We start from the raw sequence: 56,180 nt of genomic DNA on the forward strand, positions 1-56,180 counted from the left end.
AGGCGTTCTTCGCCTGCCTGGGCGGCACCTGCTGCGAGACCTGCTACTGCCAGGGCAGCGACTTCAACGGCGACGGTGACTTCGGCACCGACCAGGACATCGAGGCGTTCTTCCGCGTCCTGGGCGGCAACCCCTGCTGATCCGGCGCTGCTGATCGAGCCCCACTGAACCTGTCACCATCCACGGCCCCCCGCCCGGCGCGGGGGGCCTTTCTTTTTGCCCGTACACTCCGCCCATGCGCCCTGCCGCCATGCTGCTGGTCCTGCTGTCGTCTGTGCTCGCCGCGTGCGCCGGTGCGCGGGCAAGGCCCGACGCCCGCCACCTGCCCGACGACTTCTCCTTGAGCGTCGCCGTGCAGCCTGGCGGGGGTCGAGAGCCCGCGTGGTATGTCATCGAGCCCGACGGCACGCTCCGCGCGGCTATCGGGGCCCGCCGCCCCGACAGTCCGCGCCCCGCCGGCGTCCGCACCCTCACGCGCGACCAGGTCCGCGGGGTGTGGGAGCTCGCGTGCGCCGCCGGCCTCGCCGGCGAGCACCACGGCGAGGGCAAGGTCTCGACGACCCTCCCCGGCTCTCCCGCGGGTGCGGCGGTGGTCGAGGTCGCCAGCGCGGGCAAGCGCCGCACCGTCGCGGCCCCAGCGCCCAGCGACGCCTCGGGCGCTGGGCTGTCCAAGCTGCTGGAGCGGCTGCGCGAGCTGGCGTGGATCGAGCCTGCCGGCACGTAAGCGGCGCGTACCCTCGCCGTATGCCAGCGCCCATTGTTGGAATCGACCTCGGCACCACCAACTCGCTGGTGGCGATCGCCGACCGCGCGGGCGCCCGCATCATCCCCGATGGGCACGGGCGCGCGTTGCTGCCCTCGGTTGTGCGGTACGAGCCCTCAGACCAGCCGCCCGGCTACGCGACGGTGGTGGGGCACGATGCGAAGGAGGCCGCGCCGGACTTCCCGCTCCAGACCGTCTCGAGCGTGAAGCGGTTGATGGGCCGGAGCGTGCGCGACGCCGCGCCCGACCTGCGGTTCCTGTCCTACCAGGTCATCGCAGGCGAGCGCGACACCGCCCGTGTGCGCGTTCCGCTCGGGCAGGACGAGATCACCTTCTCGCCCGAGGAGGTTTCCGCGCAGGTGCTCGCGCGCCTCAGGGCCCAGGCCTCCCGCGCCCTGGGCGAAGAGGTCACCCGCGCCGTGGTCACGGTCCCCGCGTACTTCGACGACGCTCAGCGGCAGGCCACCCGCACCGCTGGCCGCCTCGCGGGGCTCGAGGTCGTGCGCATCGTTCCCGAGCCCACGGCGGCGGCGCTCGCGTACGGCCTGGGCCTTCCCCGCGGCGCCAACGACCGTCCGACGACCGTGGTGGTCTACGACCTGGGCGGCGGTACGTTCGACGTGTCGGTGCTGCGGCTGACCCCAGCGACGCAGCCGGGCGAGACGTTCTTCTTTCAGGTGCTCGCCACCGGCGGCGACACGCACCTGGGCGGCGACGACGCGGATCACCTGCTGGTGGACCTCTTCCGACGCGAGATCGCAAACGTGCTGGGCGTTGAGGCGGCGGCCATGGAGCTGCCGCCGGGCGTGCGGCGCCAGCTCGTGGGGCTTGCGGAGTCGGTCAAGATCCGGCTCTCCGAGCACGAGGAGGCCCGCGTGGACGTCGCCCTGGGGGGCGACCGGCGCTACCAGCGCACGCTGACGCGCTCCGAGTTCGAGGCGCTCGTCGCCCCGCTGGTGGACCGCACCATCCGCATCTGCGAGCAGGTGGTGAGGGACGCCGACATGGGGTGGCACGATCCGTCCTCGGGCCGTGCGCCTGTAGACGCCGTGATCATGGTCGGCGGATCCACGCGCATTCCACTGGTCCGCCGTCGCGTCGGCGAGCTCTTTGGCCTGGAGCCTTACACCGCTCTTGACCCCGACCAGGTCGTCGCCCTCGGCGCGTCGGTGCTGGCCAGCGTGCTCGACAGGCGGTCCACCGGCACGCTGCTGCTGGACGTCATCCCGCTCTCGCTCGGGGTTGAGACCGTCGGCGGAGCCGTCGCCAAGCTCATCACGGCGAACTCCACGATCCCAGCGCGGGCGACGGAGATGTTCTCCACGAGCGTCGACGGCCAGACCTCGATCCGCCTGACTATTTACCAGGGCGAGCGTGAGATGGCGGCGGACTGCCGCAAGCTCGGCGAGTTCCACCTGCGGGGGCTGCCCCCCATGCCCGCGGGCATCCCGCAGCTGGAGGTGCAGTTCCTCGTTGACGCCAACGGCGTGCTCAACGTCAGCGCCCAGGAGCGCCGCAGCGGCAAGCGGGCCGCGCTGCAGGTCGTCCCCAACCACGGCCTCACCAGCGACGAGGTGGAGCGCATCGAGCGCGACAGCCTGCACCACGCCCGCGAGGACATGGCCCGTCACCGCGTGGTGGACCTCATCGTGAACAGCAGGCTTGACCTCAAGTGGATCGGCGAGCGCTTCGAGAAGTTCGAGGGCGAGCTCGAGCCCGCGTACCGCGACGACCTCCGCGCCCGCATCGAGGGTCTGCGGGAGATGGTCAAGCAGGCCGAGAGCGACTGGCAGAGCGTTGACCCCAACGCGTTTTATAGGGCCAAGCACGAGCTGGACCAGGCGAGCATCCGCCTGCAGGAAGTCAGCATTGCCCGCTCGCTGCGGGAGGGCTGAGCGGCGTGTTCCGCCTGTGAGGGGCACGCAACGCGGTCGCCGCCCATCCCGCACAACCGCACGCCCCAGCCGGCCGATCCCGTGGTGTGCGCCGCGCTCCGCGGCGCCGCGGGGTTGCGCACCATGAAGCTCGCACACTGGGCGGTATTGCTATCGGCGGGGCTGGCCTCGCTGGCCCTGGGCCAGCAGAAGGAGCCCATGGCCGCGTACGCCGCGAGCACCGCTCCCACGCAGGTGGCCTTCCAGACCTCGACCGGCTCCACGTGGTACTCGGGGGGCACGGCGAGTGGAATGACTGAACGCGTCACGTTCCAGGAGCTGCTGAACAGCCCGGTCAGCGGGCGCGCCCTGGTGACCCTTTGCGATGACCACAGTGTGTGGCTCACGCGCTGGACCAGCAGCTCCTTCTGGAGCGCCCCCACGCAGCTGGCCACCAACGCCGGCCTGCCCAGCGCCAAGGTGTTCGCCGGCGCGTACGAGACGGAGACCGGCAACCTGATTGTCGTCTACCGCAAGACGACCTCGACCACGCTGTACTACCGCGTGGTGGGCGCGACCGTTGGCCCTGAGCAGAGCTTCGCCATCGGCCTCGCGAGCGCGCCCACGTACATGGAGATGTACCCGCAGCCCCGCGGCAACGAGATCATGCTGCTGGTCGCCGCGTCGGGCCGCCTGCACGCGGCGGTGTGGAGCGGCAGCGCGTGGACCGGGTCCGTGCAGCTGGAAGCAGCGCTTCCCACGAGCGGCCGCCCGTTCGCGGGCGCCTACACCAACAGCAGCACGCAGGGCATGGCCGTGTGGTCAGATACTGCCGGGAGCGTGCGCTCGCGCCTGTGGACGGGCGCGACCGCGTCCTGGAGCGCCGCCACCACACTCCCGGCGGTGAGCGGCAGCGCCCCGCTGCACTGGGTGACGCTCGCAGGCTCGCGCAAGCACGCCAGCGATGAGGTGCTGTTCGCGGGCATCGGCACCAACAACGACATCAGCGTGAACCGCTGGAGCGGGAGCAGCTGGGGCAGCAACAGCGTGGTGGAGACCAACGTCGGCTTCGCCGATGGGCGGCGGGTGGCCCTTGCGTACCAGCACGACGGCGAGGAGGCGCTGCTGGCGTGGCAGCAGGCGGGCAACAACGCGGTGCAGTTCCGCCGCTGGTGGGGGGGGGTGTGGTCGGGGACGAGCGCGACGTCTTCGCTGGGCAGCGAGCCGCAGAACATCCGCCTGGAGCCCGGGTACGCCGGCAACCAGATGGTGATGAGCGTGCGCCGCAAGGGGGCGGCGAGCTACGCCGATTACATGGCCTACTCCGCGAACGGCTCGGTCAACCTGACTGGCACGGTGGTGGGCGCGGTGGGCTCGGGCGGGTCGGTGGCGCTCCCGGTGCCGCCGACGGCCACCGCCGGCACGACCAACATCAGCACGCCCAACAACCAGACCACCACGATGACGCCCGGCAACTACGGCAGCCTGGTGGTCGGCAACGCCTGCACGCTGAACTTCAGCGCAGGCACGTACGTGTACACGTCGTTCACCGCCCAGTACAACGGCACGATCATGAACTTCAACACCGCGGCGGGGCCGGTGCGGTTCATCCTCACCAACGGCAGCTTTGCGGGCAAGAACGCCATCACCATCAACAACACGGGGCAGCACGACGTCGAGTTCCACATCCTGAACGGCAACTTCGAAGCCCAGAATCACTACGCCGTCTCCAATGCCGCGGTGTTCGCGTACAACGGCAATATCGACTTTGAGAACAACGCCAACTTCACCGGCACGCTGTACGCCAGCGGCAACATCACCGGCAGCGGGACCATCAAGCTGCCTGACAGCGACCCCGTGGGCGGGCCCGGGCGGCTGACGACCGTCACGTTCACCGCGGGCGTCCCCAGCGCGCCCGTGGACCTCAACACGAGCATCGCGGGGGAGTGGCGCTGGGACGTGTGCGCTCTCTCCCGCTACCCCGCTGTGCGGTCGGTGAAGGTCGGCCGCTGGCGAGAGATCGGGCCCGACGAATGAGGAACCCCATGACCAACACGCACTTTGCGAGGAGCGTACGCACGGCTGTTGCAGCCATCGGGCTGGGGTTGGCGGCTGTCGGCCATGCGCAGCAGGACCGACCCTGTGTCGTATACAGCGAGACATCCACGCCCGAGACGATGTTCTCGCGCGAGTGGACGGGCTCTTCGTGGCCAAGCCCCAGCGCCGGCGCCGGGCTCTCCGGCGTGATCCGCTGGCAGCGGGTCTGCAACAGCCCCAGCACCAGCGAGCGCGCCCTCGTGTGCCTCGCCTCGGACAACGCCCTCACACTGTCGAAGTTCAATGGCATGTTCTGGGAGCCGCCGACGGCCGTGTGCGCTGATGCGGGCACCCCCAGCACCCGTGTATTCGATGCCGCGTACGAGCACATGAGCGGGGAGCTCATGGTCGTGTACCGCAAGACCACCTCCACCTCCGTGTTCTACCGCACGTACACGAGCGCGATCCCGCTCGAGCAGTCCACCAATCTTGGTCTGACCACTGCTCCGACGTGGATGGAACTGGTGGTCAGGCCCCGCTCCGATGAGTTCATGCTGCTGGTTGCCGCGGGCGGGCGGCTGTATGCGTCCATTTGGAACGGCTCGGCCTGGGGCAACGCGGCCAGCCTCGAGACTTCGCTCAACTCCAGCGGCCGCCCCTTCTCCGGCGCTTACATGAACAACTCGGGACGCGGGATCGTGGCATGGTCCGCCACCAGCGGGGCCCCCAAGTACCGCGTCTGGAGCGGCACGGCGTGGGGCGCGGCGGCGACGCTGCCGGCGGTGTCGGGCGGCGTCACCCTGGGTTGGATGACCCTGACCGGCAGTCCTTCGGCGACCTCGGATGAGGTGCTCGCCGCCATGATCGGCAGCAACAACGACGTGAACGTCAACAACTGGACGGGTACAGCCTGGGGCACAAACACCGTTGTTGAGTCCAACACAGGCTCGAGCACCGGCCGCCGGGTTGACATCGCCTACCAGCCCAACGGCTCCCGCGGCGTGGTGGCCTGGGAGCGAGCCGGCAGCACCGCTCCCCGCTACCGCACGTGGAACGGCAGCGCATGGTCCGCGGAGCAGACCGGCCCCGACTTCGGGAGCCAGCCCCAAGCCATCATCCTTGAGCCCGGCCTGGACGCCAACCAGGTCGTCATGGCCGTGCGGCGGCTGGGCCCGGTAAGTTGGGATGACTTCGTGGCGTACTCAACGGGCGGGTCGGTCAACCTGACCGGCATCGTGCACGGTCTGGTAGGGACCGGGCCGGCGTACACCATGCCCCTGCCCCCCAGCGCTACCGCGGGAGCGTCCAATGTGAACCTTGGAAACAACGACACGCGCACCCTCGCCCCCGGCAACTACCACGACCTTATCGTGGGCAACTCGTGCACTGTGAACTTCAGCACCACCGGCACCTACGTGTTCCGCCTCTTCAAGGCCAACAACAACTACACCACGATGAACTTCGACACCTCGGCCGGTGACATCGACTTCATCCTCACCAACGGCAACTTCGACGGCCAGAACACCATGACCTTCAACAACAACGGTGAGGGCAAGGTCCGGATCCACGTCATCAATGGCAACTTCGACAGCAAGAACAACAACTTCGGCCGCAACATCTCCCTGTACGTCTACAACGGCAACATCATCTTCGGCAATGACCTCACGTTCAACGGGGAGATGTACGCCAGCGGCAACATCACCGGCAGCGGCGTGATCGACCTCTCGACCAGCTACGTCGGCTCGCCGGGGCTGCTCTCGGTCGCAACCTTCACCGATGGGGCCCCGGGGCTGCGCACGGACCTCTCCGCCAACATCCCGGGCTACTGGGGGTGGGAAGTCTGCGCTGTCGCCGGACGTCCGCCCTCCAAGAACATGCGAGTCTCGCGCTGGCGTGAGATTGGGCCGGACGAGTGATCGGAGTTGGTCTAAATGAATGAGCTTTCATCCGCCCTTAGCGCGGAGGCCCTTGTGCCTTAATCCCACCCCGCTAGCTTGCTCCCACTTGAGAGTTGCACCCTCTCCCCGCAACTCTCCAGGCATCGGTCGCGTGGGGGTAACCCATGCGGACCACTAGCGGGCCGTGTCAATCCCCCCCAGGACGCGGCCCGTTTTTTCTTTTTGCTCCGATCGCTTTCAGCAGCCGCGTGTGAGCGCGCGAGATCACGCCCCCGGCGGCACCCCGATGTCCTCGTCCCACAGCTCCGCGTGCTCGCGGATGAACTGCTCCATCAGCGACACGCACCGCGCATCATCGGCCACGACCAGCTCCACGCCCTCCGCCCGCATCCAGTCCTCCCGCCCCTGGAACGTGCGGTTTTCCCCGATCACCACCCGCCGGATCCGGTGCAGCACGGCCGTGCCGCTGCACATCGCGCACGGCGAGAGCGTCGAGGCCAGCGTCAGCGTGTGCCAGTCGCGCCGCCGCCCCGCGTTGCGGATGCACACCGTCTCGGCGTGGGCGGTCGAGTCCCCTGTCTGCACCCGCAGGTTGTGCCCCAGCGCCACGATCACGCCCTCGGCGGTCATCAGCGCCGACCCGATGGGGATCCCACCCTCGGCTCGGCTCTTGAGGGCCTGCTGGTACGCGGCGTCGAGCGCCAGCCGATCCAGTGTCCGCCGATCAAGTGTGCCCTGGTCCATGCCGCGAGTGTACCTCGCCCGCTGCCCGCGCCCGCCCTCCTGTAAACTGGACAGCATGGGCACGCCCTCCCCCGAGTTCCCAGGCGTCATCGTCTTCGACCACCCTCTCATCCAGCACAAGCTGACGTACCTGCGCGACCGCACCGTCAGCCACCGCCCCTTCCGCGCCCTGCTCTACCAGATCGCCGGGCTCATGGTCTTCGAGGTCACGCGCACGCTCCCCACCGAGGTTATCGAGGTCGAGACGCCCATCGAGCGCACGCAGGGCCGCCGCCTCGCCGGCCACGTCACCGTCGTTCCGGTGCTGCGCTCAGGGCTGGGCATGGCCGAGGGCATCCTCGAGATGATGCCCGAGGCCCGTGTCGGGCACCTCGGCCTGGTGCGCGACGAGGAGACCCTCAAACCCCGCGTCTACCTCCAGCGCCTCCCGCGCGACCTCTCCGCCGGCCCGGTGTTCCTGGTCGATCCCATGCTCGCCACCGGCGGCTCCGCGGCCGAGGCCGTGGCCATCCTGCGGCGCGCGGGCGCGAAAGACCTCCGCCTCATCTGCCTGGTCGCGGCGCCCGAGGGCATCCGCCGCATCCGTACCATGGACGCAGAGATTCCGATTTATACCGCGGCCATCGACCGCCAGCTCAATGAGCGGGGCTACATCCTTCCTGGACTGGGTGACGCGGGCGATCGCATGTACGGCACGGGCTGAGCTAAAAACGCGAGCCGGCGGCAGCCAGGTGGAGTGCGAAGCCCCTCAGCAGCGCTTCAGGTGCGCCTCGCCCGCCCCGCGCATCATGCTCCTCGCGGTGTGCCGTCGGCTGGGTACGACTTACGACGCCCGCCGCGCCAGGAGTTCACAACATGGCGGACAACCGCAACAACGAGAAGAACCGCGATCAGAACCGCGGCATGGGCCAGCAGGACAACCAGACGCAGGGCCAGAACGCGCAAGGCTTCCAGGGTGGCGGCCGCACCGGCACTCCCTTCACCCACTCCACGCAGAACAACTACGGCGCCCAGGGCGGCCAGCAGAACAAGCCCGGCCAGTCCGGTCAATCCACCCAGAACCGCGCCGACAGCCAGACCCCTGGCAAGGAGGGGGAAAGTCGACGCGGCAGCCAGTCATCAGGCCAATCAACAGGCCAATCGGCCGGGGGTCGCACGGCAGCAGGGGCTGACACCGAACCGCTCTGACGAGTCTTCCAACCGCAACAACCCGCAAACCTCATCGCCGCCACGCGGCCCGGGCCGAGCCGGCCCGCGAGACGCTGCCACCACAGACCCGAAGTTTTCCGGCATGTCCGACAACCAGTCCCGTGATCGCGGGGACCAGGGCGGCCAGGCCGGCACCACGGGCCGCTTCGGCGGCGGCTGACCGAGCACGGCGGCGATGAACCACGGCGGCGCGGGCAACCGCGCCGCTTGTGTTTTTGCCAATCTGTCTTACTCCGGTTTCCGGTTTCCGCCTTCCGGTTTACGGCCATTGTGGAAAACCGCGTACCGCACCACGCATCCACCCCGCCCTACCCTCCCACCCCATGAGCCTGATGCTGAGCGTGAGCGGTTGCCGCGGCGTGGTCGGAGAGTCGCTGACCCCCGAGGTCGCCGCACGCTTCGCCGGCTCCTTCGCCGGGTGGCTGCGCGACCGCGCCGCCGGCCAGCCCGTCACCATCGTCCTCGGACGCGATGGGCGCGCCGGCGGCGAGATGGTCCGCGCCGCCGCGCTCGCGGGCATCACCGGTGCCGGTTGCCGCGTCATCGATCTCGGCGTCGCCATGACGCCCACCGTCGCCGTGATGACAGACTCCTACGCCCGCCGCAACGAGGGCCCGGTCGCGGGCATGGTCCTCACCGCCAGCCACAACCCCCAGCAGTGGAACGGCCTCAAGTGCCTGCTGGCCGAGGGGGGCCTGCACGGCTCGGCCGCGTGCGCCCCGCCCGCCGCGTTCGCCGCCGAGATCATCGAACGCTTCAAAGCCAACAAGCCCGGCCTGGTCTCCTGGGAGCACATCGGTCCCGTTGTGCAGGACGATTCCGGCATCGACGAGCACATCGGCCGCATCATGGACGCCCTCGTCGACTCGGGCCTGTGCGAAACCCCCGAAACCCTCGGCGACGGCCTGCACGTCGCGGTTGACTGCGTCAACGCGTCGGGCTCTATCGGCGCCCCCCGCCTGCTGGAGGCCCTGGGCTGCTCAGAGATCCTCCCGCTCAACGCCAGCAGCTCCGGCCTGTTCCCCCACCCGCCCGAGCCCACCGCCGAGAACCTCGCCATGCCCGGCGGCCTCGCCGATGCCGTGCGCGAAGCAGGCGCCGACGTGGGCTTCGCCCAGGACCCCGACGCCGACCGCCTCGCCCTCATCGACGAGTCCGGCCGCTACGTCGGCGAGGAGTACACGCTCGCGCTGGGCGCTCTCGCCCTGCTCAGCGCGGCCGAGAAGAACAGCGGCCCGGTGCTGGTCACCAACCTCTCCACCTCGCGGATGATCGACGATGTGGCCGCCCGCTTCGGCGGGCGCGTGCTCCGGACAGCAGTGGGGGAGGCCAACGTCGTCGAGACCATGAAGCGCGAGCGCGCGTTGGCCGGCGGCGAGGGCAACGGCGGCGTCATCTGGCCGCGGGTGACCTACGTCCGCGACTCGCTCAGCGCCATGGCCCTCACGCTGTGGCTCATGTCCGCCCACGGCGGCGGGCGCGGCGCCCGCCGCCGCCTCTCCGACCTCGTCGCCTCCATCCCCACCTACGCCATCGAAAAACGCAAGGTCTCTCTCGCCCGGCGCGAGGACGCCACGCCCGCCATCGAGAAGATCGCCGCGGCCTACCGCGACCAGCGCGTCGACCGCCAGGACGGCGCCTGGGTCGACTTCACGACCGGCCCTCTCGCGGGCAAGGCCTGGCTGCACGTGCGGGCCAGCAACACCGAGCCGATCATGCGGCTGATCGCTGAGGCCCCCACCAGCGACGCCGCCAATGCGGTGCTCGACGACGCGGCGAAGGTGATCGGGTGACAGTGCAACGGGGTAGCGCATGAACAGCGTTCACTTCCTAACCAGAGATCGACGGGGTATCGACACCGTCCGAGCGCGGCTGAGCACGTTTCTTGAAGTCCAGCACTCCGAGGAAGGACGAGTAGTTTGCGTTTCCGAGGGCGACAGCCGCGCGTACTTGTATGAGTCAGGTGCGGTTGATGAGCACGGGATGTACTGCATCACCTGCGATTACTCGTGCGGCCGGAAGGCGGTCGTGGCCGTGATTCGGTGCTTGGCCAACGACGAGAGCGTCATGATCGACTTCGACATTGGCCCCCTGATGCCCGGTCGAGCGGTTGTCGCTTTGTTGTCAGGGAATCCCGAATGGGACTGGCTCACAGAGATGCGCGATCATTGACCGTTGTGTTTGCCGAACAGTTGTCTCATTGTCTCTCGATCTTGCTCCAGATCTTCAAGCGAGTAGTTGTGGCAAACGTCGCGATCGGCGAGCCACTTCTCTGTCGCCCAGCGGTCCGGTAGACCAAGTAAACGCTGGACCGTCGAGTTCCCGGACTTGCGAGTCCTGTACCCCTCGATGACCAGCGCCTCAAACGCCGCGCGGTCCAGGTTGTCCCCCCACACCTCGATCAGCGTCCTCTTCGCGTCGTCGGGGATGTTCAGTGACAGCGTCATACCGAATCTTAGTCCGGATCCCCCACCCACCCCATCACCCGGAACACCGCCCGCGTGGGCGCGATGATCTCCGCCGCGTTGCTCTCATCAAACTGAGCCACCGTGTCCACCGGCAGCAGCAGCGTCTCGGTGTACTCCCAGTTCGCCGGCCCCGAGTGCTGCAAGTCTTCCAGAGCTCCCAGGTCGCACTCGATGCACACATCATCGCTGTGCGCCACATGGTCGCGCACGTACGCCACCGCCCGCACGCGCGACGCATCCACCACCAGCCCCGCCTCCTCCGCGACCTCATCCTCCAGCTGGCTGAGCAGCGCCCCGACGGGAACCTCCTCCACGCTCGGGTGCGGCGCGGGGACGCCCCCCGACGGCCCCAGCTCCCACATCCCGCCGTAGATCCGCGTCTGCGGCGAGCGCCGCCCCAGCAGCACGTACGCCCGACCCGCCCCGTCCCGCACCGTCAGCACCGCCGTCACCGACAGCTGCTGCACTCCCGTCACCACCCGCGGCTGCACGGCCAGCCGCATATACCGGTCCCGGCGCGCCAGCACCTCGCCGCCATCAGCATCAAACGTCACCACCGACAGGATCGGCCCGTCGAAGTGCCGCGGGTTCTCCTCGCACAGCTCCCGCCACCGCGCCTCCACAGCGGGTGACACCTCCGGCGGCCCCGGCGGGCGCGTCATCCGCACCCGCGGAAACCCTTCCAGCGGCCACGCCGTGACACCCTCGATTGAACGCAGTGGGATCATGAATAGGAACCCCGACCGTGAGGGAGGGCACAGCCGCGCTTCGCGGCTGTACGGCTCGCGTCCCAGTCTGGCGGTACTTCCAGCATGTCTTTCGGCCGCGCCGGCGTCGAAGCGCCGCCCGACCCTCCCTGATGGTCGGGGTTCTTATGCCCCCAGCAGCCCCGGCAACCCCGGCAGCCCGTTCTCAAACCCGAGGGCCTTGGCCTCCTCGTCGATCGCCTCCTTCATCTTCCCCTGCGCCTTGGTGATGCCATCGTTCACCGCCTCCGCGATCAGCTGCCCCGCCAGCGCCCGCGTCTTGTCGTCCGCGTTCATGCCCACCACCAGCCCCGGCGCCAGCTCCACGCTGAGCACCTTCATCGCCCCGTTCACCACCACGCGCACCGCCCCCATCCCGCTCTCGCCCGTGACGCGCGTGCTCTCGCTCTTCTCCTTGATCCGCGCCCCCGCCTCGCGCAGCTTGTCCTTGTTCTTCATCAGCCCCGCGACCGCGGCCATCATCTTCATGTTGTCGAACATGGCACTTCCTTGTTCAGGGCAGCAGCGCCAACGCCGCGCCCAGCACCAGCAACGTTATCAGCGTCGCCACCCCGAGCGCCACGGGCTTGCTCACATGCGCGGGCTCGTTCTTAAGGTGCGGTCCCACCAGCACCCATCCGATCGCGATGGGAAACAGCCACAGGTGCCCCCTCTTGCCCGAGGAACCGAAGAGCATCGCCGCCACAACCCCGGGCGGGTTCTCCATGTGGGGCAGCACCTTCAGTCCAATCCACACCTGCGTCGCCGCGAGCACCCCACACCACGCCATGTACGCCAGGTGCCATCGCACGCTCCACCGCGCCGCCTCAGAACGCAGCAGCGACAGCACCAGCGTGTCTCCGCACTCGGGGCACTCGTTGGTCTCCAGCCCGCGCAGGTTGTAGCGGCAGCGCGGGCACTTGACGTCGTTCTCGCGCAGATACTCGATCAGCCTTGGGTCCGGCGAAGATCGCAACGTCCAGCCCATCGCGGCCCCTTCAGATCACCAGCCCGATGCCCACATACAGAACCGTAAGCCCCGCCGCCAGCGCCAGCACGTGCCACCGCTTGGCCCCGAACGCCACCGACACATCGAAGTACCACACGTACACCAGCGCCGCGAAGTTCACGATCGGCAGCAGCCCGAACCCGCCGTCTTGCCACGCCGCCGTACGCCGTCCCATCTCGAACCGCACGAACAGCATCTCCCACGGGTTGTTCGCCACCGGGTGGTACCACAGGTACCACAGCATGGACACGTTCGCCGCCGCCAGCACCGCGATCCCCGCCCACTCCCACGCCGCCAGCGCCCGGTGCCGCGGCCCCAGCAGGTAGGCCATCGTCAGCCGCGTCCCGCACTCGGGGGACACTGGCTCCGCGAGGCCGCGCAGGGTGTACCCGCACCGCGGGCAGTCGACCTTGTGGTTCTCGAGGTAGCGGTTGACCTTCTCGTTCATGCTCCACCTACAAGACGCTCTGCACCGATAGCGCACACAGCTGCACCACCACCAGCGCCCACGCCGTCCACAGCAGCATCTCCGCCCCGGCGCGGCCGCTCGCCCGGAACCGCAGCATGGGCCACGCGATCAGCAGCATGGCCGCGCCCACCGGCACCAGCCCGCCCCCGTGCCGCCCCTGGAACACCAGCCGATACCACCCCGGCAGCCCTACCTCAACGGCCGCCTCCCACACGAACGCCGCGCCGCACAACAGCACGCACAGCCACCACCCCCAGCCGCTCACCATCAGCGCCGCCCACCGCGGCCGCACCGGCCGCCCCAGGTCCGCCACAACGAACCGCCGCCCGCACTCCGGGCATGTCAGCCCGCCCAGCCCTCGCATCGAGTACCCACACCCGATGCACGGCGAATCAACCACCCGCAGGTGCTCGATGAGCGATGCCTCGTCCTTGAACTCCACGCCCGAGTGTACCTCCGGAAGAGGGGTCTCTCGCGGAGGACGCGGAGGCGCGGAGAAAGGCATGGAAAAGAAGCCAAGCAGCTGAGACTTCAAATCACCAGGCTTAGGTTCTCACGGCTGCCCGTCTCCGCCAGAGACACTTCGGGCTCTCCTCCGCGCCCCCGCGTCCTCCGCGAGAGACATTCCCCGCCTTTCTCCGCGCCTTTGCGCCTCCGCGTGGGCTTCCTGCACCGCCCGGCCGATGGATATGATCCGCCCCGAGACGATTCCCAGGACCCACTTCATGCCTCACGTCATCACCGAGCCCTGCATCGGCACCAAGGACACCTCCTGCGTGGGCGTCTGCCCCGTGGACTGCATCCACCCCAGCAAGAACGAGCCCGACTTCGGCTCAACCGATCAGCTCTACATCGACCCCGATACCTGCATCGACTGCGCCCTCTGTGTCGACGAGTGCCCCGTCAAGGCCATCTTCCAGCAGGAAGACGTCCCCGCCGAGTGGACCAAGTACATCCAGGTCAACCTCGACTACTACAAGAACAAGGGCTAACAGGAACCCCGACCGTCAGGGAGGGGAAAGCCGCGCTTCGCGGCTTTGCGTGAAGCCCCACGCAAACTGAGTCAGCAAGTCGAACGGAGTGCCGCGAAGCACGGCCCTGCCTTTCCTCACGGTCAGGCTTCCTACCGCTCCTTCTTCGACACCAGGTCCCCATCCTCCTCCACCACCAGGTCCCACCCCTTCTCCCCGCTGGTGACCTTCGCCTTGTAGGTGACGAACCCGTCCTTCTTCTCCCGAAGGATCGAGTCGATCTTCCCCGGCGCCGTGCGCTGGATGGTCTTGAGCACCGGCGGCGGCACCTCGGTGTAGCTCACCCCCGCCCGCTCCTGCACACAGCCGCAGAGCACCAGCGCAACGACCGCAATCAGGTACCGCATCATTCCAGCGTACTGCAAAGCGGTGCTCCTCACTTTGCCACTTCCTATCAGGCCGCCCGCTCGTGCCACCGCGCGGGCCGCACGTTGCTCGGGGCGTTGGGGGTCTCCCGCCAGTCCTCGGCCGTGCGGAGCGTGAGCTCCATCGGCATCGTCTTGCGGTAGCCCAGCAGGCGGATCACCTCCAGCACATCGGTCCACGTGGGGAAGGCCTTGTCGTTGCTCTTCTTGAAGGCCTCGATCGCCATGAGGAACAGGAACTGCTCCTTGGTCAGCTCCCCTTCCTCGGCCGAGCGGGTGAAGTCGCTGAGCCGCCGCCCAGCCCCGCGCCGGCGCTCCAGGCCCGTGGATGCGCCCTCCACGTTCAGTGAGCGGCGGTCCACCGGCCACACCCGCCGGTCGATGATCGTGCCCTCGGGCGGGCCGGGGGGACGCTGGCCGGAGTTGGACGTGGATGGCAAAGGAGCCAGGGGCGCCGTCGGCGCACCTGGCTCCTGAGTGGTCTGCTTGGCGGAAGGCGTGGGGTTCTTATCGGGCATGGGCGGGGTCCCTTCTCGGAGCCGCCGCGCGTGCCGATCACCACGGCGGGCTACAGGTCGTCGTCGTCCTCTTCGTCGTCCTCGCCCTCTTCATCGTCACCCTCGGGGTCCTCCTCCAGCCCTTCCTCGTCGTCCTCGAGGAAGTCCTCGTCCTCTTCCTCGAACTCCTCACCGTCCTCAAACTCGTCCTCGTCGCCAAAGTCGTCATCGTCGTCCATGTCATCCTCGTCATCGACGCCCATCAGGGGCGCGACAGCGGGATCCAGCGGCGACAGCCACTCCTCTTTCGTCTCCACCTCAAGCACTGCGATCGACATGTTCCACCTTCCGTTGATTGGTCCACACGCCGCGTGAGCAGACCACACCCACGCGTTTGTTCCACCGTGCGCCCGCGACATTCGGGGCCCCTGCCCCCGCGGTTCCGGTCCCGCGGGACCCATTATTCCCGGGTCCCGCACCACTGTCCCGCGCCGGCAGGAGTCAACCCCCCTGCCCGAATGCGGCGGTACAGTACAATCCACCCCGCCCAAGTCAATCGGGGGGCATCCCCGGCCCGCACGCCGGTTCCATCCACCAAGTACCACCACGGCGCAACCCCGCTCCCCGCCCGCACCAACTCCCGATGAAGACCGATTCAACCAACGAGCCCAGGTTCCCCGCCCTCCTCGCGGCGGTCCTCCTCCCGGGCCTGGGCCACGTCGTCGCCGGCGAACGTCTCCGCGGGCTGTTCGTCGCGGTCGGCATCCTCGGCCTTTTCTTCGGCGGCATGCTCGTCGGGGGCATCGACACCATCGACCGCAAGGACAACGGCGTCTGGTTCATCGGGCAGGCCCTGGTCGGCCCCCTCGCCTTCGGCGTGGACTACCTCCACCAGGAAAAGTTCAAGGCCTACGACCCGTCGATCATGGGGGCGGCCACCCTCGCGCAGGTCAAGAACGCCCGCAAGCGCTCCGGGTATCCGGATGAGCAGATGCAGGACGCCGAGGTCTCCACCAACCAGGGGCGCTTCAAGGTGAAGGTGTGGGGAAAGGCGCCCCCCGGCGGCGGCCCGCCCAACGCCACCAGCGTCGGCAAGGTCAACGAGCTCGGAACGCTGTTCTCGACCATCGCGGGCATGCTCAACCTCATCGCGATCATCGATGCGGGCTTCCCGGGGCGGCCCAGGAAGCAGCGGAAGGAAGGGGAGCCGGGCCCGGCAGACAAGGGCGTGGACAAGGTGCTGACCGGCGCTGACGTCGCCTCGACGGTCGGGGGTGGCCAGTGACGCTGCTCGCCTACACCCCGTTCATCGACCCCGTCAACATCAACCAGTACTGGTACCTGCTGCTGCTGCCCGTGTCGCTGCTGGTCTCGCTGTCGTACAAGGCCTGCCGCGTGGAGTCGCTGAGCGACCTCCCGCGCGAGGTGGGCGTGATGACGGTGCAGATCGTGGTGGTGATGATCCTCCTGGGGGTGGCGAGCTTCCTGTTCGTGGAGAAGGTGCTGCCGATGATCGCGGCGTAGGTCCTCTACGACGTATAGGTCATCGAGGACGTATCGGATCTAGCTCCCCCCTGCCGCGGTGACGATCGTTGTGCGGAGGCCTGACAGCGGCGCTTCGGCGGGCGCGGTGTGGGCGCCTGCGCGGGTGTGCTCGGGGGTGCCGCCGATGACGACGACCTTGCCGCCGGGGTGGGCTTCCAGGAACATGCGGACGCGGGCCGCGGGCGTGCTCGCGGCGTCGGTAACCCACAGGTCGGACGCGTCGCTCGCGGTGGGCGCGTGGTGTACGGCCCGCAGGCCGAGCGCCTGCAGCACCACCGCGACGTACGCGGCGACGCGCCGGTTCTGCAGCGTGACGTGGGCGAACACCAGCGAGGTGGAGGCCTCCTCGCGGTGCGCCGCGGGAAGCGTGAGCTCGATCGACGTACCCTCGCCGGGTTTGGACTTGATGTCCACCGTGCCACCCGCGTTGCTGACGATGCCGAACACCATGGCCAGCCCCATGCCGGTGCCGCCCTGGCCGCGGGCCTTGGTGGTGAAGTAAGGCTCGATGGCGCGCCGGCGGACGTGCTCGGTCATGCCCGCTCCGTCGTCGGTCACGCGCATCACGACCTTGCCGTCGGCGCCCTTCTCGGCCCGCACGATGATGCTGCCGCTCCCGCCCGGGCCCCGCGCCGAAAGGATCGCGTCCCCCGCGTTGGTCACCAAGTTCAGGATCGCCTGGCTGAGGCGGTGCGGGGCCACCGCCACCCGCGGCAGGCCGGGCTGGATGTCGCAGGTCACCTTCACCTCGCGCGGGACCGAGCTCTGGAAGAACCGGCACGCGTCCATCTTCCACTCGGTCAGGTCGGTGTCGGTCCGGTCGGTGTCCTGGTTGACGTCGCGCGAGAACAGCCGCATGCCCCGCGAGAGCGAGCCCAGGTACCCCACGATCGCCTCGATCGCGTGCACGTTCTCGGCGATCGTCGGCAGCTCGCGCGAGGCCCGCGCCAGCTCCTCGATGTGCACGCGCAGGGGCAGCAGCGAGTTGTGCAGGTCGTGCCCCAGCCCCGCCGCGAAGGTGCCAAGGCTCGCCATCCGCTCGCTCCGCCGCAGCTGCTCGTGGCTGCGCTCCAGGGCCATGCTGCGCTCGGTGACCAGCGCCTCCAGCTGCTCCTTGTGGCGGGCCAGCTCGCTGAGCACGGTGCGGAGCTTCTCCTCGGTGGCGCGCTGCTCGGTGATGTCGGTGTTGGTGCCGAACCAGCGGACGATCTTCCCCTGCTCGTCTCGGATCGGCACCGCCCGCGAGAGGAACCAGCGGAACTCGCCGTCCTTGCCCCGCAGCGGGAACGTGTCCTCCCACTCCTCGCCCGACGCGATCGCCTGCTTGAAGTGCTCGGTCACGCTCTCGACGTGGTCGGGGTGGTGCACGCTCCGCCAGCCCCACCCCTGCATCTGCTCGAATGTCGTGCCGGTGTACTCGTACCAGCGTTTGTTGTACCAGTTGATCCAGCCGCTCGGGTCGGTGGTCCACGCCAGCTGCGACATGTTGTCGGCAAGGTCGCGGAACCGCTCCTCGCTGTGCGAGAGGGCCTCCTCCGCCTCCTTGCGGGCGGTGATGTCGGTGCGGATCGCGACGTAACTCTCGGGCTTCCCCGCCAGGTTGAGCATCGGCACGACCGTCGTGTCCACCCAGTAGTAGGTGCCGTCCTTGCGGCGGTTACGGATCTCCCGCCGCCACACCCGCCCCGCGGCGATGGTGCGGTACATCTCCGTCCAAAAGGTCCTGGGGTGCAGCCCGCTGTTGAGCAGCCGGTGATTCTGCCCGATCAGCTCCTCGCGCGAATAGCCCGAGATCTCCACGAACTTGTCGTTGACGAACTGGATGGTGCCGGCGGCGTCCGTGGCCGCGACGATCGAGGCCGCATCGAGGGCTTGCTTGTAAAAGTCCAGCTCGCGCTGGGCCTCCTTGCGCTCCGAGGCGTCCAGCACCATGACGTAAAAACCGACAACTTCGCCGCGCTCGTCGCGCCGGGGCACGTAGTACGCCTCGATCCACCGGGCCTTGCCGTGCCGGTAGGGCGCGGGGACCTCGAACCGCACGCTCTCGCCCGCGAGCGCCCGGTCCAAGTAGGGCCGCAGTTTCTCGACCACCTCCTCACCCAGCACCTCGCCCATCGTGCGGCCGACCACCTCCTCGCGCTGGCGCCCGAACCACGCCTCGTACGCGCCGTTGATGAACCGGTACACCAGCCCGCGGTCGACGAACGAGATCAGCGCCGGCACCGCGTCGGTCATCTCGCGAATCTGCGTCTCGCTCTCGCGGAGCTGCTGCGTGATGCGCACCTCTTCCGTCACGTCCTTGATCAGCCCCACCAGGCGCGGCGGGCCGCCCTCGTGCACCACGTTGGCCCGCACCTCCACCCAGACGATGGACCCGTCGGGGCGCAGGTACCGCTTGTGGCGGCGGATCGGCCGGCGCTCCAGGGCCTGCTGCTGCGCCTCTTCGTCGGACGCGAGGTCATCGGGGTGGGTGAAGTCGCGCGGCCGCTTGCCCGCGATCTCCGCGGGGTCGCGTCCAAGGATGCGGGCGTACTCGTAGTTCAGCCGCAGGATCTGGTTGGTGTGCAGGTCGAGCTCAACCACGCCGATGGGCGCGTGCTCAAAGGCCGATCGGAACCGCGCCTCGCTGTCCCGCACGCGCACCAGGGCCGTGCGTTCGCTCAGGCGGGCCCGCCGCCCCATGGCGCCCACCACGGCGGTGACCGCCATCGACGCCGCGTTGATGACGATGTTGGCCGCGTCGTGCGTGTCGGGGACGATGAACGAGAAGCGCTGCGGCACGAAGAGCAACCAGCCCAGCAGCACCGATACGACCGACGTCGCCAGCCCCGCCCGCAGCCCCCACAGCCACCCCACCACGATGATCCAGGGGAAGAAGAAGCTGAATGCGGCCCGCGGCCCGACCAGCGGCTCGAACAGCATCCGCATGCCCGCGAGCCCGACTGCGCCCGCGATGCCCAGCAGCACGCCGGTGCTTGGCTGCTTCCATATGAGAGGTGATGGGTCGGGCCGGTCCATCTGGAAGGGTGACTCTAGAGGACAGATCCGGACATGCGCGTGAAGAATGGCTCACGGGCGCGCAAGCACGCCAAGAGCGGCATTGAAACCCCGCTGGCAGCCGGTGGATGTGCTAGCGCTGAGTTGGTGTTCAACCGGCTCGAACCACCGCGCGACGGCGCCGTGGCAACGCGCCGAGTGCCGCCAGCACCAGCACCGACCAGGGCGACGGGATCGCCCCGCCCGCGAACAGCCCGGTGTTGGGCTGCGTCTCCCACCCGATCTCCAGCAGGCGGGCGCGGTGGATGAGGTCGGGGCCGATGTCGTACAGCTCGTAGCGCGCCCACGCGTAGTGGAGCCCGCCCTCCAGGTCGGTGAAGCGGATGCCGAAAAAGCTGGGTGTTGTGTCCGTGGGGGATTCCGGCAGCCAGCGGAAGTACCCGCCCGGGCCGTGCCGGTGCTCGCTGCCGCTGGTGCGCAGCACCGCGCCCCACGGCAGGTTGGGCCCGACAAAGTCGCCCAAGGCCAGCCGCACCAGCGAGACCTCCGCCCGCTCGCGCCCGTACGCGTACGTGTGCATCCAGTGGTACGCCTCGTGGTCGGGCCCGCTGTGTGCCTCGATGCCGAAGAGCTCGAGGTCCAGCCGTCCGTCGGCGTTGATGTCGATGACCTGCCCGGGCAAGAAGGGTCGGTCGGGGTTGACGTCGATGACCGTCACGCCGGCAACCGCGCCGGGGGCCATGGAGAGAAGGCAGGCAGCAGCGAGTGGTGCACGCATGGCGGACGGTCTCCGGTGCCGCCCCAGCGGCCCTTCGGGGGGCGGTGATCGGTGATGAGCAGGACGCACGCGGCGCAGGGCGGGATGAGAACAGGCTTGGGCGGGCGCAGGTGGCTGTGGATCGGGCGGTTGCGCGCGGGTCCCTGAGAGCGTCAAACTGGGGTGTTTCAGCTGCGATGGCATTCGCGCGGTTCGCAACCGGGTTGTGAGCGCCGTCAGCCATCGGCGTAGTTCCCCCGCTGGGTCTTGCTCGGCCGGTCCAGGGCCTGCACGAGGTAACGAAGGGCGTCCACCGCATGGTCGTGCCCATCCTTCACGGGGTTGGGGTCCTCGGGCCGCTTGGGGTCGAAGTGGTACTTCTCCAGGCACTCAATGAGCGTCGTGCACCGCTTGTGCACGAACAGGCGCGGCCTCTCGCCGGTCGCGGGTGCGAGTCGGGCCCGCACCAGGTTCAGCCCCTCGTTCACCATCGCGCGGCTGATGCGGGTGGTGTAGCCGTGCTGGTGCAGGATCGGGATCGGCGCGTTCCCGGTCTCCTGATTCTGCTGGAATCCCGCGGGGTCGGGGGCAATGAACGCGGGCGGCGGCCACGCGGGGATGCCTTCGCGGGCCAGCCCTTGGGAGATCGCGCGGATGTGCTCGCCGAGGATGACCTTCGCCTGCACGCGCTCGTCCATCACCCAGATGCTGCCGTCGTGGGCGATGGCCGCGTAGACGATGGCGGTGGGGGCGGTGAAGCCGAAGTCCATCCCGACCGCCCATTCGCGGGTGAGGTGTGGCGCGGGGCCCGCGTGGTCGAACACGTGCAGGTGCGGGTCGAACTCGGGGAGCACCGCGTGCGTGCGGCGCGGGCGGAGGCAGAGCATTTCGGACTCCCACACCACCAGCGGCACGCGCCGCTTCTGGGCGATGGCGTCGTCGACGGTGACGTGGCCGGGGGTGCGAGCGGGGTCCTTGGCGCGGGATTGGCACTCGGGGAGGAGGGGGCACGTGCCACCGAGATGACCCGTCCTCGGGTCTTCTCGGTGGTCGGGGGTCGCACCGCACCGAGATGAAGACATCTCGGTGGCACGGCACACGTGCTCCTCCCCGCACCTCGCCAGCACATCCACCACCCCCCACCGAAACAGCGACCGCTTCCCCTCGCGGGCCTCCTGCACCAGGCGGTGCATGACGCCGTGCGGGATGTGCATGGTTGAGAGGCACTCGACACTGCCGCGGACGAGGTGGTCGCCGCACTGCTTGCTGCGCGTGGTGAGCTGCGCCGCGTCCCATACCTCGGGGTCAAAGAGGTCGACCTCGTCGCAGCGGAGCTTCTGCACGCGCGTGCCGCGGACGCTTGTCTGGGACTGCGCCAGCAGCTCTACGCTCGAGCCGTTCTTGAGGGCGAGCCGGCGCTCGGTGATCTTGCCGTCGACCTCGGCCGCGAGGGCTTCGCTGGTGCGCGGGTCGAAGAGGCGGCGGAGATGGGCGTGCATGCGCTTGGACTGCTCCAGGGAGCCCGCGAGGATGCGGACCTCGATGGTGGGGCGGAAGAGGAGGTCGAGCAGCGTGGCGACGGCGCCCAGGAAGGTCTTGCCGCCGCCGCGGTTGGCCCAGACGACGCAGTCTGTGGGTACCCCGCCGCTCCGCGGCGGTACTGTCGCTGTGCTTTGTAGGTCCTGCGCCCCAGCGATACTCGGAAGAGCCGCCGCGGAGCGTCGGGGTACCCAGAGACCGGGGCCGAAGAACGCGAAGCACAGGTAGTCGAAGGGCGCGGAGCTGCCCTCGAGCACCGGCGCCCGCGGGATTGTGAGCTTCAAGGCGTCCTTGAGCCATGCGTGCAGCTCATCGGGGGTGGTGGGTTCGGGTGGCAGCGGACGCGCGGCGTCTTCGGAAGGCATTGGCGTGCTCCGGGAGTATGGGTTCATGTGGTGTCGCAAGGTGGCACGACCGGGCTCTGACGGTCGTGGGATGGGGCTTCAGGAGGGCAGGGGAGTCTCGTGATCAACGGACGAGCCACGACCGTCAGAGCACGGTCGTGCCACGGGGCACGGTCGCGGCACGTTGTGCACGTACACCAGCGGCCTGGCCGTGAGCGACGAGCCCGCGAGCGCGGCGAACTCGGCGAGTCCATCAAGGTCTGTCATGTCGAGCGGGAGGTGGCGGCGCGTGCTCTTGCTGTCGTTGGCCCACCGCAAGATGGCGGCGCGGAGCGTGTCGGAGGCGACGAGCGCCGAGCGGGCGCGGGTGAGGTCCACCAGCTCCCACGCGTTCAACGCGAGGGTGCGGAGCGTGAGGGCCAGGCGTGTGTCGCGGCGCGAGGTGGGCGGCGCCAGCTCTTCCATGCCGGCGCGGGTGAAGAACGGGCAGGCGCGCCCCATCGCGGCCACGGCCTCGGTGTGCGTGGTGAGCGGGTTGCTCAGGTAGTGCTCGACGAGGCGGCGGGCGATGCCCAGCGCGCGGTAGCGCGGGTCGATGATCACGCGGGCAATGGTGCGGATGTGGCGGTTGATGGTGGTGGCGGTGGTGCGGGCGGTCCACGTGACCGTGGTGGGACTACCGAGAGGAGGACACTTAGGCGGCACGGTGAAGAGGTGTGGCCAGGCGGTGCGGCGCCAGGGGGCGTTGAGCGTGGGCATGATGACGACGAGGACGCCCGCGAGCGTGGTGCCCTCGCGAGCGGCGAGGGTGAGGACAGGTGTGGCCGGGCGCGGGGCGCGGTAGTGGTAGCGGGCGAGGGCCTGGTAGTCGGCCCGCGTGCCCTCCGTGATGGTGATGTTCATGGCTGGCCTCCGGTGGGCATGCGGAGCGTGGCGGTGCCGGCGTGCACGTCGATGATGTGCGTGGCCGAGAGCCACGCGGCGACGTCGTCGTGCGCGGTGGCGAGGAGCAGGAGCGCTTTGGGTACCCCGCCGCTCCGCGGCGGCACTTCTGCCTTTCGCTTTGGTGTTGCAAATGCCGGAAGGACTTCCTGAGTCGAACGAAGACCGCCGCGGAGCGGCGGGGTACCCACCGCGCCCATGAGCCGCCGCAGGGCGTAGCACAGGCAGCGTGCGGTGGCACGGTCGAGCACGCTGGCGAACTCGTCGATGATGAGCGTAACGGGTGCGTGGTGCTGCTGGACGCTGGCGAGGGCCTGCGCGAGCCGCAGCCGGAAGCGCTCGCCCTCGGAAAGCTGGTACGCACTGCGGGAGAGCATGGTCGCGTCCGCGAGGCCCGCGTGGGCGAGTGTGCGCAGGGCACCGTCGAGCGGCAGGTCGATGAGGTCGATGAGGGCTGTTTCCGGGTGGGGTGGGGTGCTGTCGCCGGTGATGACGTTGTGCCCGTTGGAGCGAGAAAGGCGGGCAAGCTCGCCCAGCAGCGTGGACTTTCCGCTGCCGCTCGGTCCCTGGATGAGCACGATGTCGCCGGGCCGGAAGCGGGCGTGCAGCTCGCGGGCAATCGCGGTGAACGTGGGCCGCAGGTCGCTGGCGGTGGGGCGGACAGCAAGCCCGAACGTGGCGCACGCCCTCAGCAGCCGCTCGGTGGGGCGAGTGGTGATGTCGATGGTGCGGATCAGGCTCATGCCGCACCTCCCATCGCGGGACGAGACTCGGGGATAACTTCGAGCGGCGCTGGCTCGGGTGTGTGGAGCAGCGTGGTGGGCTGCGGCTGCGAGCGCATCAGCTCCAGCACCGCCGCGTGGTGCTGGCGGGCGGTGTGGAAGGAGACGCGGGCGAGGCGCGCGGCCTCGCGGATCGACAGGCCGTGCAGGAAGCACGCCGTTGCCACCTTGGCGCGCGTGCGGCCCCACTTCCGCCGGTGCGCGCTGACGAACGCGAACTCGGGCGAGAGCACGCGCAGGGTCAGCAGCCGCACGCGGTATGACACGGCCCGCGCCTTCACGCTGGGGTTGAGGCGGGCGATCTCCGCGGCCGAGCGCCCGTCCGCGTACACGGCCCTGAGGAGGGCCCGGTCGGCGTGCGGGAGGACTTCAGCGCCCTTGAGGATCAGGGCCTGGGACCCACGCCCGGAGCGGCGGCGGTCGAGGTTGCGGGCGGAGAAGTGGTCGGTAAAGGCCTGCGGTTCAAGGGCTTGCTCGTCCATTGGGAGTCCCCCTGCGGTGCGGAACGGGTGCGTGCGGTCGTGTTCACAACCTTGTGAACAGCGGCTACAGTTTCACCAGCTCTTGAACGAGTTGCAAGGGGTCTGTAAGGTATGTCAACGATTTTGCGCACAAACGTCGCCGATGGGTGCGCAAGTCGTTGGCGGGCCTTGATCAGAAAAACCAAACACGGAGGCACGGAGAGCACGGAGGGGAAAGCTGGGGGAGCTTGGATCGAGAAGCCGGCGATGAGGGACTTCGAACTTGAACGATCAATCTTCCTCTCGCGTGTTCCCCTCCGTGCTCTCCGTGCCTCCGTGTTTGGTTTGGAGGGACTTCAATGACGCAGCAACAGGTAGGCGCAGTGATCAGGCAGCGGCGGCAGGAGCTCGGCCTTTCGCTCCAGCGCGTCGCCGACGGTGCGGGCTGCGCGAAGAGTCTGCTCTCGGCCGTCGAGAACGGGGACCGCAACCCGCCCGGTGATGAGATCCTCCGCCGCATCGAATCGGTGCTCGCGCTTCCACCGGGCCAGCTCGTCGCCGCCGCGGCGTGGCAGCGCGGGCTGGATGCCGGCGGCGCGCCGGTGCGCGAGGGTGTGGCGAAACTGCAGGACCAGCAGCGCGTGGCCCAGCGCCTGGCCGAGCTGCTGAAAACCAAGGGGGAAAAGAGCGGCTCCATCGACACGCTCTACCGCAGCGGTGAGCTGCGCCGGCTGGTTGACCAGCTCTCGGGCGGGCGCGAGAGCGCCGCGGCATCGGGCGGGGTCGTCCCCATCGCGCTCCCGCGCGAGGTGCCGCTCATCAACAAGGTCGCGGCCGGCTACCCGAAGGAGTTCACCGACCTGGGATACCCCGCGCGCGTGGCGGACGAGTACGTGCGCTGCCCGGACCTGGATGACCCCGACGCGTTCGCGTGCCGCGTGGTGGGTGACTCGATGCAGCCGGTGTACACCGAGGGGGACATCGTGGTGTTCAGCCCGACAAAGACGGTGAAGAGCGGCATGGACTGCTTCGCGCGCCTCGAGCCCGACCACGAGTCGACGTTCAAGCGCGTGTACCTGGAGCACGGCAAGGACGGCGAGGAGCTGATCCGCCTTCAGCCGCTTAACAGCGCCTACCCGCCGAGAGTCGTCGGGCGCGAACAGGTCGCCGGGCTCTACGCGGCCGTCAGCGTCATGCGCAAAATTGTCTGAGGGGTCCATCAACGCACAAAGCTGTGCGGTGCAGCGGTGTTTCAGCGCAGTTTTCCGTCTTCATTCGACGGTGGGCAGGCGAGCGCGCCACGTGGTAGCACGGCCACGCGATTTTCTGAAACAAAATGCGTGCATGCCGGTACCACGTCCGTTAGGATCGGCCACTGTTAAGACAGGCAAGCTGAACGACGACCCGTGCGTGACGTCCTTCCGGGAAAATCGTCGGACTCCTTAGAGGGAAGGGGGCTCCGATGTCAGGGGAAAAGAACGGAACTTTGGAGGACCCCGGCAGGGGTTCAGAGTCGGGGCTGGTCGGGCTCGAGCCTCTCCGCGGCAGGGGTGATCGCGGAGAGGAGCCGGTTCCGACCTTCAAGCTCGGCGAGCGGCGACCGCCGGAGCTCACGCTGCTTCCGGCGTTGGACGCGATCCCGGGCCCGCGTCTCCAGGAGATCGCCACGTGCCTGGGGCTGTGGAACATCGAGGGGCTGAACAGGGACGAGCTGATCCGGCTGATGCAGCGGGCCCCGCTGGTGAATGTCGACGCGGTGTGGACGCAGATGAGCACGCTGGAGCGCGGGCTCGCGCGCCGGGCCCTGGCGAAAGCCGCGCAGGTGTGCGAGGTGAAGCCGCCGGCCGAGCCGCCGGTGGTCCGCAGCCTCTTCGAAGTTCTCGATCCCCGCGTGCTGTCCACCCGGCTGGGCCTTGGAATGAAGGACGCGCTGCTGGCAGGCGTTGAGAGCGCCACCCGGCGCCTGTTTTCCCTGCTGACGCTGCTCTCGGTCGCCCGCCTGACGGAGGTGGGGCGGACGCTCGGCCTGGAATGCAAGGACCACCTGTCATTGGCGCGCGGCATTGAGCACCACCGCGTCCCCACGCGCGAAGTTCTGGCCGTCATGACGGACCGCGAGCTCCGAACGGCGATGGCTGTCTGGGCCGTCACCGCTCCACGCGAGGAAGTCATGGAGCACCTGGCGCAGACCATCGACGGCGTGCACCTGGGCGCTCGGGAGCGGAGCCCTGACGCGGGTTCCGGCGCCTAGATGCTTTGAGGGACCCGCGGCTCAGTGCAGCGTGTGCATGACGCGTGCGCCGTCATCCAGCAGCGAGCGGATCTCCGCCTTCACCCGCTCGAGCGTGGAAGGGTCGTCGGCCGCGAGGCACCACGTGAACCCGCCGTGACCCTTGAGTTCCTGGAAGAGCACGACCCGCGTTTCTTCTGATGCAGGTCCGAGCCGGCGCGAGATGGTGATGCAGAGCAGCCCGCCGTCGTGCGGCAGCTGGAGCAGCCAGCCGGCGTCACCGGGCATGCCGCCGAGGGCCTCGGAAAGGTCTGAGCCCTTTGGCGCCCCCAGCCAGCGCATCGGCCCCAGCAGCTCTCGGAGCGCATCGGCGATGGGCGTGCGCAGGACGGGCGTGGGCTGGTTGTTGGGCGGGGGGTGCGTCGGGCGAGCGGTGCTCGGCCGCGACCGGGGCTCGTCATGACGCCCCGGAGCCCCGCGACGAGAGTCGGTCCTGGAGTTGTTGGAGCAGTGCCGATCCATGGCTCTTCCGGGAAGTAGTACGCGCTCGTCGTGAGCGCGCCGCAAACGGATCGTGTAGTGCTTTGGAACGTTCCGTTTACAGCTAAACGCTTGGCGTTCGTTCGCATTGTCGTGCACCGCATGAAAATCGATCCTTCAACGAAAAAGCCGGGCCATGATCTCTCGCTGGCCCGGCTTCCAGGAGCGGCCGCCCCGTCGGGGGCGTTGGGGCGGCCAGCACATGACTCAGTTGGGCCGGACCGGGGTGAAGGTCTGCTGGAGGTCGTGTGAACGTCCCGCGCACGAAAAAAGCAAAAGCCGGGCACGAAGGCCCGGCTCGCATCCACGGCGTCGCTTGGGATTCGCGCCACCGCATCCGCACGTGCATGGTGCCTCGGTGGTTGTGACTGCTTGTGAGTGACCGGTTAAATCGATACCACCGGCTTGCCAACACCGACCGGCTTCAAAGTGCGTCCAACCCGACGAACAGGTGAGCGCCCTTGGAGCCCCGCACCCGGTCGGCGCTTGAAAGTTCAGGTTAGGAACAACTCCGCAACACATTGGCGGCGTAGCACTTGTGAGTACGTTCAACCGGCGGGCCAAGGCCGCCGGGCAAGGGGCACCGATGTCACCAGGTCAGGACGATCAGCGGGCGCTGGGCCTCGAAGGAACCGCACGCCATACGCCGGGCCGCGCCGCGGGACGCGCCCAGCCGGAGCCGGCCCGCGGTGACAACGGCAACGACGCCGCGCTCCTCCGCCGCCTCGCCCGCAGCCAGGCCCGCTACAAAGCGATTGTCACCGTCTCGTCCAACCTCGTGTGGGTGCGCGATGCCCAGCTTCGCTTCACCGAGCCCTGCCCCGACTGGGAGCGCTTCACCGGCCAGCGCTACGAGGAGTACGCCGGGCACGGCTGGATCGACGCCATCCACCCAGAGGACCAGCCCCGCGTGCGCGAGAAGATGCACCACGCGCTCGAAACCGCCGAGCCCATGATCCGCCTGCGCTACCGCCTCCGCCACCTCGCCGACCAGGGCACGCTCGAGTGGCGGCATGTCGAGATCACCGCCTCACCCGTGCAAGACGACGACGGTCAGGTCATCGAGTGGGTCGGCATGGTGCAGGACCGCACCGCCCAGCACGAGTGGGAGAGCCAGAAGGCCCGCCAGACCGAAGAGCTCGCCCGCAGCAACCGCGACCTCGAGGACTTCGCCTACATCGCCGCGCACGATCTCAAGGAACCGCTGCGCGGGATCCGCCTCATCGCAAGCTTCCTCGAGGAGGACAGCCAGAGCAAGCTCGACGAGGACGGCAAGCGACGCATCGCCCAGCTCCAGGAGCTCTGCGGCCGCATGCAGATGCTGCTGGATTCACTGCTCGAATCGGCCAAGGTCTCGAGCGTCCCCATGACCCACGAGTGGCTCGAGGTGCCCGGCGTCGTCGGTGAGGCCGTGCAGCTCGTCGGCGCCCGCGTGCGTGAGGGCAACGCGCAGGTCTCCGTGCACGAGAGCGCCCACGGCGTGCGTCTCTGGGGCGACCCCGCCCGCCTCGCCCAGGTCCTCGCCAACCTCATCGCCAACGGCATCAAGTACAACGAGTCGCCCGCGAAAACCATCGAGGTCGGCGTCGCCTCACGCGACGGCGGCCAGGCCACGCTCTACGTGCGTGACAATGGCATCGGCGTGCCCGAGGACAAGCACTGCGAGGTCTTCCGCATGTTCCGCCGCCTGCACCCGCGCGAGTGCTACGGCGGCGGTGCGGGCGCAGGGCTCTCCATCGTCAAGAAGATCGTCGAGCGCCACGCGGGGCGCGTGTGGCTCGAATCCGACGGCCCCGGCAAGGGCTCAACCGTGTACCTGACTCTGCCGACCGAACCCGGCCACTCTTCTTGACCCACCCCTGAGCCTTGAAGCTTGAAGCCGCATCCCCTGCCCGGGTATGCTCCCCGGCCCGTGGTGAACGCGGGGTCACGCGACGAGGCGTGGCAGCAGGGGGAACCGCTCAGCATGACCTTGCCGCAGGTGATCATCCGTTTGTCGAGCGCGAGGCTGCGCGCGGTGGCCGCGGAGCTGGGCGTCGACGGGCTCGAAGAGGCGCCCGACGCAGCTGTGATGGAAATTGTCCTCGACCGCCTCGCCGAGCGTGCCCTCGGCGTCGATTGGGTGCTCGCACGCGTGCCTGCCGGCGAGGTCCCCGTGCTGCCGGCGAGCAACTAGTCCGCACGCCCGCTACGACCTGGTCCGGATCCGCTACTTGCGGACCACCACCTTGTCGCGCGTGTCCGGCTTCTCCTTGAACCGCTTGTGCTCGGCGTCGGCCCACTTGTCCGCCTGCTTCCACCACCACAGCGTGAACGGGATGCCGATGACAACGACCAGGGCCATGACGATCCACATGATGGTCATGAGCGATGGTAGACCATTCCAAAAGAGCCGATCGCGCAAGCGATCGAGTGTTTCCCCGGTTTGATGCGTGGGTCACTCGGCCTGCCGGCTCGCTCACGCGATCGGCTCTTTCAGCAGACGTAATACCACCACCACGCCGCCACCTCGCGACCCATGAACACCGGCAGCGCTCGCAATGCCCGCCCCTGCGGCGATGGGGCCGTGTATGCCGTGACACCCTGGTGCTCCGCCAGCAGCTTTACCCGCGGCAGGTGGTAGAAGTGGCTCACCGCAACGACCCGGGACAGGCCCAGGTCCTTGCACGCGCCGATCGTCGCTGCGGTGTTCAGCCCGCTCCGGTCCTGAGTGATGGCCGCGCACGGCACGCCCAGCGACTCCGCCAACCGCTGCATCGCCTCCGGCTCGCTGATGGCCCCGTCCCCCGGCCCGCCCGACATGACCACCCGCGGCGCCAGCCCCGCGTGGTACAGCCGCACACCCTCGCGCACGCGGTCCGACAGCGCATCCGATGGCGTGCCGTCGGCGTACACACGCGCGCCGAACACGACGATCGCCTCAGCCGGGCGCGCGTAGTTCGTCAGTCCGAACGTGAGCGACTGCAGCAGCGGGAACGCCCCCGCGAGCATGAGCGCCGGCACCGCGGCCAGCACGCGCCGCGCACCCACCACGGAAGGCGGGCGGGCGTGCGCCCACGCACCGCCCCAAAGGATCGCGGCAAACAGAATCGAGAGCGGCACCGGCACGTCCGACGCAATCACGCCCCGCGACAGCAGCATCCAGAACGTCACCGCGTTCACCACGCCGATCACCGCCAGCACCGCACACGCCACTACCGCGCCCGCGCGGGCCCGACGCGAGTGAGGAATCACCACACCCGCGACGATTGCGATACAGCAGCCCGCAAGCACGCAGCCACCGATAGCCGAGGGCAGCCACCGCAAATCGACCCACCACACATTGTGATCAGCCCCGCCGAGCCCCGCGCGCACGAGGTTCGCAGAGCCAAACAGCGCCAGCACGCCGACGGACCAGCGCAGAATCTCACGCAGCATGCAGGCTACATCGGCCGTGCCACCGAGATGTCTTCATCTCGGTGGCCTTTCGCTCCCCGGGCCTCTCCATCGCCCCCGCCGCACTCCGGACAGGGCCGCCCAGCCAGCCCGCGCAGGTCATACCCGCACGCTTGGCACATCCACTTCGCCCGGTACCGCGTCAGCAGGAACCAAGGCAAGATGAGCACCCCCGCCACCGGCAGCAGCTGCACCTGCATGTGCTCCGGATAGAGGTGGTACTTCCACGCGTTCGCATCCATGAACACCGCTCGCGGCGCACTCACGCGCCCCACGTGCCACCCGGCCTGCACCATCCGCCCAAGCCGCACCTTCACCTTGGCATTCCACGGCAACTCACCATTCGCAACGATGAGCGATCCGCCAACCAGTCGCACGCGCACCTTCCCCGCCTCAGGAGGAGCGGTTATCAAACTCCCATCAGGCTGCGTGACGAGCGTCACCCCCGGCGGCTGCTGATACAGCACGTACCACACGAATGACGCTGCGCACACCAGCAGCAGAATCACTCCCAGAATAAGCTGCGCCTTCGCAACCCGGACCAACCAGCGGTGTCGGCGCGTCATCTCCATCCCCGCATGCTAATGCCGAGCGCGTGCCGCTCGCAATCAAATCGCGCGCCCAACACCGGTCCGTCAACCCCGCGCGGCTCGCCAACATCTCCAACCCCGCCCCACACAGCACTTACGGCTGTAACAGTCACGTTTGTGCGCACACTTGTGGACATGCGCGGAATCCCTCTTTCCGCCGCGACTGCGCGCCACTAGATTCCCTCAGACGCAGCAGCCCCACCAAGCAAGGAGCCCGCCATGACCGCTCATACCAGCCAGGACGCCGCGTGCGCCGACCCGCCCACAACGATCAACACGCCGTCGCCGATGCTGCAGCCCCTCTCCCCTCCCGACCGGTCCACCCTCACCGCCCTCCTGCTCAGCGACTTCGACCCCCTCGAGACCGCCTCCAGCGCGCAGTCAACCCCCTTCGACATCGTCGCCTTCTCCACCCGCCCCGAGATCGCGCCCTACATCCTCGCCCATCGCGAGCTCACGCTTGCGCGCATGGAAACCCAAGCTCTCGAAACGCTCGCCCGCCTGCTCACACCCCCGCCCCACCCAACGAAGCAGCTCGAACACCACAACATCGAAGCCCGCCGCAGCGCCACCACCATCCTGCGCGCGGTCGCGAACGCACGCGCGGCGATCAGCCGCCGCCGCGCCGCACACGTTCAGTCCCATGACTCCTATGAGTCCTATGCCGCCAAGCCTGCCTCTGACTCACAGCTCAACCATCTGCATGTCCGCGCTCTGAGCAACCTCAACAACCGGCTGGCTCACGTTGCTGACGAACACGCCCAGGTCTCCGTGGCTCTGCGCCATCTGGTGCCGGATGTTCCCGGCGTTGAAGGTCTCGGCCCGCGGCAGGACCACCTCGCGACCAGCGGGCACCTGCGCCCACGTGGAGACGACCACCACCGAGGCGACGCCATCGACAACGGGCGGCGCCCCCTGCAGCACGGCCAGCATGTCCAGGGCGATCTGCCCCTCGCTCTTGGCCACCTCGATCACCGGGATCGCCTGGTGGAACGACTGCAGCATGTTGCGGGCGTTCTCGAACGTCCCGGCCTTCTCGGCCCACGTGGCCCCGGGCAGCACGATGTCGGCGCGGTCAACCAGCGGTGTGTACAGCGTGTCGATGAGGACCGTGAACTTACCCCCGAGCGCATTCAGCAGCTCGTCGGTGGCCCACTGGGTCGGGTAGTTGCCCGTGACGATCACCCCGCCGATGTCGCTGCGCCCGCTGCCCTTGCCCAGCGCCCCGAGCAGCTGCTCGTAGGAGAGCACGTTGCCGAAGGTGGAGAGCACGCGCCGCACGCCGCGGGCGTTGGGGGCCTTCTCGGCGTACACCTTGAACCCATTAGGGTCATTCGGCGGGAAGGTCTTGTCCTCGCCGTGGAACGGCACGGGGCCGACAGCGAGCACGCACTGGGGGTCGATGGCGCGGGCGAGCTTGGCCAGCGCCCACGCCTCCTCGCAGGGCAGCATCGGGCTGACGACCAGGGCAACCCGCTTGCCGCTTGCGACGGCGACCTTCAGCCCCTCGATGGCGTCGTCGTACGCCCGCACGTAGTCGGCCTCGACCAGCGTGCCGTACTGCTTGCGCAGGGGCGAGCGGAGGCGGTCGGGGCCGTGCACGAACTTCCACCCGTAGCGGACCTCGTCGGTGATCCACCACTTGTTGACGCTCATGTTGGTCCGGGGCTTGATGCGGTAGATCTTGCCCTCGTTGTGGTGGATGGAGATGTTGTCGCCGCTGGCGGTGAGCGGGTCGATCGAGGGCGTCTCCTTGAGGAACCACACGCGCTGGGCGAACAGGAAGTCCTTGTCCAGCAGCGCGCCAACCGGGCAGAGGTCGATCACGTTCGCCGAGAGCTCGTTGTCGATCGGCACTCCCGGGAAGACGTCGATCTCCTCCTTGTTGCCGCGCCCCATCACCATCAGCTCGCCGGTGCCGGTCACCTCGCGGGTGAAGCGGACGCAGCGGGTGCACATGATGCAGCGGTCGCTGTAGAGGTAGACGTGCGGGCCCAGGTCCTTCTTGGGCTGCTTGACCTTCTGCTCCTCGAAGCGCGACACGCCGCGACCATAGAGGTAGGAGTAGTCCTGGAGGAAGCACTCGCCGCTCTGGTCGCACACCGGGCAGTCGAGCGGGTGGTTGATGAGCAGGTACTCCATCACCGCCTTCTGGTTGGCCACGGCCTTGGGGCTGTCGGTGTAGACGACCATGCCGTCCACCGCCGGGGTCTGGCAGGTGGGGAAGAGCTTGCCGCCCATGAAGGGCTCGAGCTGCCCGGCCTTGTTGGGGGCCATGGCCTCACCCAGGCAGATGCGGCAGCTGGCGACGACGGAGAGCCCGTCGTGGTAGCAGTACTGCGGGATGTCGACGCTGTGAGCGTTCGCGGCCTGGAGGATCGTCTGGCCGGGCGTGAAGTCGCACTTCTTCCCGTTGATGGTGATGGTCGGCATGGGCCGCAATGGTAGCGGGAGGGGGCCATGACTTCCGGTAACCGATCAGCCCCGTTGGGCCTGTACCACCCACGCCGCGTGCGCGCCCGCACAGACCAATCCCGGGGCGTGATCGGTGGGCTCAGGACCCATCCCGGGTCACCTTTCTGGTGCGAGGGCGACCGCACGAGGCGGACCCCTCTCCAAGCCCTAGAGAGGAGAGACAGGGATGTTGAATCACAAGCTCATGTTCGCGATGGTGGCGGGGGGCGTCGTGGGGGTCATGGGTTTGGCGGGCGCCGCGGAGGGCGCCATCATCGACCTGACCACGCCCAACTCCTCGGGCATGCTCAACGGGGCAGTGTTCCAGCACAACACCGAGCAGGCGGCGGGCACGGGCATTTACGAGCCCTTCGTGCGTATCCGCATGAACGGCTTCGAGGAGGGGTACAACACCTCCAACAACGACCTTCCGTTCGACGAGCTCGCCGGCATCTGGACACGCGACATCCAGGTCCAGGACCTGCTCACCGTCGAGCGCGACGGCATCACCTACTACGACTTCCGCCTGGACATCAACGAGTCCCGCGGCGGCACGCAGAGCCTGCTCTCGCTCGACGAGATCCAGATCTACACCTCGCCCATCGGCAGCCAGAACACGACCAACGTGGCCTCGCTGGGCACGCTTCGGTACGACCTTGACGCCGGCGGGGACAACTGGGTGAAGCTCGAGTACGAGCTCAACGCGGGTTCGGGCGTAGGCGACATGACGCTGCTGGTGCCTGTCACGGCCTTCGCCGGGGCCGCCCCCAGCGACTACGTCTACCTCTACTCCGCCTTCGGCACCAACCACAGCTCCAGCGCGGGCTTCGAGGAGTGGGCGATCCGCGGCGTGCCGATCCCCGCGCCGGGCCCCCTGGTCGTGGCCAGCCTCGGCCTGGTGCTCATCACGAAGCGCCGGCGGTAGTTTGGGCAAGACCGCCCGCGCGAGTGGCGCGGGCGGGGGATGAAGCGGTCCTCATCCTCCGAATTCGCGGGTTAGAGGACCATTTTGGTCGCCACCGTGTGGAGTTGGATGCACGTTCTCCGCAGGCGGAGCCCTCGCTCCGCGCTGTGAGGAGGATGGATGCGTTCACTGTGTTCCCTCGTGTGTGTGAGCGGGGTCCTCGCCCTTACCGGGGCGGCTTCCGCCGATGTCATTCAGTTCACCTCCGACTCCATGGCGAGCACGGAGAACCTGGGGTCCTTCGAGGGCAGCCTCGACTACAACCCCGCTCAGCAGAAGCTGACGATCACCATTACCAACACATCGCCGGTGGCCAACGGCGGGTTCCTGACCGGCCTCGCGTTCCGGATCGGCAGCAGCGATGCAGCGGCGTCGGCCATCCTGGTCACCGGCCCGGTCAACTTCCAGAACCTCGGCCCGGCCGAGGCTCCGCCGTTCGGCCACTTCGTCGCCGGCGCGGCACTCGACGCCGACTGGACCGGCGGCGGGCAGCCCTCGCGGGGCCTGGGCGTCGGCCAGACCGGGGTGTTTGAGTTCAACGTCACGGCCAGCGACGGCGCTGCGCTGGAGGCTCTGGACTTCATCGACGTGGCGAACCACCCAGGTCCGGACATGGTGGTCCGCTTCCGCGGCTTCGCCGATGGCGGCTCGGACAAGGTCCCGGCCCGCCCCGACGAGGTCGTCCCTGCCCCCGCAGGGGTGGCGGTGCTGAGCGCGGCGGGGTTGCTGGTCGCGACGCGCCGTCGTCGCCGCTAGGTTGCCCAGGTTCACAAGGCTGCGGGTGGGTGCCTGCTCCGGGGGCGTGATCGGACCACAAGCGCCGAATTTGCGCCCGCAATTCGCACAAAAATATTGAACTGCGTTGGTCTCCCCGCGAAACTTCATCCCAGCCGGGCGTTCGCCCGGATGGGTGGAGAGACTGCCATCGCACGCGCATCGGCGGCGGTGGTGCCCGGTTCGGGCGGGGAGAGACGGCCAATGCGTTCCATCTTGGCAGGGGTGATTGTCGCGGCCGCGTGCGCGGTGTCGCAGGCGGGTGTGGTGTTCAGCGGCACCAGCTCCGGCGGCAAGGCCGCGGAGGCCACCTTTTCGGTGAACGCCAGCGGCGAGCTGATTGTGACGCTCAGCAACACCTCGCTGGCCGATGTGCTGATGCCCCCGGACATCCTGACCGCGATCTCGTTCGACATCTCGGGGCCTGCGGTGGCGTTGACGCGCCTGAGCGGGCACCTGGGCGCTGGTTCGACGGTCGTGTACGACCCCGATGGCCAGCCCGCGGGCGGCGATATCGGCGGAGAGTGGGCCTACCGCGCGGGCGTGGTCGGCGCTCCGGGCGGGCGTGACTACATCATCAGCTCCTCGGGGCTCGGCGGGCTGGTCGGCAACGGCGACCGCTTCCCTGGGCCCGACCTGTCGCCGCCGCCAAACCCCGACGGTCTCCAGTATGGTCTGACGTCGCTGGGTGACGACATCGCGACGGGCAACGGCGGCGTGCTCGGCAGCGGCGGCCTGATCAAGCACAGCGTGGTGTTCCGATTGGGCAACGCCGGCGCCAACTTCGACCTCAGCCGCATCGAGAACGTGCTGTTCATCTACGGCACGTCGCTGGGCGAGGGCGAGTTCACCGGCACGCTGATCATCCCCGCGCCCGGCGCGGTGGGGCTGATGGCCGCGGGCCTGGGCGTGATGGGCCTGCGGCGTCGCCGCTGATGAAGTGACAGGGGCGCGAGCGGGCCGCGCTACGCTTCCCGCCATGGCTTCTCCTCACGTCTTTCAGGCTCCCAAGGGCACGCGCGACTTCTACCCGGTGGAGGCGGCGCGCCGGCGATTCATCATGGAGGCGTGGCGGTCGGCGTCGGTGCGGCACGGGTTCGACGAGATCGACGGGCCGACGTTCGAGCACCTGGACCTGTACACGGTCAAGAGCGGCGAAGGGATCGTCAGCGAGCTGTTCAGCTTTGAGCGGGCGGGCGGGGAGAAGACGTACGCGCTGCGGCCGGAGTTCACGCCCACGCTGGCGCGGATGTACGCGACCAAGGCCAACAGCCTGCCCAAGCCGACCAAGTGGTTCATGGCGGGGCCGTTCTTCCGGGCCGAGCGCCCGCAGCGGGGGCGGCTGCGGGAGTTCCTGCAGTGGAACGTTGACCTGCTGGGCGATGCGTCTCCCGCGGCGGACGCGGAGGTGATCGCGACGTGCGTGTCGATGCTGCGCTCGGTGGGGCTGACCGAGAAAGACGTGCGGGTGAAGGTCAATCACCGCGCAGCGCTGGCGCAGTGGCTGGAGTCCCGCGGGCTGGCGCAGGATCTGCACACGGGGCTGCTGGGGCTGCTGGACGCAAAGGGCAAGATGCCGCCGGCGGACTTTGTCGCCAAGCTGGCGCAGTACGGCTTCACGCCCGAGCAGGCGGAGGTGTTCAGCAAGGGCATCATCCGCACGACGGCGCCGGTGGGGCCGGGGTCGACGGTGAACGTCGAGCTTGCGTTCAACGAGCGAGCGGGGGACGCCGCGCCGGGGCAGGAGCTGGTGGACCTGACGTTCTTCTCGCAGGCGGTGACGCCGCTGGCCAACGAGCTGGTCGCGGCGGGGATCATCGACTGGATCGACTTTGACCTGTCGATCGTGCGCGGGCTCGCGTATTACACGGGGATGGTGTTCGAGGTGCACGAGGCGGGCGGGAACGAGCGGGCGATCGCGGGCGGCGGGCGGTACGACAACCTGGTGGAGCTGTTCGGCGGGCCCGCAACGCCGGCTGTTGGGTTCGGCATGGGCGACGTTGTGTTGTCGCTGGTGCTGGGCGACAAGGGGCTGATGCCCGATGAGGCGGCGCTGCTGGAGAAGGCGGGCGTGCGGCCGGACGTGTTCGTGATCAGCAACGGGCAGCCGGAGAGCGAGGCGCAGCTGAAGCCGCTGGTGGCGATGCTGCGCGGCGCGGGGCTGCACGCGCGGCACACGTACAAGACGACGCGGAACATCGGGAAGCTGCTGCAGGACGCCGCGGCGAGCAAGGCGCGGGTGGCGGTGATCATCGAGAGCGCGGCGGTGGCGCAGGTGAAGGACCTGGCGAGCGGGGGGCAGGTGGCGGTGCCGCTCTCGGAGGTGGTGGGGAGGTTGGTAGGGGGGTTGGGAATGCAGAGGAACGCATAGGAAGGGCAGAGGAGTGCAGAGGATTCAGAGGTGGGCGCGGTGAGTGGTGGAGCGACAGCCCTCCTCCGCCCCGTGGGGGCGGCAATGTTCTTGAGGGGCGTTCCACCGGTTGCGCTCGCGGACTCGCTTCACCGGTGGCAACACTCTGGCGCCCCCTTGGGGGCGGGGAGAGGGAGCCGAGTGCACCGGTGCCTGCAGCCTTACAGGCTGCCGCGGCGCGTGGCTGTTTTGTCCGCGGGCGGCGCTCGTCGTGGACTCCTCGCTCTGCCCGCGGCTACTGAACGTCAGCCTTTCAGGCTGGGATCGTGCCGAGGAGTTGGTTGCGGGCGGGGCGCTTGGGTTGGTCGTGAGTTAATCCATAGCGACGAAGACGTCGCCATGGCACGCCCGGGAAGGTCGCCGTGGCACGCGCGGCGTGTAGCTATCACTAACTGAAACCGGCGCGGGTGGTTCCCAATAGTTCGGCAGCGGTCCCCGCTTTCTGGGATACTCCAGGGGTGGACGTGTGACACGGGAAGGAGGGCTGGCGCGTGCTGGACAAGCTGCTGACGGGGGATGCGATCTGGTTCGGGGTGCCGGCGCTGGTGGGGACGCTGCTGTTTGTCATCCGCATGGTGCTGATGCTGTTCGCCGGGCATGGGATGGACGTCGATCACGGTGGTGGGGGGGACGTGACCGACGGGGGCGGGGCGGTGGATGGGCACGACGCGGCCGGGGCGTTCAAGGCGTTGTCGCTGCAGACGCTGCTAGCGTTTGCAATGGGGTTCGGGTGGGGCGGGATCCTGGGGCTGTACACGCTGAAGTGGGACCTGGGGCGGAGCCTGCTGGTGGGGATGGGCATGGGCCTGTTCATGGTGTGGCTGCTGGCGGTGATGCTGAAGGCGACGATGGAGCTGCAGAGCAGCGGGAATGTGCGGCTGGAGAACGCCGTGGGGAGCGAGGCGGATGTGTACGTGCAGATCCCCGAGCGCGGCCAGGGGCAGGTGAAGCTGGTGGTGAAGGACCGGATGCGGATCGTGAACGCGTCGTGGGAGGGCGAGGGTGTGCCCCAGGCGTCGCGGGTGCGGGTGGTGCGGGTGAACCCGGACAACTCGGTGACGGTGACGCCGCTGGGCTGACTTCTGGCTGAAGCCGGACCGGTGGCGGGTGATTGGCAAGGGAACGGGCCTGATCGTGTATGCTCGGGGCCGTTTGGGGAGGTTATCGCTATGCGCATGAGTGGCTTGAGTGACATGATGTTGGTGGTCGGGCAGGCGAGCGACAGCGCGATCTACGGGATCGGGGCCGTGGTGGCGGTGGTGCTGCTGGTCCTGTTCATCGTGCTGTTCATCGCGAGCCGGTACAAGCGGTGCCCGAGCAACCGGGTGCTGGTGGTGTACGGCTCGGTGGGCAAGGACCGGGCGGCGAAGTGCTTCCACGGCGGCGGCGCGTTCATCTGGCCGCTGATCCAGGACTACGCGTACCTCTCGCTGGAGCCGGTGGTCATCGATATCCCGCTGGAGGGGGCGCTGTCGCTGAACAACATCCGCGTGAACGTGCCCGCGACGTTCACGGTGGGCGTGTCGACGGACCCGGTGCTGATGAACAACGCGGCGGAGCGTCTGCTGAACCTGCACCCCCAGCAGGTGCGGGAGCAGGCGCAGGACATCATCCTGGGTCAGCTGCGGCTGGTGATCGCGACGCTGTCGATCGAGGAGATCAACAAGGACCGCGAGAAGTTCATGACGCTGATCAACGCCAACGTGGCGCAGGAGATCAACAAGATCGGCCTGGACCTGATCAACGTGAACGTGCGGGACATCACCGACGAGGTGGGGTACATCGCGGCGATCGGCAAGCGGGCGGCGGCGGAGGCGATCAACCGCGCGAAGGTGGAGGTGGCGGAGCAGGACCGGGAAGGAGCGACGGGCGAGGCCGCGGCGGTGCGCGAGCGGACCGTGAAGGTTGCGGCGGAGCTGGCGGCGGGGGTCGAGGGGCAGAAGCTGGCGGAGCAGAAGCAGCGTGTGGCGGTGGCGGCGCTGGAAGCCGAGGCGGTGAAGGGCGAAGTGGCGGCCAAGCGCGAGCGCGAGATCACGATGGCGCAGCGCGAGGCGGAGACGATCGCGGCGAAGAAGAAGGCGGAGCAGGAGCAGCGCGTGCGGGTGGCGGAGGCGGAGGCGACGGCGACCACGGGCGAGAACGCCTCGCGGGCGCTGATGGCCGAGAGCAACGCCAAGCTGGCGGAAATCCAGGCGGAGGCGACGCGGCGTTCGCAGGTGGCGCAGGCCAAGGCGCAGGAAGCGGTGATGCTGGCGCAGCGCGACCAGGAGAAGGCACGTCTGGCGCGTGACCAGATTGCCCCGCAGGAAGTGGAGAAGCTGCGGGTGGAGATCGCGGCGGAGGCGGAGGCGGAGCGTCGGCGTCGCGAGGCGGCGGGCGAGGCGGACGCGATCCTGGCGAAGTACGAGGCGGAGGCCAAGGGCGTGCAGATGGTGATGGAGGCGAAGGCCGAGGGCTACCGCAAGCTGATCGAGGCCTGCGGTACGGACCCGGCGGTGGGGCCGACGCTGCTGCTGATCGAGCAGCTGCCCAAGCTGGTGGCGGAGCAGGTGAAGGCGGTGGGCAGCCTGAAGATCGACAAGATCACGGTGTGGGACCAGGGGACGAACGCGAACGGGCGGAACGCGACGGCGGACTTCATCAGCGGGATGGTGGGGGCGTTGCCGCGTCTGCACGAGCTGGCGAAGCAGGCGGGCATTGAGCTGCCGCCGGCGCTGGGCAAGCTGTCGGAGCGTGACGGCCAGAACGTGGTGGTCAAGCCGCCGCACGCGAACGGGGACGCGACGACGACGCGGGCGAGTTGAGTTCGCGTGGTCCGACGGCTGGCGTCCAACGCGATCGCCCCCGGGCTGCTGCTGTGCATGGCGGTGGCGGTGCTCTGGTTAGACCTACGCGCCGTCGGCCCCATGATTGAGCAAGTACGTGCCCTCGGCTATTCAATGGCCGAGGGCACGGTGCTTTTGGCGGGAACTGATTGGGCACGCGATGGGAAGCGTGGAAGGTCGGGGCAGCTGGGCATCAAGATCGTGTACCGGTATGAGGTGGGCGGGCAGGTGTACACGGGCCAACGCTACCGGTACGGGCTGCCGGGCAGCGAGGCGGAGGCGGAGGCCGTCGTGTCGCGACATGGGATCGGCGAGCCTGTTCGCGTGTGGTATGACCCAGAGAACCCAAGGTCGGCAATGCTCGCGCCGGGGCTGAATCACTGGGATTGGCGGAAGCTGCTGTTTCTGCTGCCGTGGAATGTGGGGCTGGTGATGGTGTGCTTCGCGGCGCTGGGGTCGGCGGGGGTGCACCTGCCGGCGTTTGTGCCCGATGGACGCGGCGTGCCACGGTGGCGGCAGGGGACAGTGGGTGTGCGCTCGGACGCCGTGGCGCCGGTGTGCGAGGCGGGGCTGGCGCTATGCGTGGTGGGTGTGCTGGGCTCGATCGTGGTGGCGTTTGTGCCATGGCGCTTGGAGGCGGTGCTGGTGGGGGTGGCGTGGGGGGTTGTGGGTGTCGTGGGGGTGGGGACGTGGGTGCGGGCGCGGGTGAGACTGCGGCGGCCGCGGGGGGTGTGGGACTCAGAGAAGGGTGGAGGAACGCAGAGGAGGGCAGAGGCGCGGGAGGGTGGCGGGTCATGAGACGGGAGCCCACCGAGATGAGGACATCTCGGTGGCACCAATCCAGCTGGAATGAGGACCGGCACGAAGGGTTGGCCGACCCGAGTTTCATGCCCGGCTCAGTGCGGGGTGTGATGGTGTGACCGGGGAAAACAGGCTTACCACAGGAGACCGATCATGCGTATCAAGGCTGGACTTGCGACCATCGTCGGTGCGGCGGCACTTCTCAGCGTCGGCTGCACCGAGAACCGGACCCTTCGCGGGTATGACGACATGCACGACAACCGGGCGTGGGCCCCGTACGTCTCCGAGTACGGCCCGAACACCGGCGTGACGGGCAGCTCGGCGTCGCCCTATGTCGGCGGCGGGATCATCAACCAGAAGCCCGACCCGGTCGGTAACCCGGCGGTTGAGGTGCACCGCACCACCACGACGATCGACCGCGACGGCGTTGACGTCGATGTCGATACGAACACCACGACCACAACGATCCGGCGGGACTGAGTTCCCGTCCGGGTCGGTCAGGATTTCGCCGCGGCGTCGGGTGAGCCTTGGGCGGTCCGTGCGACTCTGCCCTGGGTGAACCTGCGACGCGGTTGAGGAAAGGGAGTAACACGCCCCGGGCAACCGGGGCGTGTTCGCTTTTTGTGTGCTGCGATTGCGTGTTCGTAGTTTGGTACAGAAAACTCTGTTGCGGGGGGTCACCCGGGTTGCTAGGTTGGGGTTGCCGGCTGATGGGCCCTGATGGGGCCCGTTGCCGAGGGGTGGCCTGATTGGGCCGCCCGCGGAACCTTGCCGCGTGTTTGGGCTCGCAAGCGGGCCCCAAGAGCAACGGGAGCGTACAAATGAGTTGGAAGACTCGCCGTGGGATGGGGCGTGGTTGGGGCTTTGGGCTTGGCGCCGAGCTGGGTGTTGATGCGGGGGCTGCGCCGGCGATGGAACAGCTGGAGGCGCGGGCGCTGCTCGCGGCGGTGACGGCAACGGTGACGGGGGCGGGGACGGACGTCGGGTCGCTGTTCTTCAATGTGCGGTACGCGAGCGATCGGCCGATCGATGTGTCGACGATCAATGGGGACGAAATCCGCGTGGTGCGGAACCTGGGCGGGTTCGATGAGCAGGCGGAGCTCGTGAGCCTGGTGGGGACGGGCGTCAACTCGGCGGTGGCACGTTACCGGGTGCTGGCGCCGGCCAGCCACGGGCAGTGGCGGTTCATCACCGATGACGGGCACTACACGATCAAGCTGAACGAGGGGACGGTGGAGAACGACGCGGGCGAGACGAACGCCGCGGCGGACGTGCGGACGCTGAGCCTGTGGTTCGGCGCGCCGGTGCTGGATGTGGCGAACGAAAACCGGCTGGACGTGTACGGGATGGGGTACACGGGGCTGCCGGACAGCTCGGGGCGGGTGAGCGTCAGCGATCAGGGGTGGGTGGACGTGCGGTACCAGGTGCGGTCGCTGGCGAAACTGCCGCGGGCATTCGTGGCGCGGCTAACGGGGCCGAACGGGTATGACCAGACGGTGACGGTGACGCCAATCGTGAGCCAGTTCACGGCGCTGCCGGGCGGCGGGTATGAGGCGGTGATCCCGGTGAAGTTCGCGGTGCCCGGTGTGACGTGGGACACGTCGGACGCGGGGGCGTACACGCTGACGGTGCGGATGGCGCCGCTCCCGCCGCCGAACCAGTGGACGCAGCCGGTGCAGCAGCCGGTCCTGGTGACGCGCGAGTTCGATGTGCAGGCGCGGGGCGTCACGGCGGAGATCGCGCGGGTGTCGGTGACCACGGGCGAGATGCTGGTGACGGTGCGGTACAGCCACCCGTCGGGGATTGACCTCGCGAGCATCGGGACCGGCGATGTGAAGGTGGCGATGGGCGGGACGCTTGCGAGCGGCACGCTTGTGGGGACGCCGGAGGTCGTTCACGGGGTGGTGACGGCGGTGTACCGCGTGGCAGAGCCCGCGAGCGGGTGGGCGAGTGTGGCGGGCGGAAATGCGACGATCCGCACGGGGCTGCAGGAGGTGCGGGCGACCAACGGCGAGACGATCGGGTTCGCGCTCACGCGGACGGTGCGGGTGGCGTCGGGCGGGCGGGTCGAGGGGGTGGTGAAGTCGGCGTACACCACGGCGACGAAGCTGGTGGTGGTGATGCGGTACTTCAGCGACTCAGCGATCGATGTGTCGACGCTGGGGGATGATGATCTGAGGCTGACGGGGCCGTGGGATTACAGCGTGCACGGGGATCTGGTGCAGGTGCTGCCGCAGAGCAACGGTGAAGTGCTGGCGGTGTACCACTTCGCGCCGAACTCGGACAACGGGCAGTGGGACTTCCGGGTGAGCAACGGGCGGTACGACCTCTTCCTCGAGCCGGGTTCGATCTCGGAGGTGGGCGGGGACGGTGTGCGCGACGGGTTCGTGCGGTACTTCGGGATGTACTTCCAGAATCCGGTGGTGACGTGGGTGAACGAGCCGTTCGTGAGCACGGGCACGGCGGCCGCGGGGACAACGTTCATCGAGCTGGACTCGCTGAAGTTCACGCTTCGGTACGCGACGCCGTACGAGCGGAACAACCGGAGCAACGCACTGGTCCTGAAGGTGAAGGGCCCGGACGGGCAGGAACTGGATTCTTACAAGGACTATTGGACGGGGCCCTACCGCGGGTTTGTGCGCTCGACGCAGGATGACATCCTGTTCGAGTTCGTCCCGCCCGGGGGTGGATGGGATTACACCGACAACGGGACGTACACCGTGGAGGTGTATCTGGCGCCGGTGGAGGGGAACCCGGTGCTGCAGCTGATCACAACGCGGCAGCTCGAGGTGACCGCTTCGGCGCCGCGGGCGCGGGTAGTGAGCACCACGGTGGGATACGACTCGCTGGTGGCGACGGTGCGGTACGACGGGCTGGGCGGGATCAGTGTGGCCAGTCTCGGCGATAACGACATCGGCGTGGTGCTGGCCAACACCTACAACTCGTCCTTCCCGTTCAACTACTTCTTCTACCTGCGTGGCAGCACGCTGGTGGGTTCTCCGATCGTTGAGTCGGATGGCTCGGTCGTGGCGACGTACCGCATTGCCCATGTGGATCCGTTTACTGGAGTTCGAGGCCCGTGGGATCGAACCTGGAATCTGTCTTCGGTGTACGTGCAGCCGGGGCAGGTGACGGACACGCAGGGGCGGGTGGTGGGGACGACGCGGCTGGCGAACATCGTGATCGCGCCCCCGCCGCCGGTGGTGAATACGGTGGGCACGCTGAGCGTGGCGCGGAACGCATGGGTGGTGGAGGTGGCGCTCAACAACATCGGCGGGCTGGTGCAGGGGAGCTCGATCACGGCGTCGAGCCTGGTGGTGGCGGCGCCCAACGGGGCCTCGACGCGGGTGTTCGTGGACAGTGTGCTCACGGCGCTGGACGGGACGATCCGGGTGCGGTACCGGATCGCGCCGATGAGCGTGCAGGGGGCGCTACCCAACGGGAACTACACGCTGTCATTGGCGGCGAACTCGGTGTCGATGGGCGCGGCGGGGTATCTGCCGGCGGCGACGCTGGGGACGTTTAGCAATATGGTGTTTAGCTGAGTAGTGGGGCGGGGTAAGTCGGGCAGGGGGACTGTGCTTCCGCACAGGGCTCGTTGGTGGCGGCGGGCGGACTTGGTGGCCGGTGGGGGCCTACCGTCCCCTCCTTATGGCCATCCTCGTCAATGCCGGAACGCGTGTGATTTGTCAGGGGATTACGGGCTCGTTCGGGGCCGTGCACACCCGCGGGTGCCATCTGTACGGCACCAAGATGGTGGGCGGGGTGACACCCGGGAAGGGCGGGACCAAGGACGACAACGGGATCCCGATCTTTGACACGGTGGACGCGGCGGTGAAGGCGACGGGGGCGACGGCGACGATGATCTTCGTGCCGCCGGCGTTCGCGGCGGACGCGATCCTGGAGGCGGCGTACGCGGGGATCCCGCTGATCTGCTGCATCACCGAGGGCGTGCCGGTGCAGGACATGGTGAAGGCGCGGGCGGTGCTGGATGAGATGAATGGGAACACCGGTCGGGAGACCGGTGCCACCCGGAAGGTGACGCTGGTGGGGCCCAACTGCCCGGGCGTGATCACTCCAGGGCCGAAGACGGGGAGCGGTGAGAGCGGGGCGGACCCGTACACCAACGCGGGGTGCAAGATCGGCATCATGCCGGGGTACATCCACACGCACATCAGCCAGGCGAAGCTGGGCAAGGCGATCGGGATCGTGAGCCGCTCGGGTACGCTGACGTACGAGGCGGTCTGGCAGACGAGCCAGCGGGGCCTCGCGCAGAGCACGTGCGTGGGTATCGGGGGGGACCCGGTGCGCGGGTTCAACCACATCGACTGCCTGCGGGCGTTCCAGGATGATCCGGAGACGCACGGGATCATGATGATCGGGGAGATCGGCGGCAGCGACGAGGAGGCCGCGGCGGCGTTCATCAAGTCCTACGTGAAGAAGCCGGTGGCGGCGTTCATCGCTGGGCGGACGGCGCCGCCCGGGCGGCGGATGGGCCACGCGGGGGCGATTATCAGCGGCGGCGAGGGCACGGCGGACGCGAAGATCAGTGCGCTGCAGGCCGCGGGCGCGGTGGTGGCGATGAGCCCGGCGGATATGGGCGAGGCGATGATGAAGGCGATGAAGCTGGGTTGAGCGTGGTGGGTGTGGTGAAGGCGGCGCGGCTGTGCCGGCTCGAGCAGCTGGCGTTTTTGGCCGTCTGCTATGATTGGGGCGTGCAGTACACGCTCCAACAGCTCCGTGATCAGCTCGAGGTTCTGATCGCCCGGTCCAAGGCGGGCGAGGAGATTGTGATCACGTGCGAGGGTAAGGTCGAGGTGCGGCTTGTTCCTTCGGGCATGGCGAGCTCTGAGAGCGGACAGCGGCCGCCGCCTGGGTTGATGAAGAGCAAAACGAAGTACATCGCGCCGGACTTCGATGCCCCGATCGACGACTTTAAGGAATACCTGGAGTGAGTACGTGGTCCGGTACACGCTCCAACAGCTTCACGATCAGCTCGAGCTCGTGATCGCTCGATCGCAAGCTGGCGAAGAGGTTGTGATCACCGCCGATGGACGTCCTGTGGCGCGGATCATCCCAGTTTGCGCATCTGCACAGACCGTTGGAAAGCGTCCGCCGGCGGGATGGGGGAGGGGGCGGATCCACCTCAACTCCGACTTTGATGCTCCACTTCAGGAGTTCGGGGAGTACTCAGGTTGAAGGTCCTGCTCGATACCCATGCATTCGTCTGGCACGTCGCCGGGGCGCCCGAGGAATCGAAGGCATGCCGTGAGGTGCTGCTGTCCAATGACAATCAGGTACTCGTCAGCATTGCGTGCTGCTGGGAGATGGCAATCAAGCTCAGCACTCAGAAGCTGGATTTCGAGGGCCCCATCGAGAGGTACGTTCGAGAGGCGCTCGCCCTATATGGGTTCCAGTTGCTTGGGATTGAGCTGGCGCACCTCTCGGCGGTCGAATCGATGCCCTTCCACCATCGTGACCCCTTCGACCGCATGCTGGTCGCGCAGGCGCTCGTAGAGAGCGTGCCGATCGTGAGCAGGGATCCGCAGTTGGATGCGTACGGCGTTCAGCGCATCTGGTGATCGGCGGCGGACTCGATGACCTCCCGCAGCACGCGCTCGGCGTCGCGGACGGTGGGGATGCTGAGGAAGCCGATGGGGCGGGTGGCGAGGCCGCGGTTTTTGGGGCGCTCGTAGAGCTCGTGTGCGAAGATGAGGTCGCCCGAGCCGTCGCCGCGTTCACGGCGGGTGATGTTTTCGAGGCGTGAGGGCGGGTAGCGGGTGACGGTGCGGGCGCCGAAGAAGGAGCCCTCAATGAGCAGTGCGCCCTGGTCGGTGATGGCATAGACGGTGCGGCCGGCCTTGATGACGCCGTAGAAGGGCGAGAGGAGCATGCAGGCGCCGACGAGGATGAAGGGGATGCCGAAGAGGGGGAAGGCCCAGGCCGCGGCACCCGGACCGCCGGGCGCGCCGTTGACGGCGGAGGCGCCCTTGGAGGCCATGACCGTCCAGAAGATGGCGAAGCCGAGGAAGGGAACGGCGAAAAGCGAGAGCGGGATCATGGAGCGGGCGAAGCCGCCGGGCAGCGGCTGCGCCGCCCACAGCAGCTTCTCGCCGGGCGCGAGCTCGTCGCGGAGCGCGTCGTTGAGGTGTGGCGGCAGCGTGTGCATTGGGACTCCTGCTGTAGCGTAACGCGGGGGCATGCGTCAGTGGAAGCGGGTGTTCACCTACCAGCGTGCGAACCTGCGCGGATGGCGGTGCGTGGCGTGCGATCTTGAGCTTGACAGGAGCGTCATAAGAACGACACTGGTGTCGGCTCGCGGTCCGCCCCGCGGCCGAGGAGAGACAGACATGAAGAACGCTGCTGTTGTGGTGTGCGCGTGCGCCTGCGTGCTGGGCGCCGAGGCCTCGGCGCGGACGCTGGTGATCCCGCACGTGTTCGAGACGTCGGGGAACATCCAGCGCGGGCCGTCGGTCTCGCCGTTCAACCTCTCGCAGGTGAGCAACCTGATCACCATCGAGGAGATCGGGCCTGGCGAGAACAGCGAGTTCAACTACCTGTACTCGGCGCCGTTCTCATTCTCGACCACGGACTCGCTGGGCAGGCCGCTGAGCCTCAGGTGCGAGGTGCTGTTCGCCCAGACACGCCCCGAGGGCGGCGGGTTCCGCAGCGACCTGATCATGTCGGTGGACTGGACGCACTTCGAGGGCGCGCCGGTGGACGCCGCGGCGACGGCGTTCGAGCTGTCGGTGTTCGGGTTCGAACCGCAGCCGCTGTCGGCGGGCGGGCTGGCGTTCTCGACGCCGTCGCACACGTTCGGGACCGAGATCGACGGGCGGACAGTGAACATGAACCTGGCGGCGGGGACGTTCAGGTTGCAGGCGGTGCCGTCACCGGCAGGGGTGGCGCTGCTGGTGGGTGGCGGGCTGGTGGTGGCGCGGCGGCGGCGCTGAAGATCTCTATCAAGAAGATGCCGACACGCCCGGGCTGTCCCGGGCGTTTTTCTCTGGAGCTTGAGGCGGCGTGCAGCCGCGTGGGGGCCCGCACGTACCATGGTTCGTGCTCATCCTCACCGTCATACAGGGGCCGGACAAGGGGCGGAAGTTCGAGCTGCCGGACCACGAGCCGCAGCTGATCGGGCGTTCGAGCGAGGCGTTGCCGATCGATGACAACGCGGTGTCGCGCCGGCACGCGGAGCTGACGCCCGACGACGGGGTGTGGTACATCCGCGACCTGGAGAGCCAGAACGGGACGTACGTCAACGGGACGAAGATCGGCGAGCGGACGCGGCTGCGGCCGGGGGACCAGATCCGCACGGGGCAGACGCTGTTCGTGTTCGGGCAGGTGGAGAGCCGCGACCTGTCGGCGGTGCGGGTGGTGGGGCCGAAGCGCGTGGACGCCTCGATCGACCGCACGCTGCCGAGCGTGCCGATCGTGGGGGGGACGAACGAGGACAGCATCATTCTGGCGGAGCCGGAGCCACGGGCCGCGGCGATCGACCACCTGCGGATCATCTACCGCCTCACGACGATGCTGACCACGCGGGTGATGGACCGGCAGCAGCTGCTGCAGGGGGTGATGGACCTGATCTTCGCGGAGTTCCACCCGCAGCGCGGGTGCATCATGCTGACGGCGGGCGCCGGGCAGCCGGCGACGGCCGAGGTGGTGAAGTACAAGGAGACGCCGCTGGACCCGGACGACGCGAAGATCCACGTGAGCCGCACGATCCTGCACCATGCACTGGAGAAGGGCGACGGCGTGCTGTGCACCAACGCGATGACGGACCCGCGGTTCGCCAGCGGGGACAGCGTGCAGCGGCTGAACATCCGCTCGGCGATCTGCTCGCCGATCCGCTTCCGCGAGCGGACGTACGGGGCGATCTACATCGACAGCTCGGTGGCGAACTACACGTTCACGCAGGAGCAGCTGGCGCTGATGAACGCGATCGGGCAGCACGCGGGGCTGGCCCTGAGCAATGCGGAGCTGTACCAGCAGAAGCTGCAGGCCGAGCGGCTCGCGGCCATCGGCGAGACGGTGGCGACGCTGTCGCACGCGATCAAGAACATCCTGCAGGGGCTGCGCGGCGGGGCGGACGTCGTCGAGATGGGGCTGAACAAGAATGACCTGAAGATCGCCAAGGGCGGGTGGGCGATCCAGAAGCGGAACCTGGACCGCATCATCTCGCTCACGATGAACATGCTGGCGTTCTCGCGTCAGCGGCGGGTGGAGACGAGCCTGAATCGGCTGGCGCCGCTGATCGAGGACTGTGCGCAGGTGTTGGAGTCCCAGTGCGCGGCGCGGCAGATCGCGTTGATCGTGGACACGGACCCGGAGATGCCGCCGATCCCGCTGGATGCGCCGCTGATCCATCAGGCGCTGATGAACCTGTTGAGCAACGCCGTGGAGGCGGTGGAGCCGGGGGCGGGGGCGGTGACGGTGCGAACCGTGTACCGGGCGACGGGGGGCGGAAAGGACAAGCGGCACCCGGAGGTGGAGATCGCGATCATCGACAACGGGCCGGGGATCCCTGCGAGCAAGCAGCCGTGGGTGTTCGAGCCGTTCGCCACGACCAAGGGCGCGCGGGGCACGGGCCTGGGGCTGGCGGTGGCGAAGCGCGTGGTGGAAGAGCACGGCGGGCGAATCATGCTGGAGTCGGTGGAGGGGCGCGGGTGCACGTTCAGGGTTGTGCTGCCGGCGGATGCGGGGGCGGCGATTGATCCGAGTGCGACGACGGCGCGGTGAGGTGGCAGCGGGAGCGTTGGGACCGTCATGACGCCCAAAGTGCGGAGTGCGGCGCGGCGACGAGGTTGTCGCCGAAGGGGAGCGTGTGTTCTCCGCCGTAAAGGATGATCCCGCGGTGGAAGCGTTTGCCTGCGGCTTCTTTGAGGGTGGCGAGGCCGCGGAAGTCGGCGGGTGACACGCTTCGGGTGGCCTTCACTTCAATGCCCACCAGGCGGCCGTCTCGGCTCTCGAGAACGAGATCGACCTCTTGGCCTGAGTGGGTCCGGAAGTGGTGAAGGGCAGGCTGGACACGGCTCCACGAGGACTGCTTCATGAGCTCGACGGCGACAAAGTTCTCGAGCAGAGCGCCGTACGGGGTCTGAGGAGCGAGAAAGTTCTCGGCGGTGACTCCCATGAGGTGGCAGGCAAGGCCCGTGTCATTGAGATAGACCTTCGGCGCCTTTGCCAGCCGCAGGCCTTTGTTGGTCCACCATGGCTGGAGCACATGCACAAGGAAAGAGGCTTCCAGAAGGGCGAAGTACCGCTTGAGCGTGGTCTGTGGGATGGCCAGAGACCGCGCGAGGTCCGCGTAGTTCAGGAGCCCTGCGGTGCGGCTCGCGAGGAGAGCGAGGAGGCGCGGGAGGGCGGTTACATCTTCGATCGCGGCCATGTCGCGGATGTCCCGCTGGAGCACGGCTGAGATGTAGGAGGTAAACCATGGCCCGCGCCGCTCTGGTTTGAGTGCGGTTGCGACTTCGGGGTAGCCGCCGGCAAGGATGGGTGGCGCGAGGTCGGTGGCGCTCCCGCTGGGCAGGGGGGCCGGCCCGAACGCGGCATCGATGAACTGTTCGCGGGTGCCGGCGAGCTCGCCTTGAGACAAGGGGAAGAGGGTGAGGATCTCCATGCGGCCCGCGAGGGACTCAGACGCCCGGGGGACGAGCATGACATTGGCTGACCCTGTGAGCAGGAAGCGGCCGGGACGGCGGTCGCGGTCGACTTCGAGCTTGATGGCACGGAAGAGTTCGGGGAGGCGCTGCACCTCGTCCAGCACTGCCGGGCCCTTGCGGGAGCGGATGAAGCCTTGGGGATCGGCCGTGGCCGAGGCGAGCACGTCGGCGTCGTCCAGCGTGAGGTACTCGGCGGCGGGATCGGCAGAGCGGGCAAGCGTGGACTTGCCGGTCTGGCGTGCTCCCTGGAGCAGGACCACTGGTCTGTCGGCAAGTGATTCCGCCAAGGCAGTTTGAAGGTGGCGTGTGAGCACGTGGACGATTATCGTCCAACCGGTGGATGATTTTCAACCATCCGGTGGACGAATTTCCACCAACAAGTGGATGAAATTCAACCACCATGGACGACTTTCGTCCATACACGCAAACAAAAACCTACTTTCAGGCCACCGTCACGCTCTTGTCCAGGTACACGTCCTGGATGGCGTTGAGGAGCTGGACGCCTTCCTTCATGGGGCGCTGGAAGGCCTTGCGGCCGGAGATGAGGCCCATACCGCCGGCGCGCTTGTTGATGACGGCGGTCTTGATGGCGTCCTGGGTGTCGCTGGCGCCCTTGCTCTCGCCGCCGGAGTTGATGAGGCCGATGCGGCCGTTGTAGCAGTTGAGGACCTGGTAGCGGCAGAAGTCGATGAGGTTGCCGCCGCCGCCGTTCTCGTCGGAGCCGGAGAGGTCGGTGTAGACGCGCTTGTCGAACTTGCCGTAGCTGCTGCCGCCCATGTTGAGGGCCGCGTAGCCGCCGTTATTGGTGGGCAGCTTCTGCTTGATGATGTCGGCGTTGATGGTGACGCCGAGGTGGTTGGCCTGGCCGGTCAGGTCCGCGGAGGTGTGGTAGTCGATCGACTTGCCGTCCGCGCCCTTCACCTTGAAGGCGTTGCTGCGGAGGTAGCACCAGAGGACGGTGACCATGCCGAGGCTGTGGGCCTCTTCGAACATCGCGGCGACTTCCTGGATCTGGCGGCGCGACTCGGGCGAGCCGAAGTAGATGGTGGCGCCCACGGCCGCGGCGCCCATCTCGTAGGCCTGACGGACGGAGCCGTAGAGCGTCTGGTCGTAGGTGTTGGGGTAGGAGAGGATCTCGTTGTGGTTGAACTTGACGAGGAAGGGGATCTTGTGGGCGTACTTGCGGGCGACGGCGCCCAGCACGCCGAAGGTGGAGGCCACGGCGTTGCAGCCGCCCTCGATGGCGAGCTTCACGATGTTCTCGGGGTCAAAGTAGGCTGGGTTGGGGGCGAAGCTCGCGCCGGCGGAATGCTCCACGCCCTGGTCGACGGGGAGGATGGACACGTAGCCGGTGCCCGCGAGGCGGCCGGTGTTGAGGATCTGATTGAAGGAGCGGAGGACCTGGAGCGGGCGGTCGGTGGGGGCGATCACGCGGTCGACAAAGTCGGGGCCGGGGAGCTGGAGGGTGCTGCGGGCCACCTTGCACTCGTAGCGGAGGAGCTGGTCGGCCTCGGAGCCCAGGATGGAGCGGATGTCGGTGGTCGGCGTCGCGGGCATGCTTGGTTCCTCTCACTCCGCTGTGATCGCGGGTCGGGATAGTAGGTGGCGCGGGGTGAGGCCGGGCGCGGGCGGAGTGCGCCTGTGGGGCGGGATTGAAGCGTTTTCATGCGGGCAGCGCCGCGCGGGTGCGGGCGGGCGCGAGCAGGCCGTAGAGGGCGACGACGATCGTGAGCGGCACGAACGGTGCGGCGAAGCGGTACTCGCAGCCGTAGGTGAGCAGCGGGATGGCGACGGCGTTCGCGAGGACGAGGAGGCCGAGGGTGGCCATGGCGTGGCGGCGGGTGAGGAGCAGGCGGGCGAGGCTTGCGATGAAGGCCACGGCGATGACGGCGCGGACCCAGAGGCAGGCTTTGAAGTACGTGCCGAAGGCGCGGGCGCCGGGGTGGCCCTCCATCCATGACACATCGCGCACGCTGCGCTCAACGAGGGCGCGGATGTCGGGGGGGAGGCGGGCGGCGTCGAAGTCGAGGTTGGTGGGGGTGCTCTCGTTGGGCTTGCCGCGGAGCTGGCGGAAGACGCCCATGGTGCTGCTCATGGCGTAGTGGGGCTCGGGCAGCGGGATGCCCAGGAGAATGACGACGCTCTGGAGCTGGCGGAGTGTGAACGTGCCGCCGCGCCGGGCGCGGGCCTCGCGTGCGAGGGCTCCTGTGCGGATCTCACGGCGCATCCAGTTGGAGGCGTTGGCGGGGACGGGGACGGAGCGGGTGTAGCCGATCCAGTCCATGACGTCCCAGCTTGTGACAGGGGAGGTGCGGAGCTCGTTGCGCATCTCCTGGAACTCGGAGAAGGTGAGCAGGCCGGACTGGTTCCAGTCGACGAGGGCCATGTCCCACGCGAACACCGCCTTGGGGAAGTCGACGGCGACGGAGAGGCGCGTCTGGTTGTGGTTGATCTGGTTGAGGCGGATGAGGGGCCAGACGACGACCGCGGCGCCAACGAGGATCGCGGCCGCCGCGGGGATGAGGGCGGGGCGTCGGAACTTGAGGGCCATCCAGAGGGCGCCGACGGCGAGGATGACGGGGATGATCTGGTTGTTGCCGCGGACGGTGCAGGAGTAGCCGCAGACAAGGCCCACGGGGATGGCGAGAAGGAGCGGCTGCCAGGAGCGGGGGCGAGTTGGTGTGTGGATCGAGTTGTCGAGGGCCGGCGCGGCGGCATCGTCGGTCATCTTCAGGAACAACCACGCGGCGAGGGTGATGAGCAAGGTGGAGAGCGTCTCGGTCATGACGACGCGCTGCCAGGCGAGGAGCAGCGGGTCGATGGCGACCAGCATGGCCGCGAGCTGGGGCCAGGGGGCGCGGAGGCGGGGGCGGAGCATGGCGAGGACGAGCAGGGACGTGAGAGCGCCGAGCGCGGCGTGGGCGATGCCAACCCATGTGGCGTAGTCGGTTGTCCACGCGACAAGGGGGGCAATGAAGAGCGCGTAGCCGGGGAGTCGCCAGCCGTCGAAGTGGTTGAGCGTCGGGTTCTTCAGAAAGTCGTGGACGAACCAGAGGTAGGCGGTGGAGTCGGCGAGGAGGAACATGGGGGCCCAGAGGCCCATGAGGGCGGGGGCGGTGACTGATACGGCAATCGTGGCGATGGTCCAGCCGCGGGCCCGTGGGTGCGCGTGAGGGTCTGGTTGGTTTGCCTCGCGGCATGCGCGCCAGGCTTCGAGCCTGAGGAGCTCGACAGTGATGAGCCACGCGAGGAGAGTCAGCGCGGCAGCGCCGGCGCCGGTGAGGACGGCTCCGGGCCAGAGCGTCTCGCGCCACAATGGCGGCAGCGGGAGCAGCCGGTCCTTCGATTCTGAGGTCACATCGCGCGAGGGCAGCCGCACGCCCAGCACGCGCGGGCGCACAGTCGCCTTCACGACCTCTACGCGCGTGCTCTGATCGGCCCTTACCCCAAGCTCGTCCACCTTGTAGGACGGCAGCCACTGCGTAATGCGGAGCGCGCGGCCCCCCTCGGGCGTGGGTGTCTGCCGCAGGAGCTGGTCCTTGAGGTCGATCCAGCAGCCGTTGCGGCCGCCGGCGTGCAGCCATTGGAGCTCGAGCGGACCATCGCCGCGGGCGGTGAGGGAGAGGTCGAGGTGGCGGTCGGCGAAGCGGTCGCCGATCAGGGGCCAGGCGAGCGCGCCGAGGATGAACGCCAGCACGACGCCCGCGAGCCACCAGCGTGCTGATCGAGAGAGCGGGCCCATGCGGGCCGATCGTAGATGCGGACTAGAGCTCGCCGCCGGTGGTGGCGTCGCGCATCAGGGTCTCGAAGGTGCCGATGGCCTCGGGGGAGTCGGGGGTCACGAGGTTCGATGGCGTGCGGCGGGTGTAGTCGCCGGTTGGGGTGAGGTCCCAGGCGCAGCGCTGGTCGGCGAGGTGGACGTTGATGATGCGGTTGAGGCGCTCGCGGGCGGAGCGGTCGTGCACGGGGACGCCGACCTCAACGCGGTTGCTGAGGTTGCGGTACATCCAGTCGGCGGAGGCGATGAACCAGTCGCCGTCGCAGGGGTCTTCCTGCCCCGCGGCGAAGTGGAAGATGCGGGAGTGCTCGAGGAAGCGGCCGACGACGGAGATGACGCGGATGTTGTCGGAAAGGCCGGGCACGCCCGGGCGCAGGCAGCAGAAGCCGCGGCAGATGAGGGTGATGTGCACGCCCGCCTGGCTGGCGGCGTAGAGGCGCTCGGTGACGTCGCGGTCTTCGAGGGAGTTGATCTTGGCGATGATGCGGGCGGGCTTGCCGCGACGGGCAAACTCCATCTCGCGGTCGATCATCGCGTTGAACTTGGCCCGCATGTTGAAGGGGGCGACCAGGAGCGAGGAGTAGCTCTGCGTGGCGACCAGGCCGGTGAGGAAGTTGAAGAGGTTGACGAGGTCGTGGGTGAGCTCGGGGTCGCTGGTCAGGATGCCCAGGTCTGTGTAGAGCTGGGCAGTCTTGGGGTGGTAGTTGCCGGTGCCGAAGTGCGCGTAGCAGCGCAGGCCGTGGCGCTCCTTGCGGACGACGAGGCTGGTCTTGCAGTGGGTCTTGAGGCCGGCGACGCCGTAGGCGACGTGGACGCCGGCCTTCTCGAGCTGGCGGGCGAAGCGGACGTTGCGGCCCTCGTCGAAGCGGGCGCGGAGCTCAACCAGACACGCGACCTGCTTGCCGTTCTCGGCGGCGCGGACGAGGTTCTCGATAAAGGGTGAGTCAGGGGTGGTGCGGTAGAGCGTCTGCTTGATGGTGAGGACGTCGGGGTCGCTCGCGGCCGCGGCGATGAAGCGCTCGACGGAGGCGTTGAAGCTCTCGTAGGGGTGGTGGAAGATGATGTCCTGCTTGCGGATGGCGGCGAAGAACGCGGCCGAGGCCTTCTCGCTGCTGCTGGACAGGACGGTGGGCTTGAGGCGGTAGGGGACGACGCCCTTCCACGGCTTGTGCTTGAGGTCGGGGCGGTCGAGGTCGGCGAGCTCGAGCAGGGCGAGGAAGTCCACGTTGCTGGG

The 56,180-nt window shown here is 68.3% G+C and carries 56 protein-coding genes (1 of these 56 running past the window's edge); 28 read left to right on the forward strand and 28 right to left on the reverse strand.

The window, feature by feature from the left end:
• Nucleotides 1-235 precede the first annotated feature (235 nt).
• The 4 genes from VD997_16330 to VD997_16345 all read left to right on the forward strand — a co-directional run bounded on the left by VD997_16330 (nt 236) and on the right by VD997_16345 (nt 6,590).
• Nucleotides 236-724: a hypothetical protein gene (locus VD997_16330; GenBank protein ID HYE63559.1), complete on the forward strand. Its 489-nt coding sequence runs from the start codon at nt 236-238 to the stop codon at nt 722-724.
• Nucleotides 725-744: 20 nt separating this feature from the next.
• Complete coding sequence (locus tag VD997_16335) at nt 745-2,658, forward strand: Hsp70 family protein (GenBank protein ID HYE63560.1); 1,914 nt, start codon at nt 745-747, stop codon at nt 2,656-2,658.
• A gap of 123 nt (nt 2,659-2,781) precedes the next feature.
• Nucleotides 2,782-4,674 carry a hypothetical protein gene (locus tag VD997_16340; GenBank protein HYE63561.1) on the forward strand — a complete coding sequence of 631 codons (1,893 nt, stop codon included), beginning with the start codon at nt 2,782-2,784 and terminating at the stop codon, nt 4,672-4,674.
• Nucleotides 4,675-4,682: 8 nt separating this feature from the next.
• Entirely contained in the window at nt 4,683-6,590 is a 1,908-nt protein-coding gene (locus VD997_16345; GenBank protein HYE63562.1) for a hypothetical protein, read from the forward strand.
• A 246-nt stretch (nt 6,591-6,836) separates the two neighbouring features.
• On the opposite strand, the gene VD997_16350 is transcribed toward VD997_16345, so the two are convergent.
• Nucleotides 6,837-7,316, reverse strand: coding sequence for a nucleoside deaminase (locus VD997_16350; protein HYE63563.1), 480 nt, complete (start codon nt 7,314-7,316; stop codon nt 6,837-6,839).
• Nucleotides 7,317-7,371: 55 nt separating this feature from the next.
• Here VD997_16350 and upp point away from each other — a divergent pair, with 55 nt between their 5' ends.
• The 3 genes from upp (at nt 7,372) to VD997_16365 (ending at nt 10,318) form a co-directional block, all read left to right on the forward strand.
• Nucleotides 7,372-8,019, forward strand: coding sequence for a uracil phosphoribosyltransferase (upp, locus tag VD997_16355; GenBank protein ID HYE63564.1), 648 nt, complete (start codon nt 7,372-7,374; stop codon nt 8,017-8,019).
• 152 nt (nt 8,020-8,171) lie between these two features.
• Nucleotides 8,172-8,504 (forward strand): hypothetical protein, encoded by a 333-nt coding sequence (locus VD997_16360; protein HYE63565.1) that lies wholly within the window; start codon nt 8,172-8,174, stop codon nt 8,502-8,504.
• Between the two features lie 344 nt (nt 8,505-8,848).
• Nucleotides 8,849-10,318 (forward strand): hypothetical protein, encoded by a 1,470-nt coding sequence (locus VD997_16365; GenBank protein HYE63566.1) that lies wholly within the window; start codon nt 8,849-8,851, stop codon nt 10,316-10,318.
• 372 nt (nt 10,319-10,690) lie between these two features.
• On the opposite strand, the gene VD997_16370 is transcribed toward VD997_16365, so the two are convergent.
• The 6 genes from VD997_16370 to VD997_16395 form a co-directional block, all read right to left on the reverse strand.
• Complete coding sequence (locus VD997_16370; protein HYE63567.1) at nt 10,691-10,972, reverse strand: UPF0175 family protein; 282 nt, start codon at nt 10,970-10,972, stop codon at nt 10,691-10,693.
• Nucleotides 10,973-10,980: 8 nt separating this feature from the next.
• A complete protein-coding gene (locus VD997_16375; GenBank protein HYE63568.1) occupies nt 10,981-11,721 on the reverse strand; it encodes a hypothetical protein in 741 nt (246 codons plus the stop codon).
• A 144-nt stretch (nt 11,722-11,865) separates the two neighbouring features.
• Nucleotides 11,866-12,240: a YbaB/EbfC family nucleoid-associated protein gene (locus VD997_16380; protein ID HYE63569.1), complete on the reverse strand. Its 375-nt coding sequence runs from the start codon at nt 12,238-12,240 to the stop codon at nt 11,866-11,868.
• 13 nt (nt 12,241-12,253) lie between these two features.
• Nucleotides 12,254-12,727 (reverse strand): hypothetical protein, encoded by a 474-nt coding sequence (locus VD997_16385; protein ID HYE63570.1) that lies wholly within the window; start codon nt 12,725-12,727, stop codon nt 12,254-12,256.
• 10 nt (nt 12,728-12,737) lie between these two features.
• Entirely contained in the window at nt 12,738-13,196 is a 459-nt protein-coding gene (locus VD997_16390) for a hypothetical protein (protein ID HYE63571.1), read from the reverse strand.
• Between the two features lie 7 nt (nt 13,197-13,203).
• Entirely contained in the window at nt 13,204-13,659 is a 456-nt protein-coding gene (locus tag VD997_16395) for a hypothetical protein (protein HYE63572.1), read from the reverse strand.
• A gap of 283 nt (nt 13,660-13,942) precedes the next feature.
• On the opposite strand from VD997_16395, the gene VD997_16400 reads away from it, so the two are divergent.
• Complete coding sequence (locus VD997_16400) at nt 13,943-14,209, forward strand: ferredoxin family protein (protein HYE63573.1); 267 nt, start codon at nt 13,943-13,945, stop codon at nt 14,207-14,209.
• A gap of 131 nt (nt 14,210-14,340) precedes the next feature.
• Here the strand turns inward: VD997_16400 and VD997_16405 are convergent, their stop codons facing one another.
• From VD997_16405 to VD997_16415, 3 genes are read right to left on the reverse strand one after another with little or no spacing between them, the layout of a single operon-like run.
• Nucleotides 14,341-14,595, reverse strand: a complete 255-nt coding sequence (locus tag VD997_16405) for a hypothetical protein (protein HYE63574.1) — start codon at nt 14,593-14,595, stop codon at nt 14,341-14,343.
• Between the two features lie 47 nt (nt 14,596-14,642).
• Nucleotides 14,643-15,131 (reverse strand): hypothetical protein, encoded by a 489-nt coding sequence (locus VD997_16410; protein ID HYE63575.1) that lies wholly within the window; start codon nt 15,129-15,131, stop codon nt 14,643-14,645.
• A 50-nt stretch (nt 15,132-15,181) separates the two neighbouring features.
• Nucleotides 15,182-15,448, reverse strand: a complete 267-nt coding sequence (locus VD997_16415; GenBank protein HYE63576.1) for a hypothetical protein — start codon at nt 15,446-15,448, stop codon at nt 15,182-15,184.
• A 305-nt stretch (nt 15,449-15,753) separates the two neighbouring features.
• On the opposite strand from VD997_16415, the gene VD997_16420 reads away from it, so the two are divergent.
• Nucleotides 15,754-16,395, forward strand: coding sequence for a DUF6677 family protein (locus tag VD997_16420; protein HYE63577.1), 642 nt, complete (start codon nt 15,754-15,756; stop codon nt 16,393-16,395).
• Nucleotides 16,392-16,634: a hypothetical protein gene (locus tag VD997_16425; GenBank protein HYE63578.1), complete on the forward strand. Its 243-nt coding sequence runs from the start codon at nt 16,392-16,394 to the stop codon at nt 16,632-16,634. Before VD997_16420 ends, VD997_16425 begins: the two co-directional genes overlap by 4 nt.
• Nucleotides 16,635-16,673: 39 nt before the next feature.
• Here the strand turns inward: VD997_16425 and VD997_16430 are convergent, their stop codons facing one another.
• The 6 genes from VD997_16430 to VD997_16455 all read right to left on the reverse strand — a co-directional run bounded on the left by VD997_16430 (nt 16,674) and on the right by VD997_16455 (nt 24,498).
• The gene (locus tag VD997_16430) at nt 16,674-19,673 is read right to left on the reverse strand and encodes a PAS domain S-box protein (protein ID HYE63579.1); all 3,000 of its coding nucleotides are present in this window, start codon (nt 19,671-19,673) and stop codon (nt 16,674-16,676) included.
• Between the two features lie 130 nt (nt 19,674-19,803).
• Nucleotides 19,804-20,430, reverse strand: a complete 627-nt coding sequence (locus VD997_16435; protein ID HYE63580.1) for a hypothetical protein — start codon at nt 20,428-20,430, stop codon at nt 19,804-19,806.
• Between the two features lie 215 nt (nt 20,431-20,645).
• The gene (locus VD997_16440) at nt 20,646-22,313 is read right to left on the reverse strand and encodes a hypothetical protein (protein ID HYE63581.1); all 1,668 of its coding nucleotides are present in this window, start codon (nt 22,311-22,313) and stop codon (nt 20,646-20,648) included.
• Between the two features lie 78 nt (nt 22,314-22,391).
• The gene (locus VD997_16445; protein ID HYE63582.1) at nt 22,392-23,195 is read right to left on the reverse strand and encodes a GNAT family N-acetyltransferase; all 804 of its coding nucleotides are present in this window, start codon (nt 23,193-23,195) and stop codon (nt 22,392-22,394) included.
• Nucleotides 23,192-23,977, reverse strand: coding sequence for an AAA family ATPase (locus tag VD997_16450; protein HYE63583.1), 786 nt, complete (start codon nt 23,975-23,977; stop codon nt 23,192-23,194). The genes VD997_16445 and VD997_16450 overlap by 4 nt, the downstream gene beginning before the upstream one ends.
• Nucleotides 23,974-24,498: a hypothetical protein gene (locus VD997_16455; GenBank protein HYE63584.1), complete on the reverse strand. Its 525-nt coding sequence runs from the start codon at nt 24,496-24,498 to the stop codon at nt 23,974-23,976. Before VD997_16455 ends, VD997_16450 begins: the two co-directional genes overlap by 4 nt.
• A gap of 338 nt (nt 24,499-24,836) precedes the next feature.
• Here VD997_16455 and VD997_16460 point away from each other — a divergent pair, with 338 nt between their 5' ends.
• Entirely contained in the window at nt 24,837-25,688 is an 852-nt protein-coding gene (locus VD997_16460; protein HYE63585.1) for a LexA family transcriptional regulator, read from the forward strand.
• A 251-nt stretch (nt 25,689-25,939) separates the two neighbouring features.
• Nucleotides 25,940-26,728: a hypothetical protein gene (locus VD997_16465; GenBank protein HYE63586.1), complete on the forward strand. Its 789-nt coding sequence runs from the start codon at nt 25,940-25,942 to the stop codon at nt 26,726-26,728.
• Between the two features lie 21 nt (nt 26,729-26,749).
• Here the strand turns inward: VD997_16465 and VD997_16470 are convergent, their stop codons facing one another.
• On the reverse strand, nt 26,750-27,229 hold the full coding sequence (locus VD997_16470) for a hypothetical protein (protein HYE63587.1): 480 nt from the start codon (nt 27,227-27,229) through the stop codon (nt 26,750-26,752).
• Nucleotides 27,230-27,833: 604 nt separating this feature from the next.
• On the opposite strand from VD997_16470, the gene VD997_16475 reads away from it, so the two are divergent.
• Nucleotides 27,834-29,099: an ATP-binding protein gene (locus VD997_16475; protein ID HYE63588.1), complete on the forward strand. Its 1,266-nt coding sequence runs from the start codon at nt 27,834-27,836 to the stop codon at nt 29,097-29,099.
• A gap of 21 nt (nt 29,100-29,120) precedes the next feature.
• On the forward strand, nt 29,121-29,423 hold the full coding sequence (locus VD997_16480; GenBank protein ID HYE63589.1) for a hypothetical protein: 303 nt from the start codon (nt 29,121-29,123) through the stop codon (nt 29,421-29,423).
• 33 nt (nt 29,424-29,456) lie between these two features.
• Here the strand turns inward: VD997_16480 and VD997_16485 are convergent, their stop codons facing one another.
• The 6 genes from VD997_16485 to VD997_16510 form a co-directional block, all read right to left on the reverse strand.
• Nucleotides 29,457-29,612 carry a hypothetical protein gene (locus VD997_16485; GenBank protein HYE63590.1) on the reverse strand — a complete coding sequence of 52 codons (156 nt, stop codon included), beginning with the start codon at nt 29,610-29,612 and terminating at the stop codon, nt 29,457-29,459.
• A gap of 110 nt (nt 29,613-29,722) precedes the next feature.
• Entirely contained in the window at nt 29,723-30,664 is a 942-nt protein-coding gene (locus VD997_16490) for a YdcF family protein (protein HYE63591.1), read from the reverse strand.
• A 5-nt stretch (nt 30,665-30,669) separates the two neighbouring features.
• The gene (locus VD997_16495; protein ID HYE63592.1) at nt 30,670-31,254 is read right to left on the reverse strand and encodes a hypothetical protein; all 585 of its coding nucleotides are present in this window, start codon (nt 31,252-31,254) and stop codon (nt 30,670-30,672) included.
• Nucleotides 31,255-31,499: 245 nt separating this feature from the next.
• Nucleotides 31,500-31,670, reverse strand: coding sequence for a hypothetical protein (locus tag VD997_16500; GenBank protein ID HYE63593.1), 171 nt, complete (start codon nt 31,668-31,670; stop codon nt 31,500-31,502).
• Complete coding sequence (locus tag VD997_16505) at nt 31,654-31,917, reverse strand: hypothetical protein (GenBank protein HYE63594.1); 264 nt, start codon at nt 31,915-31,917, stop codon at nt 31,654-31,656. Before VD997_16505 ends, VD997_16500 begins: the two co-directional genes overlap by 17 nt.
• Nucleotides 31,918-31,956: 39 nt before the next feature.
• Nucleotides 31,957-33,705 (reverse strand): 2Fe-2S iron-sulfur cluster-binding protein, encoded by a 1,749-nt coding sequence (locus VD997_16510; GenBank protein HYE63595.1) that lies wholly within the window; start codon nt 33,703-33,705, stop codon nt 31,957-31,959.
• A gap of 208 nt (nt 33,706-33,913) precedes the next feature.
• Between VD997_16510 and VD997_16515 the strand changes: the two genes are divergently transcribed.
• From VD997_16515 to VD997_16570, 12 genes are all read left to right on the forward strand, one after another.
• Nucleotides 33,914-34,651, forward strand: a complete 738-nt coding sequence (locus VD997_16515) for a hypothetical protein (protein HYE63596.1) — start codon at nt 33,914-33,916, stop codon at nt 34,649-34,651.
• Between the two features lie 159 nt (nt 34,652-34,810).
• Complete coding sequence (locus VD997_16520; GenBank protein ID HYE63597.1) at nt 34,811-35,446, forward strand: hypothetical protein; 636 nt, start codon at nt 34,811-34,813, stop codon at nt 35,444-35,446.
• Between the two features lie 222 nt (nt 35,447-35,668).
• Entirely contained in the window at nt 35,669-36,400 is a 732-nt protein-coding gene (locus VD997_16525) for an XDD4 family exosortase-dependent surface protein (GenBank protein ID HYE63598.1), read from the forward strand.
• Nucleotides 36,401-36,443: 43 nt separating this feature from the next.
• Nucleotides 36,444-37,835 (forward strand): histidine--tRNA ligase, encoded by a 1,392-nt coding sequence (gene hisS / locus VD997_16530; GenBank protein HYE63599.1) that lies wholly within the window; start codon nt 36,444-36,446, stop codon nt 37,833-37,835.
• A gap of 530 nt (nt 37,836-38,365) precedes the next feature.
• Nucleotides 38,366-38,953, forward strand: coding sequence for a hypothetical protein (locus VD997_16535; protein HYE63600.1), 588 nt, complete (start codon nt 38,366-38,368; stop codon nt 38,951-38,953).
• Between the two features lie 96 nt (nt 38,954-39,049).
• Nucleotides 39,050-40,678 (forward strand): SPFH domain-containing protein, encoded by a 1,629-nt coding sequence (locus tag VD997_16540; GenBank protein HYE63601.1) that lies wholly within the window; start codon nt 39,050-39,052, stop codon nt 40,676-40,678.
• Between the two features lie 6 nt (nt 40,679-40,684).
• Nucleotides 40,685-41,497: a DUF3592 domain-containing protein gene (locus VD997_16545; GenBank protein ID HYE63602.1), complete on the forward strand. Its 813-nt coding sequence runs from the start codon at nt 40,685-40,687 to the stop codon at nt 41,495-41,497.
• Between the two features lie 156 nt (nt 41,498-41,653).
• Complete coding sequence (locus VD997_16550) at nt 41,654-41,980, forward strand: hypothetical protein (GenBank protein HYE63603.1); 327 nt, start codon at nt 41,654-41,656, stop codon at nt 41,978-41,980.
• A 341-nt stretch (nt 41,981-42,321) separates the two neighbouring features.
• The gene (locus VD997_16555; GenBank protein ID HYE63604.1) at nt 42,322-45,045 is read left to right on the forward strand and encodes a hypothetical protein; all 2,724 of its coding nucleotides are present in this window, start codon (nt 42,322-42,324) and stop codon (nt 45,043-45,045) included.
• A gap of 106 nt (nt 45,046-45,151) precedes the next feature.
• On the forward strand, nt 45,152-46,135 hold the full coding sequence (sucD, locus tag VD997_16560) for a succinate--CoA ligase subunit alpha (GenBank protein HYE63605.1): 984 nt from the start codon (nt 45,152-45,154) through the stop codon (nt 46,133-46,135).
• Nucleotides 46,132-46,455: a hypothetical protein gene (locus tag VD997_16565; protein HYE63606.1), complete on the forward strand. Its 324-nt coding sequence runs from the start codon at nt 46,132-46,134 to the stop codon at nt 46,453-46,455. The genes sucD and VD997_16565 overlap by 4 nt, the downstream gene beginning before the upstream one ends.
• 240 nt (nt 46,456-46,695) lie before the next feature.
• Complete coding sequence (locus VD997_16570; GenBank protein HYE63607.1) at nt 46,696-47,082, forward strand: type II toxin-antitoxin system VapC family toxin; 387 nt, start codon at nt 46,696-46,698, stop codon at nt 47,080-47,082.
• On the opposite strand, the gene VD997_16575 is transcribed toward VD997_16570, so the two are convergent.
• Nucleotides 47,067-47,669 carry a hypothetical protein gene (locus tag VD997_16575; GenBank protein ID HYE63608.1) on the reverse strand — a complete coding sequence of 201 codons (603 nt, stop codon included), beginning with the start codon at nt 47,667-47,669 and terminating at the stop codon, nt 47,067-47,069. The two genes, VD997_16570 and VD997_16575, sit on opposite strands and share 16 nt — an antisense overlap.
• Before the next feature lie 181 nt (nt 47,670-47,850).
• Here VD997_16575 and VD997_16580 point away from each other — a divergent pair, with 181 nt between their 5' ends.
• Nucleotides 47,851-48,453 carry a hypothetical protein gene (locus VD997_16580; protein HYE63609.1) on the forward strand — a complete coding sequence of 201 codons (603 nt, stop codon included), beginning with the start codon at nt 47,851-47,853 and terminating at the stop codon, nt 48,451-48,453.
• A gap of 106 nt (nt 48,454-48,559) precedes the next feature.
• Nucleotides 48,560-50,242: an ATP-binding protein gene (locus VD997_16585; protein ID HYE63610.1), complete on the forward strand. Its 1,683-nt coding sequence runs from the start codon at nt 48,560-48,562 to the stop codon at nt 50,240-50,242.
• A gap of 25 nt (nt 50,243-50,267) precedes the next feature.
• On the opposite strand, the gene VD997_16590 is transcribed toward VD997_16585, so the two are convergent.
• The 4 genes from VD997_16590 to ppk1 form a co-directional block, all read right to left on the reverse strand.
• Nucleotides 50,268-51,482 carry an ATP-binding protein gene (locus VD997_16590; GenBank protein HYE63611.1) on the reverse strand — a complete coding sequence of 405 codons (1,215 nt, stop codon included), beginning with the start codon at nt 51,480-51,482 and terminating at the stop codon, nt 50,268-50,270.
• Nucleotides 51,483-51,609: 127 nt separating this feature from the next.
• Nucleotides 51,610-52,725: a class I fructose-bisphosphate aldolase gene (locus VD997_16595; protein HYE63612.1), complete on the reverse strand. Its 1,116-nt coding sequence runs from the start codon at nt 52,723-52,725 to the stop codon at nt 51,610-51,612.
• Nucleotides 52,726-52,831: 106 nt separating this feature from the next.
• On the reverse strand, nt 52,832-54,910 hold the full coding sequence (locus tag VD997_16600) for a hypothetical protein (GenBank protein HYE63613.1): 2,079 nt from the start codon (nt 54,908-54,910) through the stop codon (nt 52,832-52,834).
• Nucleotides 54,911-54,932: 22 nt separating this feature from the next.
• Nucleotides 54,933-56,180, reverse strand: partial view of a polyphosphate kinase 1 gene (ppk1, locus tag VD997_16605; GenBank protein ID HYE63614.1) — the 3' portion only. 996 nt of this gene lie beyond the right edge of the window; the window shows 1,248 of its 2,244 coding nt (coding positions 997-2,244); its start codon lies off the right edge, out of view — the gene reads right to left on this strand; its stop codon occupies nt 54,933-54,935.

The sequence above is a fragment of the Phycisphaerales bacterium genome (assembly GCA_035627955.1).
Taxonomy (GTDB): domain Bacteria; phylum Planctomycetota; class Phycisphaerae; order Phycisphaerales; family UBA1924; genus JAEYTB01.

Excerpts from the sequence above, each read along its gene's own strand:
- VD997_16345 (HYE63562.1), top strand. The coding sequence starts at position 4,683 with ATGACCAACACGCACTTTGCGAGGAGCGTACGCACGGCTGTTGCAGCC.
- VD997_16555 (HYE63604.1), top strand. The coding sequence starts at position 42,322 with ATGAGTTGGAAGACTCGCCGTGGGATGGGGCGTGGTTGGGGCTTTGGG.
- VD997_16460 (HYE63585.1), top strand. The coding sequence starts at position 24,837 with ATGACGCAGCAACAGGTAGGCGCAGTGATCAGGCAGCGGCGGCAGGAG.
- VD997_16385 (HYE63570.1), bottom strand. The coding sequence starts at position 12,727 with ATGGGCTGGACGTTGCGATCTTCGCCGGACCCAAGGCTGATCGAGTAT.
- VD997_16350 (HYE63563.1), bottom strand. The coding sequence starts at position 7,316 with ATGGACCAGGGCACACTTGATCGGCGGACACTGGATCGGCTGGCGCTC.
- VD997_16450 (HYE63583.1), bottom strand. The coding sequence starts at position 23,977 with ATGAGCCTGATCCGCACCATCGACATCACCACTCGCCCCACCGAGCGG.
- VD997_16400 (HYE63573.1), top strand. The coding sequence starts at position 13,943 with ATGCCTCACGTCATCACCGAGCCCTGCATCGGCACCAAGGACACCTCC.
- VD997_16375 (HYE63568.1), bottom strand. The coding sequence starts at position 11,721 with ATGATCCCACTGCGTTCAATCGAGGGTGTCACGGCGTGGCCGCTGGAA.
- VD997_16550 (HYE63603.1), top strand. The coding sequence starts at position 41,654 with ATGCGTATCAAGGCTGGACTTGCGACCATCGTCGGTGCGGCGGCACTT.
- VD997_16415 (HYE63576.1), bottom strand. The coding sequence starts at position 15,448 with ATGTCGATCGCAGTGCTTGAGGTGGAGACGAAAGAGGAGTGGCTGTCG.
- VD997_16330 (HYE63559.1), top strand. The coding sequence starts at position 236 with ATGCGCCCTGCCGCCATGCTGCTGGTCCTGCTGTCGTCTGTGCTCGCC.
- VD997_16435 (HYE63580.1), bottom strand. The coding sequence starts at position 20,430 with ATGCGTGCACCACTCGCTGCTGCCTGCCTTCTCTCCATGGCCCCCGGC.
- VD997_16370 (HYE63567.1), bottom strand. The coding sequence starts at position 10,972 with ATGACGCTGTCACTGAACATCCCCGACGACGCGAAGAGGACGCTGATC.
- VD997_16440 (HYE63581.1), bottom strand. The coding sequence starts at position 22,313 with ATGCCTTCCGAAGACGCCGCGCGTCCGCTGCCACCCGAACCCACCACC.
- VD997_16485 (HYE63590.1), bottom strand. The coding sequence starts at position 29,612 with ATGACCATCATGTGGATCGTCATGGCCCTGGTCGTTGTCATCGGCATC.
- VD997_16430 (HYE63579.1), bottom strand. The coding sequence starts at position 19,673 with ATGGACCGGCCCGACCCATCACCTCTCATATGGAAGCAGCCAAGCACC.
- VD997_16515 (HYE63596.1), top strand. The coding sequence starts at position 33,914 with ATGTTGAATCACAAGCTCATGTTCGCGATGGTGGCGGGGGGCGTCGTG.
- VD997_16405 (HYE63574.1), bottom strand. The coding sequence starts at position 14,595 with ATGCGGTACCTGATTGCGGTCGTTGCGCTGGTGCTCTGCGGCTGTGTG.
- VD997_16520 (HYE63597.1), top strand. The coding sequence starts at position 34,811 with ATGCGTTCACTGTGTTCCCTCGTGTGTGTGAGCGGGGTCCTCGCCCTT.
- VD997_16455 (HYE63584.1), bottom strand. The coding sequence starts at position 24,498 with ATGGACGAGCAAGCCCTTGAACCGCAGGCCTTTACCGACCACTTCTCC.
- VD997_16465 (HYE63586.1), top strand. The coding sequence starts at position 25,940 with ATGTCAGGGGAAAAGAACGGAACTTTGGAGGACCCCGGCAGGGGTTCA.
- VD997_16380 (HYE63569.1), bottom strand. The coding sequence starts at position 12,240 with ATGTTCGACAACATGAAGATGATGGCCGCGGTCGCGGGGCTGATGAAG.
- VD997_16495 (HYE63592.1), bottom strand. The coding sequence starts at position 31,254 with ATGGAGATGACGCGCCGACACCGCTGGTTGGTCCGGGTTGCGAAGGCG.
- VD997_16360 (HYE63565.1), top strand. The coding sequence starts at position 8,172 with ATGGCGGACAACCGCAACAACGAGAAGAACCGCGATCAGAACCGCGGC.
- VD997_16600 (HYE63613.1), bottom strand. The coding sequence starts at position 54,910 with ATGGGCCCGCTCTCTCGATCAGCACGCTGGTGGCTCGCGGGCGTCGTG.
- VD997_16595 (HYE63612.1), bottom strand. The coding sequence starts at position 52,725 with ATGCCCGCGACGCCGACCACCGACATCCGCTCCATCCTGGGCTCCGAG.
- VD997_16335 (HYE63560.1), top strand. The coding sequence starts at position 745 with ATGCCAGCGCCCATTGTTGGAATCGACCTCGGCACCACCAACTCGCTG.
- VD997_16540 (HYE63601.1), top strand. The coding sequence starts at position 39,050 with ATGAGTGGCTTGAGTGACATGATGTTGGTGGTCGGGCAGGCGAGCGAC.
- VD997_16525 (HYE63598.1), top strand. The coding sequence starts at position 35,669 with ATGCGTTCCATCTTGGCAGGGGTGATTGTCGCGGCCGCGTGCGCGGTG.
- sucD (HYE63605.1), top strand. The coding sequence starts at position 45,152 with ATGGCCATCCTCGTCAATGCCGGAACGCGTGTGATTTGTCAGGGGATT.
- VD997_16490 (HYE63591.1), bottom strand. The coding sequence starts at position 30,664 with ATGCTGCGTGAGATTCTGCGCTGGTCCGTCGGCGTGCTGGCGCTGTTT.
- VD997_16505 (HYE63594.1), bottom strand. The coding sequence starts at position 31,917 with ATGGGACTGAACGTGTGCGGCGCGGCGGCGGCTGATCGCCGCGCGTGC.
- upp (HYE63564.1), top strand. The coding sequence starts at position 7,372 with ATGGGCACGCCCTCCCCCGAGTTCCCAGGCGTCATCGTCTTCGACCAC.
- VD997_16365 (HYE63566.1), top strand. The coding sequence starts at position 8,849 with ATGAGCCTGATGCTGAGCGTGAGCGGTTGCCGCGGCGTGGTCGGAGAG.
- VD997_16575 (HYE63608.1), bottom strand. The coding sequence starts at position 47,669 with ATGCACACGCTGCCGCCACACCTCAACGACGCGCTCCGCGACGAGCTC.
- VD997_16580 (HYE63609.1), top strand. The coding sequence starts at position 47,851 with ATGAAGAACGCTGCTGTTGTGGTGTGCGCGTGCGCCTGCGTGCTGGGC.
- VD997_16475 (HYE63588.1), top strand. The coding sequence starts at position 27,834 with ATGTCACCAGGTCAGGACGATCAGCGGGCGCTGGGCCTCGAAGGAACC.
- VD997_16390 (HYE63571.1), bottom strand. The coding sequence starts at position 13,196 with ATGAACGAGAAGGTCAACCGCTACCTCGAGAACCACAAGGTCGACTGC.
- VD997_16500 (HYE63593.1), bottom strand. The coding sequence starts at position 31,670 with ATGTCGAAGGGGGTTGACTGCGCGCTGGAGGCGGTCTCGAGGGGGTCG.
- VD997_16420 (HYE63577.1), top strand. The coding sequence starts at position 15,754 with ATGAAGACCGATTCAACCAACGAGCCCAGGTTCCCCGCCCTCCTCGCG.
- VD997_16510 (HYE63595.1), bottom strand. The coding sequence starts at position 33,705 with ATGCCGACCATCACCATCAACGGGAAGAAGTGCGACTTCACGCCCGGC.
- VD997_16445 (HYE63582.1), bottom strand. The coding sequence starts at position 23,195 with ATGAACATCACCATCACGGAGGGCACGCGGGCCGACTACCAGGCCCTC.
- hisS (HYE63599.1), top strand. The coding sequence starts at position 36,444 with ATGGCTTCTCCTCACGTCTTTCAGGCTCCCAAGGGCACGCGCGACTTC.
- VD997_16470 (HYE63587.1), bottom strand. The coding sequence starts at position 27,229 with ATGGATCGGCACTGCTCCAACAACTCCAGGACCGACTCTCGTCGCGGG.
- VD997_16410 (HYE63575.1), bottom strand. The coding sequence starts at position 15,131 with ATGCCCGATAAGAACCCCACGCCTTCCGCCAAGCAGACCACTCAGGAG.
- VD997_16340 (HYE63561.1), top strand. The coding sequence starts at position 2,782 with ATGAAGCTCGCACACTGGGCGGTATTGCTATCGGCGGGGCTGGCCTCG.